61 protein-coding genes, 1 tRNA gene and 1 CRISPR repeat array (2 of these 63 only partly in view) are annotated in these 57,671 nt (G+C 45.5%); of the genes, 50 read left to right on the top strand and 12 right to left on the bottom strand.

Annotated elements, in window-relative coordinates; translation table 11 throughout:
- The 4 genes from DW033_RS07905 to DW033_RS24875 form a co-directional block, all read right to left on the bottom strand.
- A protein-coding gene (locus DW033_RS07905) for an efflux RND transporter periplasmic adaptor subunit (protein ID WP_005861993.1) crosses the window boundary here: on the bottom strand, positions 1-875 show its 5' portion. It extends 376 nt beyond the left edge of the window; 875 of the gene's 1,251 nt are visible here — the first part of the coding sequence; its start codon is at positions 873-875; its stop codon lies beyond the left edge, outside the window.
- Positions 876-922: 47 nt separating this feature from the next.
- A complete protein-coding gene (locus DW033_RS07900) occupies positions 923-2,257 on the bottom strand; it encodes a TolC family protein (protein WP_122382625.1) in 1,335 nt (444 codons plus the stop codon).
- A gap of 618 nt (positions 2,258-2,875) precedes the next feature.
- Positions 2,876-3,106 (bottom strand): hypothetical protein, encoded by a 231-nt coding sequence (locus tag DW033_RS07890; RefSeq protein ID WP_048928104.1) that lies wholly within the window; start codon positions 3,104-3,106, stop codon positions 2,876-2,878.
- Between the two features lie 4 nt (positions 3,107-3,110).
- Positions 3,111-3,488, bottom strand: coding sequence for a helix-turn-helix transcriptional regulator (locus DW033_RS24875; protein WP_009018448.1), 378 nt, complete (start codon positions 3,486-3,488; stop codon positions 3,111-3,113).
- Between the two features lie 128 nt (positions 3,489-3,616).
- Between DW033_RS24875 and DW033_RS07880 the strand changes: the two genes are divergently transcribed.
- The 20 genes from DW033_RS07880 (at position 3,617) to DW033_RS07785 (ending at position 19,189) form a co-directional block, all read left to right on the top strand.
- Complete coding sequence (locus tag DW033_RS07880; RefSeq protein WP_048928103.1) at positions 3,617-3,826, top strand: hypothetical protein; 210 nt, start codon at positions 3,617-3,619, stop codon at positions 3,824-3,826.
- Between the two features lie 150 nt (positions 3,827-3,976).
- Positions 3,977-4,324 (top strand): hypothetical protein, encoded by a 348-nt coding sequence (locus tag DW033_RS07875; RefSeq protein ID WP_048928102.1) that lies wholly within the window; start codon positions 3,977-3,979, stop codon positions 4,322-4,324.
- Between the two features lie 19 nt (positions 4,325-4,343).
- A complete protein-coding gene (locus tag DW033_RS07870) occupies positions 4,344-4,745 on the top strand; it encodes a hypothetical protein (RefSeq protein WP_048928101.1) in 402 nt (133 codons plus the stop codon).
- Between the two features lie 17 nt (positions 4,746-4,762).
- Positions 4,763-5,044, top strand: coding sequence for a hypothetical protein (locus DW033_RS07865; RefSeq protein ID WP_122145325.1), 282 nt, complete (start codon positions 4,763-4,765; stop codon positions 5,042-5,044).
- Positions 5,045-5,091: 47 nt separating this feature from the next.
- Positions 5,092-5,376, top strand: coding sequence for a DNA translocase FtsK (locus DW033_RS07860; RefSeq protein WP_048928099.1), 285 nt, complete (start codon positions 5,092-5,094; stop codon positions 5,374-5,376).
- 11 nt (positions 5,377-5,387) lie between these two features.
- Complete coding sequence (locus DW033_RS07855; protein ID WP_022192468.1) at positions 5,388-5,594, top strand: hypothetical protein; 207 nt, start codon at positions 5,388-5,390, stop codon at positions 5,592-5,594.
- Positions 5,587-5,961: a hypothetical protein gene (locus DW033_RS07850; protein WP_048928097.1), complete on the top strand. Its 375-nt coding sequence runs from the start codon at positions 5,587-5,589 to the stop codon at positions 5,959-5,961. The genes DW033_RS07855 and DW033_RS07850 overlap by 8 nt, the downstream gene beginning before the upstream one ends.
- On the top strand, positions 5,937-6,143 hold the full coding sequence (locus DW033_RS07845; protein ID WP_227713731.1) for a hypothetical protein: 207 nt from the start codon (positions 5,937-5,939) through the stop codon (positions 6,141-6,143). The genes DW033_RS07850 and DW033_RS07845 overlap by 25 nt, the downstream gene beginning before the upstream one ends.
- Complete coding sequence (locus tag DW033_RS07840) at positions 6,140-6,328, top strand: hypothetical protein (RefSeq protein ID WP_009018458.1); 189 nt, start codon at positions 6,140-6,142, stop codon at positions 6,326-6,328. Before DW033_RS07845 ends, DW033_RS07840 begins: the two co-directional genes overlap by 4 nt.
- Positions 6,329-6,582: 254 nt before the next feature.
- On the top strand, positions 6,583-6,987 hold the full coding sequence (locus DW033_RS07835) for a hypothetical protein (protein ID WP_122382624.1): 405 nt from the start codon (positions 6,583-6,585) through the stop codon (positions 6,985-6,987).
- Entirely contained in the window at positions 6,984-10,952 is a 3,969-nt protein-coding gene (gene dnaG / locus DW033_RS07830) for a DNA primase (protein WP_122382623.1), read from the top strand. The genes DW033_RS07835 and dnaG overlap by 4 nt, the downstream gene beginning before the upstream one ends.
- Positions 10,953-11,540: 588 nt before the next feature.
- Complete coding sequence (locus tag DW033_RS07825) at positions 11,541-12,011, top strand: hypothetical protein (protein WP_009018461.1); 471 nt, start codon at positions 11,541-11,543, stop codon at positions 12,009-12,011.
- A 117-nt stretch (positions 12,012-12,128) separates the two neighbouring features.
- Entirely contained in the window at positions 12,129-12,575 is a 447-nt protein-coding gene (locus DW033_RS07820) for a hypothetical protein (protein WP_122382622.1), read from the top strand.
- Between the two features lie 57 nt (positions 12,576-12,632).
- On the top strand, positions 12,633-13,517 hold the full coding sequence (locus DW033_RS07815) for a S49 family peptidase (protein WP_122103728.1): 885 nt from the start codon (positions 12,633-12,635) through the stop codon (positions 13,515-13,517).
- Positions 13,518-13,523: 6 nt separating this feature from the next.
- The gene (locus tag DW033_RS07810; RefSeq protein WP_122145328.1) at positions 13,524-13,928 is read left to right on the top strand and encodes a peptidase S49; all 405 of its coding nucleotides are present in this window, start codon (positions 13,524-13,526) and stop codon (positions 13,926-13,928) included.
- 5 nt (positions 13,929-13,933) lie between these two features.
- Positions 13,934-15,199, top strand: a complete 1,266-nt coding sequence (locus DW033_RS07805; protein ID WP_121961696.1) for a hypothetical protein — start codon at positions 13,934-13,936, stop codon at positions 15,197-15,199.
- 21 nt (positions 15,200-15,220) lie between these two features.
- The gene (locus DW033_RS07800) at positions 15,221-15,889 is read left to right on the top strand and encodes a hypothetical protein (protein WP_009018466.1); all 669 of its coding nucleotides are present in this window, start codon (positions 15,221-15,223) and stop codon (positions 15,887-15,889) included.
- On the top strand, positions 15,890-16,822 hold the full coding sequence (locus tag DW033_RS07795) for a hypothetical protein (protein ID WP_087345567.1): 933 nt from the start codon (positions 15,890-15,892) through the stop codon (positions 16,820-16,822). It abuts the gene before it with no gap.
- A gap of 80 nt (positions 16,823-16,902) precedes the next feature.
- Positions 16,903-17,508 (top strand): hypothetical protein, encoded by a 606-nt coding sequence (locus tag DW033_RS07790; protein WP_048928121.1) that lies wholly within the window; start codon positions 16,903-16,905, stop codon positions 17,506-17,508.
- The gene (locus DW033_RS07785) at positions 17,492-19,189 is read left to right on the top strand and encodes a hypothetical protein (RefSeq protein ID WP_229103434.1); all 1,698 of its coding nucleotides are present in this window, start codon (positions 17,492-17,494) and stop codon (positions 19,187-19,189) included. Before DW033_RS07790 ends, DW033_RS07785 begins: the two co-directional genes overlap by 17 nt.
- 227 nt (positions 19,190-19,416) lie before the next feature.
- Here the strand turns inward: DW033_RS07785 and DW033_RS07780 are convergent, their stop codons facing one another.
- Positions 19,417-19,641, bottom strand: a complete 225-nt coding sequence (locus tag DW033_RS07780) for a DUF4248 domain-containing protein (RefSeq protein WP_009018470.1) — start codon at positions 19,639-19,641, stop codon at positions 19,417-19,419.
- A gap of 114 nt (positions 19,642-19,755) precedes the next feature.
- A complete protein-coding gene (locus tag DW033_RS07775; protein WP_022192455.1) occupies positions 19,756-20,193 on the bottom strand; it encodes an HU family DNA-binding protein in 438 nt (145 codons plus the stop codon).
- 239 nt (positions 20,194-20,432) lie between these two features.
- Between DW033_RS07775 and DW033_RS07770 the strand changes: the two genes are divergently transcribed.
- From DW033_RS07770 to DW033_RS07650, 29 genes are all read left to right on the top strand, one after another.
- Entirely contained in the window at positions 20,433-20,594 is a 162-nt protein-coding gene (locus DW033_RS07770; protein WP_227713729.1) for a hypothetical protein, read from the top strand.
- Between the two features lie 401 nt (positions 20,595-20,995).
- A complete protein-coding gene (locus tag DW033_RS07765; RefSeq protein ID WP_233554152.1) occupies positions 20,996-21,259 on the top strand; it encodes a hypothetical protein in 264 nt (87 codons plus the stop codon).
- A complete protein-coding gene (locus DW033_RS24490; RefSeq protein WP_154396219.1) occupies positions 21,256-21,429 on the top strand; it encodes a hypothetical protein in 174 nt (57 codons plus the stop codon). Before DW033_RS07765 ends, DW033_RS24490 begins: the two co-directional genes overlap by 4 nt.
- Complete coding sequence (locus DW033_RS07760; protein ID WP_048928091.1) at positions 21,426-21,626, top strand: hypothetical protein; 201 nt, start codon at positions 21,426-21,428, stop codon at positions 21,624-21,626. The genes DW033_RS24490 and DW033_RS07760 overlap by 4 nt, the downstream gene beginning before the upstream one ends.
- The gene (locus DW033_RS25210) at positions 21,623-21,754 is read left to right on the top strand and encodes a hypothetical protein (RefSeq protein ID WP_255352140.1); all 132 of its coding nucleotides are present in this window, start codon (positions 21,623-21,625) and stop codon (positions 21,752-21,754) included. Before DW033_RS07760 ends, DW033_RS25210 begins: the two co-directional genes overlap by 4 nt.
- A gap of 98 nt (positions 21,755-21,852) precedes the next feature.
- Positions 21,853-22,395: a phage holin family protein gene (locus DW033_RS07755; RefSeq protein WP_122145331.1), complete on the top strand. Its 543-nt coding sequence runs from the start codon at positions 21,853-21,855 to the stop codon at positions 22,393-22,395.
- Positions 22,352-22,765 (top strand): hypothetical protein, encoded by a 414-nt coding sequence (locus DW033_RS07750; protein WP_122103717.1) that lies wholly within the window; start codon positions 22,352-22,354, stop codon positions 22,763-22,765. Before DW033_RS07755 ends, DW033_RS07750 begins: the two co-directional genes overlap by 44 nt.
- 42 nt (positions 22,766-22,807) lie before the next feature.
- On the top strand, positions 22,808-23,326 hold the full coding sequence (locus DW033_RS07745; protein ID WP_122145332.1) for a hypothetical protein: 519 nt from the start codon (positions 22,808-22,810) through the stop codon (positions 23,324-23,326).
- Positions 23,301-23,579, top strand: a complete 279-nt coding sequence (locus tag DW033_RS07740) for a hypothetical protein (RefSeq protein ID WP_048928087.1) — start codon at positions 23,301-23,303, stop codon at positions 23,577-23,579. Before DW033_RS07745 ends, DW033_RS07740 begins: the two co-directional genes overlap by 26 nt.
- Entirely contained in the window at positions 23,579-25,000 is a 1,422-nt protein-coding gene (locus DW033_RS07735) for a hypothetical protein (protein ID WP_048928086.1), read from the top strand. The genes DW033_RS07740 and DW033_RS07735 overlap by 1 nt, the downstream gene beginning before the upstream one ends.
- Before the next feature lie 2 nt (positions 25,001-25,002).
- The gene (locus DW033_RS07730) at positions 25,003-25,938 is read left to right on the top strand and encodes a DUF6712 family protein (protein WP_009018483.1); all 936 of its coding nucleotides are present in this window, start codon (positions 25,003-25,005) and stop codon (positions 25,936-25,938) included.
- Entirely contained in the window at positions 25,935-26,735 is an 801-nt protein-coding gene (locus tag DW033_RS07725; RefSeq protein WP_048928085.1) for a hypothetical protein, read from the top strand. The genes DW033_RS07730 and DW033_RS07725 overlap by 4 nt, the downstream gene beginning before the upstream one ends.
- Positions 26,736-26,917: 182 nt before the next feature.
- A complete protein-coding gene (locus DW033_RS24635; RefSeq protein WP_009018485.1) occupies positions 26,918-27,091 on the top strand; it encodes a hypothetical protein in 174 nt (57 codons plus the stop codon).
- Positions 27,092-27,163: 72 nt separating this feature from the next.
- Positions 27,164-27,577, top strand: a complete 414-nt coding sequence (locus DW033_RS07720; RefSeq protein WP_009018486.1) for a DUF5053 domain-containing protein — start codon at positions 27,164-27,166, stop codon at positions 27,575-27,577.
- 11 nt (positions 27,578-27,588) lie between these two features.
- A complete protein-coding gene (gene cas13b, locus DW033_RS07715) occupies positions 27,589-30,600 on the top strand; it encodes a type VI-B CRISPR-associated RNA-guided ribonuclease Cas13b (RefSeq protein WP_122145333.1) in 3,012 nt (1,003 codons plus the stop codon).
- A gap of 1 nt (position 30,601) precedes the next feature.
- Positions 30,602-30,832: a CRISPR direct-repeat array (repeat unit 36 nt; unit sequence GTTGTATTAACCTTTAGTTTGAAAGGTAGAAACAAC).
- Between the two features lie 106 nt (positions 30,833-30,938).
- The gene (locus tag DW033_RS07710) at positions 30,939-31,409 is read left to right on the top strand and encodes a hypothetical protein (protein ID WP_147423670.1); all 471 of its coding nucleotides are present in this window, start codon (positions 30,939-30,941) and stop codon (positions 31,407-31,409) included.
- A gap of 63 nt (positions 31,410-31,472) precedes the next feature.
- The gene (locus DW033_RS07705; RefSeq protein WP_122368660.1) at positions 31,473-31,871 is read left to right on the top strand and encodes a hypothetical protein; all 399 of its coding nucleotides are present in this window, start codon (positions 31,473-31,475) and stop codon (positions 31,869-31,871) included.
- A 241-nt stretch (positions 31,872-32,112) separates the two neighbouring features.
- A complete protein-coding gene (locus DW033_RS07700) occupies positions 32,113-32,367 on the top strand; it encodes a hypothetical protein (RefSeq protein WP_122368661.1) in 255 nt (84 codons plus the stop codon).
- Entirely contained in the window at positions 32,360-32,605 is a 246-nt protein-coding gene (locus DW033_RS07695; RefSeq protein WP_009018495.1) for a hypothetical protein, read from the top strand. The genes DW033_RS07700 and DW033_RS07695 overlap by 8 nt, the downstream gene beginning before the upstream one ends.
- Positions 32,602-32,733, top strand: a complete 132-nt coding sequence (locus DW033_RS25205) for a hypothetical protein (RefSeq protein WP_255419875.1) — start codon at positions 32,602-32,604, stop codon at positions 32,731-32,733. The genes DW033_RS07695 and DW033_RS25205 overlap by 4 nt, the downstream gene beginning before the upstream one ends.
- 220 nt (positions 32,734-32,953) lie before the next feature.
- Positions 32,954-33,451, top strand: a complete 498-nt coding sequence (locus DW033_RS07690; protein WP_199705174.1) for a hypothetical protein — start codon at positions 32,954-32,956, stop codon at positions 33,449-33,451.
- 10 nt (positions 33,452-33,461) lie between these two features.
- Positions 33,462-34,031 carry a hypothetical protein gene (locus DW033_RS07685; RefSeq protein ID WP_229055233.1) on the top strand — a complete coding sequence of 190 codons (570 nt, stop codon included), beginning with the start codon at positions 33,462-33,464 and terminating at the stop codon, positions 34,029-34,031.
- A 3-nt stretch (positions 34,032-34,034) separates the two neighbouring features.
- Positions 34,035-37,631, top strand: coding sequence for a phage tail tape measure protein (locus DW033_RS07680; protein ID WP_122382620.1), 3,597 nt, complete (start codon positions 34,035-34,037; stop codon positions 37,629-37,631).
- Position 37,632: 1 nt separating this feature from the next.
- On the top strand, positions 37,633-39,660 hold the full coding sequence (locus DW033_RS07675; RefSeq protein ID WP_122368663.1) for a hypothetical protein: 2,028 nt from the start codon (positions 37,633-37,635) through the stop codon (positions 39,658-39,660).
- Between the two features lie 55 nt (positions 39,661-39,715).
- Positions 39,716-43,882 (top strand): hypothetical protein, encoded by a 4,167-nt coding sequence (locus DW033_RS07670; RefSeq protein WP_233554150.1) that lies wholly within the window; start codon positions 39,716-39,718, stop codon positions 43,880-43,882.
- Between the two features lie 17 nt (positions 43,883-43,899).
- Complete coding sequence (locus tag DW033_RS07665) at positions 43,900-44,196, top strand: hypothetical protein (RefSeq protein WP_122368664.1); 297 nt, start codon at positions 43,900-43,902, stop codon at positions 44,194-44,196.
- Positions 44,174-44,455, top strand: a complete 282-nt coding sequence (locus tag DW033_RS07660) for a hypothetical protein (RefSeq protein ID WP_048928078.1) — start codon at positions 44,174-44,176, stop codon at positions 44,453-44,455. The genes DW033_RS07665 and DW033_RS07660 overlap by 23 nt, the downstream gene beginning before the upstream one ends.
- A gap of 14 nt (positions 44,456-44,469) precedes the next feature.
- Positions 44,470-51,873, top strand: a complete 7,404-nt coding sequence (locus tag DW033_RS07655; RefSeq protein WP_122382619.1) for a CotH kinase family protein — start codon at positions 44,470-44,472, stop codon at positions 51,871-51,873.
- Positions 51,870-52,244, top strand: coding sequence for a hypothetical protein (locus tag DW033_RS07650; protein ID WP_048928075.1), 375 nt, complete (start codon positions 51,870-51,872; stop codon positions 52,242-52,244). The genes DW033_RS07655 and DW033_RS07650 overlap by 4 nt, the downstream gene beginning before the upstream one ends.
- A gap of 30 nt (positions 52,245-52,274) precedes the next feature.
- On the opposite strand, the gene DW033_RS07645 is transcribed toward DW033_RS07650, so the two are convergent.
- The 5 genes from DW033_RS07645 to DW033_RS07625 all read right to left on the bottom strand — a co-directional run bounded on the left by DW033_RS07645 (position 52,275) and on the right by DW033_RS07625 (position 56,779).
- Positions 52,275-53,420: a site-specific integrase gene (locus DW033_RS07645; protein WP_229103437.1), complete on the bottom strand. Its 1,146-nt coding sequence runs from the start codon at positions 53,418-53,420 to the stop codon at positions 52,275-52,277.
- A 228-nt stretch (positions 53,421-53,648) separates the two neighbouring features.
- Positions 53,649-53,723 (bottom strand) — tRNA-Pro (locus DW033_RS07640).
- 59 nt (positions 53,724-53,782) lie between these two features.
- Entirely contained in the window at positions 53,783-54,523 is a 741-nt protein-coding gene (locus tag DW033_RS07635; RefSeq protein WP_005866080.1) for a murein L,D-transpeptidase catalytic domain family protein, read from the bottom strand.
- Positions 54,524-54,557: 34 nt separating this feature from the next.
- Complete coding sequence (locus DW033_RS07630) at positions 54,558-55,577, bottom strand: L,D-transpeptidase (RefSeq protein ID WP_036612293.1); 1,020 nt, start codon at positions 55,575-55,577, stop codon at positions 54,558-54,560.
- Positions 55,578-55,690: 113 nt separating this feature from the next.
- Positions 55,691-56,779, bottom strand: a complete 1,089-nt coding sequence (locus DW033_RS07625) for an acyltransferase (protein WP_036651401.1) — start codon at positions 56,777-56,779, stop codon at positions 55,691-55,693.
- A gap of 184 nt (positions 56,780-56,963) precedes the next feature.
- Here DW033_RS07625 and DW033_RS07620 point away from each other — a divergent pair, with 184 nt between their 5' ends.
- The gene (locus tag DW033_RS07620; protein WP_005866076.1) at positions 56,964-57,500 is read left to right on the top strand and encodes an HdeD family acid-resistance protein; all 537 of its coding nucleotides are present in this window, start codon (positions 56,964-56,966) and stop codon (positions 57,498-57,500) included.
- Here DW033_RS07620 and DW033_RS07615 read toward each other — a convergent pair.
- Positions 57,495-57,671 carry the 3' end of an AraC family transcriptional regulator gene (locus DW033_RS07615; protein ID WP_048928073.1) on the bottom strand. Its footprint extends 729 nt past the window's final position, so only the last 177 of its 906 coding nucleotides appear in the window; its start codon lies off the right edge, out of view; its stop codon occupies positions 57,495-57,497. The two genes, DW033_RS07620 and DW033_RS07615, sit on opposite strands and share 6 nt — an antisense overlap.

Below are 57,671 nucleotides of genomic sequence, written 5' to 3'. Positions count from 1 at the left end.
CGCTCGAAAGCGGCGCTTAAGCCCGGTTTCACACGGTCTATGTAATGCTCGTCGATCATGGCCTCGATCTTATAATCGGAAAGGTCGTTAATCTGGCCGATCTTTTGTCCCGGATTGATACTTTGCCCCAATACGACATCCAACAGTCCCAACTCACCGTCGATCTGGGAACGGACATTCAAGTTTTCCTTACGCTCACGGATCAACAGGATATTCTTCCGCATGTTCGCCAAGCTGGCCTCCATCTCATCCATCTGGATCGTGCGGGAGATAGAGTCTTGGCGCAAGCGCTCGGTAATCAAGGCGTGCTTTTGAGAGGCCAACTCGAAGTCCTCCTTCGCTTTCAGATAATCCTCCTTGGCGATCAAGTTCTCTTTATACAACTGTTCTTGTTGGTTGAACGAGCGGCGGGCCCGGTTCATGTCCATATCGTATTGAAGTTTCTCCATCTGATTGGTCAGCTTATCCTGCTCCATGGTAACCTGCGTATTACGAAGGAAGTTCTGCTTCTCCGCCAACTCGGCCTCAGCGTTCAATATCTGCAAATCCAAATTTGAGTTACTCAGACGAACAATGATATCGCCTTTCTTCACTTGGGCGCCCTCTTCCACGACTTTCTCCTGTACGATACCGCCCTCCTCGGGGCTAAGCTGCACGACCGTGATAGGTTGCACCTGACCATCCATACGAAAGAAGTCATTGAATTGCTCACGGGTCACATTACCGATGCTAATCCCTCTCGCGTCCACTTTCAACGTAGAAGCATGATCACCAAAGATAATCCATCCCAACAAGATAACGAACAACACGCCACCCGCTACATAAGGAATATGCTTCTTCTGAAGACCTTTCTTTTTCTCTAATTGTATATCCATCGTATTCTATATTTTTTATTATCATCTAAATTCTATGTTCTCAATTCTTATTCATTGATAAGAGGCTTGCCCTTATAATAATCTACCAACTTGCTTTTCAATAAGTACATCAATCGCTTTTGAAGCAGATTGGCCTTGGACTCCAACAGCGTATTCGCACTTGTCTGTACATCCAGCGTGCTCATCAGGCCTTCCTCGTACTTCCGTAGGGTAACACGATAAGCCAACTCATCCGATCTCACCTTCTTATCCATCTGTATGGCCTCTTTAGCGTATCCCTCACGATCCAAGACGGATTGCTCTACCGCTGTCTGCAACTGGCGAAAGACCTCTGTTCTTGTCTCCCGTGCGATCCGCATATTGTTACGGTAACGACGAGCGTTCGTTAATCTGCTCAAACCATCGAATAAGGGGAAGCTAAGGCTAAAAGAGACATATTCACCACGGTTATTTTTAAACTGATCCTTGAAAACTTCCGGGGCCTTATCAGATTTCAAGTTCTCGAAATAACTCGTAGAGATTCCGGCATTCAAATAAATACTCGGCAACAACTTTCCTTTATAAATACGATATTGGTATTTACTTTGCGTTAATTGATACTCGGCTTGCAAGGCGGTAGGGTTATTCCCGGACGCATAAGCGAAAATCTCCGCCACGTTCTCTACTTCCGGGACATAATTGATATCAGGTAATAAAGTATCCACCTCCAGTTCTAAATCAGATGGATAATTCATACATTCCCTCAAGGTAAGCAAGGCCGTATTGAAAAGATTCTGCTGGTGGGTCAATGTATAATCATCGGCCGCTACTTGAGCCTCGAATTGAGCTACATCCGCTTTCCCTTTCAAACCCAACTCTTCTTGCCGGCGAGTCTTATATAAGGTACGGTTACTCTCCTCCAATTTCTCGGCCGCCATACGAATCGTCCCTTTATAATATACCACATCCATATAAGCCTGCATAGCTTTCATCGCTAAATCATCTTTCGCTTTCTGGATGTCATTAACTCCCATACGGCGATTGGATTTTGCCATCAACCATTGATTGATCAGCTGTCCGCCCGTAAAAATAGGAATAGAAGCGTCGAGGCCATAGTTATTATTAAACGTAGAAGTATTCTCATAGGTATTGGTCGCAGGGTCAATCGAACGGCCAAAACTATATTGCGCTCCGACCTTAGCCGATGCCGCCGGGAAAAAAGAAGCTACAGCGGCATTCCGTTCCGCCTTATACGTATCTGATGTATAAACTTGCTTTTTAACCGATGGGCTGTTTTCCACGGCATAGCGCATACATTCATCCAAAGTCCAAAGTTTCTCTTGGGCCACCGTCGCGGTAGCGAAACTGAGAGAAAGAACTGTTGTAAGTAATATTTGTTTCATTGCTCTATTATTTTCTACTTAAAATAATAGCAAAGAACGTGCCAAAACACATAAACAACTAAACAACAACCAGATAACAAAAAGCTATTCTTTTAGAACTGTCCAATATTTTGACAACGCTGTCTAATTGTTTGACACTATTCCCACTTTGACACGTAAGAGCGTCTCCTCTTCTCCATAAGCAAAAAACGCTCCGCTCCTATATGAATTCTTGCTCGATAGCCTATGAATTCTTATGCGCATACTGTATAATTCTACAAACCACGACGTGGTCTGTACAGATCAAGACGTGGAATATACAAATCACGACGTGGTCTATATATTCCACGGCGATAATCTGGAAATAGATGAGATAGTAATTATATTTGTATATAGTAAGAAGAATGTTTTTTACTTGAAGATACGAACAATTGTTTTGATTACAATCGTTGACTATCCTTTAGATTTAAGGGCAGGACACAAAAAAAGGGAAACAGTTGAATACCAACCATTTCCCCTTTTCTAAGTCGGGGTACCAAGACCCTTTTGTGTAAACGCTTAGCATCTATTTATCTGTTTATCAAAATATCACAAATATCACTATAATACTATTTTGTCCTAAAACAGTCCCGGTACAAATTACTTCTCATAATAAAAAGAAGCATCTTCCGGAATATGAAGAAGCTCATTAATTGCATGCCGTTTTTCTAGATCAAGCATGTAAGTCTGTACGACTTTATAGAGATCAAATCCCCCTACAGATCCAGCAGCCATGTGCAAGTTTTCCACGACCTGTTTCATTTCTTTTTGGATATCTGATTGCCTTAGCAAGTGATACTCATTACTGTGAATAAGCTTTTTGTTTTCCATAATACTATTTATTTAGTTGTTGTTTTAAAAGTGCAATCATTTCATCTTTATCTTTTATACGCTCTTCCTTCTCCTTAATGAGTAATCTGAGCTTCTCAAGTTCATTTTTACATTCACTTAGAGTAATATCTCCAGAAACCTTATTCCCATTTCCATTTACATGATGACCGATTGAGTTATCTACATTTATGTCTCTATCGAAAAAGTAATCAATGGGTAGTTTGAAAAAATCTGCTATTCGTTCAAGTTTACTTGAACCAAGATCTGCTCCTTTCAAAATATTGTCCAATCCTTGTACAGATATGGATACTTTTTCACAAAAAGACTTCTTTGTCAATTTGTTATCAATAATAAGCTGTTCTATTTTACTTGGTATAAACATTCAAGTATTATTTGTAAACATTGTTAAACATATATAATCATGTGACAAATATCACACAAAACTTTGTGCAATATCAAAGTTTAGTTTACGTTTGCATTATAAATATAACACTAAAATATGTTTTACGTATGGAAAATGCAGAAAAGATTGAAAAAATGACATTTAAAGACTATTACCAGTCTTTGGATGAAGAAATGAAAAAAGAGGTTAGAAACAATTTTTTGGAAGGAAGCGGTATTTCATACCCTACATTCTACTCAAAGTTGACTAGAGAAAACTACTCTCTTCTGGAAAGAAAACTTTTAGAAACGATATGTCAAACAACATTTATCTGGTAAAATCATGAACACAAAAGAAATTTCAAAAGTATCTGTGGAGAAAGCCTTGGCTTTCATTGAATCCGGAATATACACGAAAAAAACTCTACACGGACAATCGCTGATCTGGTAGACTACTGGCATACACATAACTTAAAATAAATCAATACTATGGCAACATTAGAAGAACAAAAGGAGTACATTCGTACCAATTACAAAAAACTGACCGGCCAATTTATGGCCAAGATGTTGGGCATACGCCCGGAAAAGGTGTATGCGCTAGTAAAGGAACTTGGATTGAAAAAACAACTTCCTCCTCCCGTGATTAAACCGAAGGCTGATATGGGAAAGAATCCAACCCCTATCGTACCAAACGGTAACGATGAAGGAAAGATTCCTCTTCGGATAGATTGTCGAACGGTTATTCTCATTCCCAGCACCGCTGATCCTGAGGAGTACAGGAAGTCCTTCCTCCGGAAGACCAATAGCAAACATTCAAGTCTAATAAACTCTCTATAATAATCTAAAATAAAAGTGCATGAAAATACATTATTTCTACAAAAGAGAATACTCCCAAGGTTTCTACGACCTTGTAATTGAAGCTTGGCTGGAAGAAAAAGAGACATCCATGCAAGGTGTGGAGAGATTAAGTTTTACCAGATTGGAAAAACTAAGAATCTTTCTGTCAAAGGATGATCATTTCCATTGCTATGATTTTAAGCATGAATTTGGGAAAAATAGCTGTATAGGCCATTTTGCCCATACTCGCAAAAAACTAAAGGAAGATATGAATAAATGGAAGCTTAAACCTATTGACCGGCGTAATTATGAAAGATTCCGGAAAGTAGCCCTTACCCTTTATCGTAAACAATCCTTGATTGATTTCTCTGATTTCAAAGGAAGGCAAACATATGCGATTAGACAGATCATAGGAGATTAACGTAAAACTAACAAGATATGAACATGAAAAAGAAAAAAGTTACAGTGCTGGCGATTGAACATTCAAAAAGGGTGTGTGATCCGCAACCTGAATCAATAGACCGGATGGATGTCAGAAGGTTGGTTATGGATGCTTATAGGAGCGGTTATAATAAGGCTCATTCCGAGCATGTAAAGTGTATGAGCGATATTGTAAATATGAATTTGTCTGATATAGATTCTCCTGTGTTTACTCATACCAAAGAATTTAGAGAGCACTTCGACTACATAATGTCGGAAGTCAAGAAACTAACTACTTAAATAAGAATAATTGAATCTTATGGTGTATAGGTCAACCGTATAAAGAAATGACTGAATATGATAACTATTTCCAAGCTGCTGCAATTTTAGTAGTTCAAAGACAAATGTCTAACACGTCATTAATACAGCGCAAGTTCAGAATCGGGTATAATCGTGCAGGAAGGATAGTAAACCAATTGGAAGAAGCTGGTATCGTAGGTAAGTTTAAAGGTGCAGCTCCACGTGATGTACTGATTAAGGACATTGTCTCCCTAGAGGAACGCTTATCCGATATGGAGTTAGGCGAACAAAGATTATCTGATCCCTGCTGGGATAATAGAGAATGGATCTAATATAATAAAATATGAAACGACTGAATAAAAAGACCTACAAGGCAATCAAGCAAGCAAAGGCAGTGATTACCATCACGCAACATGGGGATGTGGTTAAATTGAATGTGGATTTTTTACCTCCCGCAAAAAACAAATCTCCCAAGCTATTCCAATATCTGGCCATCAAGATGTGTAATCATGCCATGGAAATTTTAGGAGGAAAGAAAAAAGATGAATGACAAGAATTATTTAGCGATGGCTGTAGCCACCGCCAAAAGAAAAAAGTTGGCGCATACTACTCCGCAGGAGTACGCTTTACCGATTTGGATGATGTTCATAGCGGCAGATATCCTAGAGAACTCCGCTATGGAAATCCAAGAGCTATTAATGCAGGACGAGCAATTTATCCAGTCCGATAAGATGCACATAAAAGCCATAATCAATCATGCCGGCAAATTCGTTCGTGATGTTGATCGGACATGTGAATACCAGTTCGCTTGCAAATTTGCGGACTATACAGAAGAATGTTCCACTTTACTTCGCAGCTACATGCAAAATAAGTTAGCCAAGATGGACAACATATGGGCACAGAGGAAGGAGGAATGATCATGTATATCGAAACGGATTCAAACGGCAAGATCATCATTCAGGATATCTCACAGGAAGAAGCTGTCATCCTAGATGATTGCTTATGTACTTACTTGGCGACGAAGCCTATCGATCAAAGATCAAGTGTCGATAGGATCGTAATGGACATGAAAAGACAATTAGAAAAGAATATACAATGAAAGCTAGAATCATATACGAAGTAGAATGCCCTCCCGTTAATTGCGACCGGGAGGATTTTTTGAAATGGCTGGAACTAAACCTATATGTTCCGGGAGCGTGCGTCACCTCCGATAATCCTCTTTTTGGAGAACCATTGGATTTTGACACCGCAGATTTTGACAATATTGAGGTAATCGATGGATAGTTACGCCCGGTATCGAATGACAGATTGGAACTGGATCGCCATCTATAAAGAGAAAATGGGAGTAGATCAATTCCGGGAGTATGTGAACGGCGTATATAATGAACTTCTAAATATGAAAGTAGATTGTTCATTCTCTCTCGAGGCTACGGTTAAAGAGGAAAACAGAGAACTCTTTATAAAAATAGTCTGTATGTTCATTCAAGAAGGAAACTATGACTATGATTTTAGTCAAGATTATAAATTCATAAGACGACATGAAAAAACAACGCTGGTCAGAAAGCCAAGAAAAAATATTGAAGGAGAATCTGGGGAAGATAACTCTCAAAGAAATAGGGAAGATTCTAGGAAAGACCGAGTTAGCCGTTAAACTATATATCCATAGGAACCATATCGTTTACCGTCCTTCCGTAAAACGGAACCTTGTGCTAGAATTGTTCCGGATTAAATTAATCAATCCGGAATATTTCAATGTAACAACAGCTTTCCTGCATGCGGTAAATATCAACCAAGTACGGTTTTGGAAATTATACCGGGGGGAGGAAAGCCCCACAGATCAAGAGTATTTACGTCTAGCCACAACTCTAGGCGTATCCTTACAAGAGGCCTTCGAAGCCCGACAACTATATTTATTTAACGACAATAAAGAAGATGAAATATGATACCTCAAGACGTGATCGATAATATCATCAACACGGCCAATATAGTAGACGTGATAGGTGATTATGTTAAGCTAAAAAAAGCTGGAGTAAATTACAAGGGAGTTTGCCCATTCCATGGGGACAAGGACGCAAGCCTAGTCGTATCCCCCGCTAAGAATATCTGGAAATGTTTTGGATGTGGTAAAGGCGGGAACGTGATAACCTTCGTAAAAGAGCACGAAGGGATATCTTTCTTCGAGGCGGTAAAGCTAGTCGCCTCGAAATACAACATAACAGTACCCGAACGGGAACTAACCGACGATGAACGGAAGAAAGCGAAAGAGCGGGAGGCCCTACAAATCTGCCTCACATTCGCCCAAGAAACGTTTACGGCTTTCCTCAAGAAGAAAGAGGCCGCTGAATATCTGGAAACACGAGGAATCACCCCGAATATCCTGTCTAAATATGGAGCGGGGTACTCTTCATCCATGTTTACCGCATTAACCGAGTTAGGCTCTCAAAAAGGTTATGACATGGCGACTATGGAGAAGACCGGTTTGATTATCAGAAAAGAGAACGGAAAGATCTTCGATCGATTTGTAAATAGGATCACATTCCCGTTTTATTCCTTATCAGGACTAGTGATCGGTTTCACGGGCCGTTCCTTGGAAAAGGATACCCAATGTAAATATCTAAACTCTCCGGAGACTCCCCTTTTTCATAAGGGAAAGACGTTATTCGGTATATACCAAGCTCGTCAAGAGATATCGAAATCCGATAAATGCTATTTGGTGGAAGGTCAATTTGATGTACTCTCTTTCGTTCAATCCGGTTATCCCAATACGGTCTGCGGTAGCGGTACCGCCCTTACACTAGATCAAGTCCGGATCATCAAGAAATTTACCCGAAACGTCACCGCTGTTTATGATGGAGACGCAGCCGGCATGAAAGCCTCCGTCCGGAACATGGATATCATGCTGGCCGAGGGCATGAACGTCCGTGCCGTTTTTCTTCCGGAAGGAGAAGATCCGGACAGTTTCGCCCGCAAGATGGGGACTGAGAAACTAGCCAAATTCTTGAAAAAGCAGGAGACCGACTTCATCTCCTTTATTTATAAAGCATTCGAAAGCGAGATGGATGATCCGATCCGGAAAACAGAGGTTCTCCGGATTATCGCCCAAAGTATCTCCGTCGTACCGGATAAATTACAAAGGCAAGCGTATATCGTATCCCTCGCCGAACGATTTAACGCAGATGGGGAATTGATAACAAATCTAGTTGCCGAGCTACAAGCCGTAGGTAAGAAAAGCGTGCCAGCCCAACCTACCCAACCGGGATTAACCGGCGTGGAAGAAGCGGAGGAACTTGTAAAAACCGGGAACAAACAAGTCACCCTTACTTGGTCTGTCAATCGTTTCTCCGAGGGATGGGGAGTTTGTCCGGTCATCCTTATAACAGGCATCCCGGGTGTGTCCGAGATCCAAGAGCTTCGCCGGCTATCTCCCATCATCCGTTGCAGGGATAAATTCGAGGTAAAAGAAAACATGATCGAACCGGAAGAGCTCTCATTTCTACGTTCCTTGACAAGAACCGGCTTCACGGTCTCCATGAGCAAATATAAAAGAGAGCGGGAAAGTTATGTAGACGAGAAAGGTGAAGAACGTTATAAACTCGTAGACACAGAGAAAGAGATTGGATTCAATGAATACTATATCGGATTATACAGTACATTCCGGGAATCTCCCGAGAATATAAAGAAAATAGCCTTAGAAAGATGCTCTGAAGTGATATCCTACGCGGATGCTACCACCCGAGCTTTCCAAACTACAGATTATGCCCGGATGTTAGGGGTCACCAAAACAGCTCTGGAACATGTCTTGAAACCATATCTCGATATCCGTAAATCAGAGGCCCGGTTTAATTCAGACGCACTCCAAGTAGATGGAGCCTCACTCATGTTCGATCCTAGCCGACTCCCGGATTATGTAGACTCTGATCCAGCGATTAACCGGTTATGGCGTGCCTATCAGTTTTTCCCATATCTCGATAAGAATGGAAGAAAATTAGCATATATATTCGCTAATGGTAAAAAATCGTTTATGAGAGTAGGAAACTTCTATATTGAGCCACTATTACATGTTTACGATAAAGAAAGCCAAGCCAACAAACGTATCGTAGAACTCACTCAAGCAAACTATCCCTATCCGATTTATATGGAGTGGATCAGCGCAGAGATGCTCACACTCCCATCCTTTAAAAAACGCTTATGGGAAGAAGGTGATATCAATTTCTCCAATGGGACACAAAACCATCTCGATTTGATCATGGATAGTTGGGCGGGCAAGTTCAAGAAGTGTTTTGAGCTTCGTATGTTTGGCTGGTATGATGAAGGATTCTTCGCTTTCAGTAACGCTATAGTCCATGATATCGATGGAAAACAACAACTCCAATACGTATCAGATTTGGGATTAGTGGAACACAATAAACAATACTATTATATCCCGGCTTTCTCTAAAATTTACGCATCTGAGCGCCGGGATAGCGATCGCTACTATCTGGATCGCTTTATCAAGTACCGGGAACCCAAAGCGGGATGTTCTATCAATTTCCAAAAGTGGGCCTCACTGATGAACGAGGTATACAAGCTAAACAATAACGGTATGTGGGCGATCATATATTCGATCATGAGTGCCTTCCGTAGCGATATATACAATGTCAGGAGAACCTTTACGGCTTTATTCTTTATCGGTCCGACGGGTTCCGGAAAATCACAAATTGGTTATTCCATCCGCTCTCTATCGATGTCTCCGGACGCACCAGCATTCAACCTAAACTCCGGAACCCCCGCCGCTTTGTTCTCTTGGCTGGAGAGATACCGGAATATCCCGATCATGCTCGAAGAGTATAACGACACGCAAATAAACCCTGTGATTTTCCAAGCCTTGAAATCCGCTGTATATGATGGAGAAGGCAAGCAGAAACGTAAGGATGCGGTAAGTAAGGAGATCGATAGTAGCCAAGTGAACGCAGCTCTTGTTATCATGGGCCAAGAAAGCCCCCAACAGGATGACAACTCTCTCGCAAATCGATGTATCATTTGCGAGGTACCGAAACGTGACGATCGGTCTGAATTGGAAGAAGAAATCTTCAATGAGTTGAAAGGATACGAGGAATCCGGACTACATAGCGTCCTCCTTGAGATATTGGCGTGCAGAAATAGCATCTTGCAACATTATAAGAAAGTATACGACGAGGTCTTTAAATCCTTGAAAGACGAGGTACGGGTATCCGTTAAAAACACGGATGGCCTCTCTCGTATACTCGAGACGGTATCAATGTTCGTTTCCGTTTGTCGTATAGTGGAAGAACATACCTCATTGCAACTACCTTTTACCGCAGAACAGTTCTTCGAAATCGCAATAGCGAAAGTGATCAAACAAGTAGAATCGATTAGTTCCTCAAATAAGATGTTCAACTTCTTCAGTATACTCAACTTCTTGATCGATACAGGAAGTCTAGTTCAAGGTAGAGACTATAAGATCGAAGTACCGGGAAAGGTTACAATTAAGAAACAAGGCCGGGATACGGAAATAAAAACCCTAGAACCCATAGATACCCGTGTTTTATATCTAAACATGACAAATATCTATCCTATGTATACCCAGCAGCTAAAAGGTGAGGCGTTCTCTCTTCAATCCTTAAATACCTATTTCGAAAGTAACGAGGCCTATATTGGCAAAGTACGTTCCACTCGTTATCGATGGCAAGAGGTGAAAGAAGTCCCAAAAGGAGACATTCTAGCAAACCCGGCGGGAGAACCCACCATAGATAACAGCATGAAACGTATTATGGTGAACAAAGAGAGTAATACCTCGGCAGTTTGTTTCAATTACGATATTCTCAGAGACTTGCTCGATGTCGATTTCGAAAGAGACGTACAAAACTACGATCAGACTCCGGAGACTGAGCCGGGATTCCGCTTTTAACGACTGATAGTATTTTAAAATCGCATAGAACCGACTTTCTAGGATATAGCTTGGCTATTGGAGGCCATGGACAACAAGCACATCCGGGAAGCCGGTTCTATCTTTATTCATCTATTTCCCCCGGACCCCCTGAAATTAAAAAAAGAAATAAGCAAGTTTTGCGTGTTTTGAAACCCTATAAAGGATAGAAAAAGTGGTCAACAGACCAACAGACCAACAAAAGATGAAACATTTCAAAACAGATATAAGATAAATATATAATAATCAATAATATATATATTAATTAAATAGAAGTAGGCTGTTGTTTCCTGTTGGTCATCGTTTTCTTTTTGTTGGTCACTGTTGGCAATAATTCTAAATTCGGGGAAAAATGAAGCACTGTTGACGGTTGGTAGGGGTGACCAACAACCACTATTTTTTGTTGGTCGCATGTTTCTTAGTATTTTACCGATTATATCATTGAAATATAGTAAATTAGCATCATATTTTATATTTCCTGTTGGTCTGTTGACGTGTTGGTCGCAAAATATAACACATACACATAGGGAAAATAGAGTAAAAAAGCCTATAAGAAGAGAGAAAATCGATATGGTGACAGTAAAGATAAGCATAAAAAAGCATTTGGAGGAGTACATGCGTGGAAAATTCAATGATTGCCGGGAAGGAGTGATAACCCTTCCGGACAAGACAGATTTGTATCATACCCTATTTGATCTGACATCCAAGCGCCCGGCCTCCTGCCCTTTGGAGCAAGGAACGCTGGAAATAGCTTTGCCGGACAGACGATGTGGAAAAGATCCGGCTTACTACAACTATCTTAGCGAACGCTCGCAGCGAATCCTTGAGCGACGGATAGAGTTGATGTTCTGGGCCGAGCTGCACGAATGGATAGATTATAACAAGCATATGTATGGGATACAGTATATCGAAAGTATTTTTTCCTTTATGCGCAAATTCGATATCAACGGGATCAGCGAGGACGCTCTAAAAAAGAACTACTATCGCTGGAGGGACCGAACTAGGAAGCAAAAAGAGAAACGTTCGTACAATAAAAGTTAAATACGAGTGTTTTTCACTCCGACCAAGCGTATCGATTTGTCCCTTTTGGGAGGAATAAAATTCCAAGTGTATCCATTACGATCAGATATTATTGATAAACAAATAAAAACTAAGGTTATGGCAGACAATATGGGAGGCATCTCCGATGCGTGGTTCGCTTTCTCGAGGCAAATAGCGAGCGTGTCTCAAGAGGCAGACAAAGTAAAAGTTGGACTCAAGTCCGGAGACTGGATCAACCTTCACCCGGGAAGATATGGAACCTCTATCAAGGTTGAGCCACAAGAAAGTGAATCAGGTACTCTATATAATGTATCTGGTTCCTTGCAAATACCCCGTCAATATATGACCAACGATCTATGGCAAAAATGCGAACGATTGAACCACCTCACGGCGATCTTTAAGTACAAACACTTTAGCGGGGATACATTCGTGGTCGGATCGGATCGTTTTCCCCTAAAATGCAAATTCGAGGTGTTGCACCCCAGCGATCCTAGCGGTTTCTCGGGATACAAAATCTCGTTATCCGGAAAGCAATTGGTTCCGCAACTTCAACTGATCGATTGACCGAAGTCCTTTACCATACATATATATAAGTATATCCTTGCCATCAAAAAGGAAGATATGCTTTATCTACACAACATTCTGGGGGGAGTATGGTTCGTCGAGGAAAACTTCGCGGCGAATTATTTCCCCCTTATCGCATCTTTTCTTACCAAGCCGGAAGCGATGTTCGGGAAACCCCGGAACGCTTCTTCCGAACAAGAGCCGACCGAGGATAACGCCTTGCTTTTCGCCTCCCTAAAAAATGGCGCATACCAGATCAGCGAGTATGGAGGATGGTCTCCACCCGAGGACGCACCCAAAAACTCCGTAGCCATAATGAACATCAACGGGGCGATCACGAAATACGACCAAGAATGCGGTCCATCCGGAATGCTTACCAAGGCGAATCTCCTAAACCGATGCTACAACGAGAATAATATCAAGGCGATCGTCTTGAATATCGATTCCGGCGGAGGCGAGGGAATGGGATGCCGGATCATGCAGGAAGCGATTAACAGCCGAAACAAACCTGTCGTAGCTTTCTGCAATGATTTCGTAGCGTCCGCCGCCTATGGCATCGCCTCCTGTTGCGACAAGATCGTAGCGAACTCCAACGTCTGCCGGATCGGAAGCGTGGGTACCTATATGACGATCGTTGATACCAGCGAGTATTATGCCAAGATGGGAATCAAGTTGATCGATATCTATGCCTCCAAATCCACGGACAAGAACCAAGAATTTCACAAGGCTCTGCAGGGAGATACGGAACCGCTAAAAAAAGTATGCGATACGTATAACGAGAATTTCATCTCCAGTATCGCTAACGCCCGGGTAGGCGTGATCAATGAGGATCAAGGTAAATGGGCCACCGGTAAGATGTTTTTCGCGCCGGAGGCCATGGACATCGGTATGATCGATGAGATAGATACTTTCGAGAATGTTCTTAATTATTTTAATACATAGTGATTTATGAAGTGGTTGAAAGATGATTCGTACAATGCGATGAAACAAGCGGCCGACAACTGGGACAAGCTTCTGAATAAGGTACTGGGTGATAACCCGGACATGAAAGCGGAAGACGTAACAGTGGATCAGCTGCTCGATTCGATCGAGAGCACCGGTAATACCTCCGACTTACAGGAGCAATTATCGACCGCCCAAGAAAAGTTGAAAGAGAAAGACACACAGATTGAGCAACTTCAATCAGACGTGGCAGAGCTAAAGGGAACACCGGCAGGCAAAAAGCCGGAAGCAAAAGTAAAGCAAGAGCCGACCGCGGAGACCGGAGATATCAAGGATTTCGCCGATAAGCATGAGGATGATACCCTCGCTATCATGGCCGAGGCAGAGAAAACAGGATTTTTTAAACACTAAGAACGATGGCAAAACAAGGAATTTTAGATATTGAGAAACTGAATCGTTATGCGAAGGATTACGATAACGTGTTGCGTACCCTTCCCTATTTCACGTTTCAGGAGTTCGCCGCGGCCATGAAGCTCAACGTGATCGAGATCGAGAATGAGGACGTGATCGTGAACGCTCGCCGCAAAGCCGGACACACCGGCCCATATAAAGCCGGGGCCGAGATTAAGTATCCCGATGAAATCGGTAAATTGGTAGAGATGTCCATCAAACCGGAACTTACCGTTTCTCGTTTGAAGGATAACATCTTAAATTATACGGAGAAACGTATTCTCTCCAACGCCGGGGAGAAGGTGGACCATACGGTAAAGAAACACCCCATGGAGAAATTCGTGGTGGATAATCACATCATCAGCCATTCGGAGGATATCACTTTCTCCGCTTTCTTCGCCGAAAGAAACGACAATGTGTATAGCCCGATGAGTTCTTTCACCGGATTTTTCCCTTGGATCGATCATTTCAAGACAACGAAGGATATCACCATGGCGAATCGTAACCTAGTACGTACCGGTACGTTTGGCAGTGGTGACGGTGTAGATGATTACGATCGTCTGGTCAACTTCTTACGTGCGGCACATCCTTTCTTACGCCGTAAAGCGATCCTGTATTATGCCAACGAGATCGAGTTGATCTGTAAGGAGGCTTACCGGCAAAAGACAAAAGCGTTCGCCCGCCCATCCACCGAGGAGTTTTGGAAGGCGGTCAAGGACGACGCCAAGTTCCCGGGACTGGAACCTGTCACCCATGAGGCATATGGAACAGGGCAGGCCTTGATCTTAATCCGTCCCGGAATGCTGGATTTTGGCGTGAATACGAAGAAGGCGACCCGGTTCGTCCAGATCCGCGATATCTTCGAGGACCCGAACGAGGTTCAGTTCTGGCTACAAGCCGGGTACGGTACCCGCTTTCAGGATATCCATCCGAAGGTATTCCAGATTAACGAGTTCACCAATGAGGGCGTTGATTTAGCGGGCGACTACGTAACCGGTGCCGCCCTGACCGTCACGATCGAGAGCGACGAGGCCATAGAAGCCGGTGCCGCTTGGAAGGTGGGCGAGAACGGCGAGTGGATGAGAAGCGGAGCTACCCTTTTAGGCATACCCAAAGGTGAGCAAACCGTATCCTTCAAGGATATCGCCGGTTATACCAAGCCGGCAGACGTGAAAGTCACGGTAGCCGATGGAGAGGACTTCACCGCTTCCGGTACTTATACCAAATCGTAAAACCAGTAAATAAATAAAACGATGAAAGATTTCAGAAAAGTTTTGTCCGTATTGTTTCTGCTAGCGGTGCTATCCGTCCTCTTCATGGGGGCGGACGTTCCGGCGGATTATGTGATGTGCGCCTCGTTTGGCCCTGTTTTATGGCCAGCCGGAGCGGACAATATGGGGGGTTATAAAGGTCGTATCGCCTTTATTCCGGAAACCTCAGTCTCTGTCGTCCCCACGCTCCCCAAAGAGGCCAAGGCCACAGCCGATTTCGTGACGGCGACAGGAGCTTTTACCTTTTTAGAGTCGGGAGGTAAACCGACACCTATTTACGCGACACGGGCAACCGTAGGATACAAAGCGGAGTCTCAAGGCGAGACAGATTGTAAAAGTTACAAGATCAGCGGCGAGTTCTTCCACCCCGGCAAGAAAGTGGAAGCCGCCGCTTTCGCCCGGCAGATCTGCAATACGCCCGGCTATTTGATCATCGAGGACAACGAGAGCCAGCAGCTTATCGGACAGCCCGGCTATCCTTGTACGGTTACCGCCTCTTTCGACGGCGGCAAGGCGGCGGCCGACAAAAGAGGTTGGTCCTTCACTTTCGAGGCCGATAGCCCCGCCCCTATGATTATCATGGGAACGCCTATCGATATAGACGCATTATTCACCGGGGTAGCTCCTACTCCACCGGAAGGAGGTTCTTAAATGATAACATTACAAAACTGGTTAGCGGACCGTAAGCGTAAATACGCGGACGGTCTAGCGCTTTTTCAAGCTCTAGCTCCGGAGGAGATGAGAAAGAAGTATATCGCTTTCTTTAGCGAGGTAAAGGAGGTTCCGCAGTTCGATTCCCATTTCACCGTATTGGTGAATAAGTTGACAACCGTAGCGCGCCTATCGTCGGCCCAACCCCAGATAACAATCTCCGAACGGGGTTCGATACTCTTGAAAACAGCGGTCGCGGCAACAAAGGCGATCGAGAAAACAGCGGATCAGCTAAAAGGCGATAAAGTCTTAAAAGAAATCCTCGTGAAAGAATCCGAGCTATTCAAGCTACAAGACAAGATCACCGAGCTGGAGGAAGACAATGACGATAAATCCGGAGAGATCGATCAATTGCAAGCCGAGCTGGAGGAAGCGCAGGAAGAGTTGCAAGAACTGCAAGATCAATTCGCCCTGTTACGGCCCGGAGCGAAGATCGCCACGTACTCCTCCCTTCCGGATAACATCCGTACGATCTTCGACGAGGTCCGCCAGATCACCCCCTTGTACGCCGCCTTATTCACGGAGATGCAGAACGAGGCCCTTACTCCGGAGCAACGCAAGCCGATCGCCGATCAGGTGCATGAGCTTTGGACCCGCCGTGCCAAGCTATGGGACCAGATCGACGCTTGGGCCGAGGGTAAGCAGATCCAGTTAAAAACCGAGGTTCAAAAAACCGAGGAACTCCCGGCCGATCAATTGTTGAAAGGTATGCAGATCGCCAACCGGATCGAACGACTGAGGGAGAATATCCGGCGCACGGAAACCTCTATCGCCCAACATGAGAAAAACGGGAAGCTTAACCTCCGGCAAAAAGCAGAGCAACGCTTGGCTTATTACAAACGTGAGCTGGCGGAACTGGATAACTTGAAATAAATCTTGCTTCCATAATGAAGGGGAATAGACAATCCATAAGGTATTGGCTGTTCCCCTTTATCATAACCTATTTAGAAAGAATGAACAAGGAACTAACATCATACGACAAGATAGCCACGGTACTTTTCAAAGGGCATGAAGAAGCGGCAAGCCTTCTCTCCTGCCGGGAGCTTATGCAAAAAGATCGCTGGATGTTATGTGTTTCCAAGTTATTGGAAGACCCCATGACAGCCGACAAAGACCTGATCGCTTTCCTGATGGCCGGTTGCGACGGTAGTTGTGAGCCCGTATCACAAGCCACCGCTTACCGTGATTTGGCCGCTATCCGGAGACTCGTAGGAAATGTACAGTTAGCCGGCAAGAACTGGTATCGTTACATGGTGATCGAGGCCGCCAAGGAAGGTATCCGCATCGCCCGGGAAGCCAAAGACCCCAAAGGTATCGCCGCCAACGCGGACAAGATCGGTAAATACACCCGCTCCGATAAAGAAGACGATGACATTGATCGAAGCGCTTGGGAACCACCCTGCTTTGAGCCATCCGATGATGTCACGTTAATGGGAGATGATTTCAAGCCTATCCCTAATCTTGAAGAAGAAAGGAAATCATTCCGGGCATTGTTCAAGCAAGATCATGATATCGTAGATATTGAACCCATTACAGACGACTATGGCACTGATGACTGAACCTTTCACCCGTAAAGCGAAAGAGGCGCAACGCAAGTTTTTCAATAAGATGCAACGCATGGGAATGGCGATCGCCGCCCACGACGAGTATTGGGTGTGTAGCCGTGGTACCGGTAAATCCGAGGGTTTGGACGCACGCTTCATCATCCGGAATGTTTGGTCCATGCCGGGTTCTACCGGGGCTTTAATCTCTCCATCCTATGCCAAGGCTTGGGGTAATACGCTACCGGCGATTATTCACGCTCTCGCCGAATGGGGCTATATCGAGGGCATTCATTTCTTTGTTGGCCGCAAGGCACCCCTGTCCGCCAACTTCGGAAAGCCCAAGCGCCCGCCGCTTCAGACCGCATGGGGCAATTGCATTCATTTCTGGAATGGCACCGTATTGGTCGTACTCTCCTTCAGTCAAGGGATGTCAGCGAACTCCATGTCCTTAGATTGGGTAATCGGTCCGGAGGCGAAATTCCTAGACTACGATAAGATAAAATCCGAGGTTGATCCCGCCAATCGGGGAAATTTGCAAGATTTCAACCAATGCCCTTGGCATCATTCCGTTCTCTATTCCACGGATATGCCAACCTTAAAAGCCGGACGTTGGATATTGGATAAGATCAACGACATGAATCCGGTTCATATCAACTTGATCCGGAACCTATACCGGGAAATGAAATTAACCGAGCGCCTTCCGGAACAAACATCATACACCCAACGCAAATACAAAGAATTACGCCATGACTTAATGTTGGCCCGTAAGTATCAAGCACCTGTCAAACCTATGCGTGGCAAGACCCGGGAGTACACGGTATATTACGGAGAGTATGATATTTTCGATAACATGGAAGTCGTAGGCAAGGATTACATTTGGCAAATGTACCGCAACGTCCCTTCCCTTATATGGCGTACCGCGTTCATGAACGAACGCCTGTTCCGTGTCGCTAATGGCTTCTATTCGGCCTTGAACGATTACCATTTCTATACCCCCGGCGATACTCGCTACATGGGTAGCATGGGAGCGGACTGGAACCGGCTGCGACTGGCCGGATGCCTAGCCGATGGGGATCTGGATATGGACGCTCCCTTGCTAATCGGTTTCGATAGTAACTCCGCAATCAATACCGCATGTATCGGACAGGTACAAGGCCATCAATTACGTACCCTAAAGAGCTTCTTTGTCAAGACCCCCGATAAGCTGGATGAATTGGCTCGTCAGGTTTGCGAATACTACAAATACAAGCTCAAACGTGATATCATCTTCTTTTATGACCAGACCTTCACGTGGACTACCGGCAATAACTCCGAGTCCTATCAAGATACCATCATCCGGATCTTCAAGGAATATGGTTGGGATATCACCGATATCTATATCGGACAGGTAAGCCGCCACGACTGGAGGCACGAGCAAATAGACCGGGCCTTAAAGCATGATCCGACGCTCCTTTATCCTGTTTTCAATAAATACAACAACGAGTTCCTCAAACTCGCCATGGAGCAAACAGCGGTGAAAGTAGGCAAGAACGGATTCGAGAAAGACAAATCGCCGGAAGCTACAGAAGACAGCCCCGATAACCCGGATGAGTACAAGACACACATTACCGACGCATGGGACACATTGTTTGTCGGCGCGAATTTCTTTATGCCTGAACTCGCGTACGCGGAATCCGGAATCATCTTCCTTCATTAAAAATCGGTAGACGCATTTCATGCGTGATCTGTCTGAGGGAGGCAGCAGATAAGGTGAAAAATTGAACTTGCGCCCGCATTTTTTTTGTAGGGCGCTGCGGGGCGCTTTCGCACGCTTTGAGAAAAAAACGCTACTTGAGAGGTGCGCAACTATTAAGTATCAACAAATTAACATTTCAACAATGAGAAACCGTTGCGAAATATGCGGGGACAAAAAAAGAGCCTCTGTTATGGAGGCCCTAAATGCGCTGTTATGATTTGTACTTGCCGTGGCGTGAGTAAGCGTTGCCCGGAATGATACCCGGCTTCGGTAATCTCATAAAGTAACGCCTTGTTTAGATTAATCCATCTCTTTAGCTGGATCGAGGCCGAAGCGGGTGCGCTATTCGGGAAATATTGAATGCCTAGCTCCTGCAACCCGTAAGCCCTTATCTTAAAATTCTCATTGTCCATCCTTCTCTATTTATAAATTATCAAATATACTGAATACTAACCTCATAAAAAAAGGACGCACCCTCTTTTCCAAAACGATGCGCCCTTCTCCCTCAAACGATGCGTGCTTTTAGCCTAGATCTCGTCCGGACTCTCGGAGTCGTTTCCTCCCTCGCCTTTTTCCACGCTTACCTTCTCGAATCGCAATACCTTCGCTTGCGAGCGAAGCGCCTTACCCGGAGAGAAGGTGTACTTAGGACGACGAATCTTAGTGGCGTTGAAATCCTTCTCCACCTTCGTCCCCTCACTACCGAACGTGATACGGAAATTACCGAACTCACCCAACTGTACGATCTTGCCGTCCGACATCTCCAGCTTCATCACGTAGATAAGCGAATCCAGCACCGCTTTCACGTCTGCGCTGGATACGCAAGAACGCTCGCCAATCATGGAGCAAAGACGCTCCATATCACTAGTACCCGTAGATTTCGCTTGTGCGTAATAAAGCTTATCGCCTTCAGTCGCTCCCTTGTGCATGTCCCGTCGCTGCACTAATTTGTAAGTTGTAGCCATTGTTTGTTGATTGTTTTGAAGTGAATAATAGATAGTTGTGTCGTGATCACGGGGGCAAAGGTGGGATATGGTGATTATAGGATGTTAGGGATTACCTAGCAGTGTAAAGTTATATAAGGATATTACGATTTTTTCTTTGCCATCCCAAAAACTTTCACCATATTTGCGACATGGCAACCAAGAATGAATTAGAAAAAAGTAAAGTAAGAAAGGAAACTACCGCTAAGTTCTTTTTTGATATGGCAAAGTTGACATTTGCGGCTTTGGTGCTAGGGGTAGCGGCCTCTTTACTAAACCGGGAGATAGAGGATGAGATACCAAGTATGGCTAATTATCTTTTTGCGATGGGATTCATCGGTACGGTTGCCTTTGCGATGATTGGATATAGAATCTTAAAATAATAATAATATGCAGATAGCAGTTGTTTTTTTCACCGTTGTAGCTATTGTTGCCGTAGGCATATTAGCGTATACTTATACACCATCCGGAAAACGATGGATAGAGAACATGTGATAAATCCTTTTTGGAATATTCCCCAGCCGGCCCAATAAAAGCCGGCTTTTTCTTTGCCATCCCAAAAACTTTCACCATATTTGCAATGTCCTATTTCACGAAAGGCGGGTGACCGCCGAACATATTTGTATCGGCATTTTTTGTGTCCATACTAGTACGTATATATAATACAACGGTTTCGTACCCCCTTGATATGGCTTAATGGCCATAACTGCCTTTCGTGGTGTAGGACAAAGGGACAGGCGAGACCGTTTTTTGTTTTTCCTGCCCCAAACAAACAATGTTAGTTATGTCCAAACACGAAAACATTTGTTTGCCGGGGAATAATAGTACCCTACAATCAACGTCCACTCACGAAACGAGTTTCTTTTCTTGGATCACCGTCCAGAAGTTCTACAACTTGTTACCTCTTGGTATCACGCCCTGTAAATCCATTCACGAGGCAAAGATGTACACGGTAGCTTTATTAACAATGCTGTCTCCGGCGTTCTTACCGCTGATTGGAGTGGCTTGGTTCGTGTTCTGCTCAGCGAAGAAAGGAGGCCGGTCATGAAAGCAAGCCCTTACATAGAACAAATACGGGTGAAATCCCCCGGCAAGAAAGAAGAAGTTCTTTATTGCATTGACTGTAATGAGTACCGCATGAGCGATATAACAGAAGAGCAACTTACGGATATATATAACTTGATCGGGGAGTTCCTCGGGAAAGGAGGTGAGCAATGAGAACTATTAAAACATTAGAGGAAGCCCACCGGATAATCGCTGAATTGGAAATGGAAATCAAAGAAACAAAAAGAAAACATGATGCCGCCTGTGAAAAAATAGGTTGGTTAAAAGGTAAGCTATCTGAGTGCGGAATACCTATTCGCATAGGAGATATGACCATTTTCACTATTATAAAAGGGGGTAAAGCCATATGACACTCCAAGAAGCCCTTCGCCTACTCGACATCGTGACCGATGTAAACGAGCAATACAGCAAACAAGAACGAATACGTGCCGCCATGCGGCTAGAAGAACTACTCCGGCTACTATTGCCGGAAGAATAATATCAATCAAGCCCCGCCCGGAGAAATCCCCGGCGGGGCTTTTTCATGTCCTTTTCCGAAGGTATGATTACGAGCATCTTTGTGAAAAATGTTTGGAGATGATATCACAGGTATTTAGCCCGATCGTAGAGAGGATCTTGATTAAGCTCCAGATGGTATTGAACCATTCTTGGGGCTGGATGATAAGCGGGATGATATTCTTATTGAATTTTATCTCGCCCGTGAAATACGCTTTCGCCGCTATGGGCGTGGCTATTACGGCCGACTTGCTATTCGGGATGTTCTCGGCAAAGAAGCAAGGTAAATTCTTCCTATCACAAAGCGGAAGAGATACCCCCGCCAAGGTGATCGTCTATTTCGGTTTCATGCTCGTGGTATTCGTTACGGAACGGATATTCACTCAAGATAACGCCATAATCACCAAGGCCGGATGTACCCTAGCCTGTGTGTGCGAGCTGTGGAGCATGCTGGGTAGCGTATTGATTATCTGGCCGAACATGATGTTTCCAAAGCTGCTTAAACTACAGCTCAAAGGAGAGATCGAGTCTAAGCTAGGAAAGAATATTAGTAACCAATTAGATAAGGAGGATTGTAAAAATGACAACGACACCAAGGGGAATCCGAAACAACAACCCCGGTAATATCCGGAACTCGGAGCGGAACGACTGGGCCGGAGAAGTATCGAAAGCCGATAAAAAGGACAACGCTTTCGAGGAATTCGAGGATATACCGCATGGGGTACGGGCCATGATGAAGCTCTTGCTAAAATACCAGCGATCGTATAACCTACGCTCCATAAAGGAACTGATAGAACGATGGGCACCCCGCGATGAGAATGACACGGCGGCTTACGTACGATGGGTATGCCGGGAGATGCAAATGCCGGACTGTTGCCGGCTAGACCTGTCGGACAAGGGAACGATGTGCGCCCTAGTGGATGCCATGTGCTACATGGAGAACGGTGAGCGTATCCCTATGGAAGACATCGAGGCCGGCTGGGAACTGATGTGAGAGTGGTATTGTTTATGCGAGCTCCCTTTTGGATAGCGAATCATGGAATATGGACTTTATAAGAGATTGTGTGTCTTGGCCGGAATGGTGGCTCTTTGCGCTAGCTGCTCCGTGCGTCGTAGCGCTTCTGATCATAGCCATTACAGAGATCAAGAGCGACAGGTATTGGAGAGCTTGGATACCTCTATGGATGTACGGCTTGCCAGTTCCAACACCGTGCGAGATCGGTGGAGAAACATCCGGATCATACGAAGGGAATTCGACCTTGAGCGGCAGCCGGACGAAAACGGCCGATACCCGGTCAAGGCGGAAACGACACTCGAAGGCGAGGAACATGAGAACGAGCGAAAAGAAGAAGCGGAAAGCCAAAAGAAAGAGGAGAACGAGAACGTTTTCGCCCGGTCGGAAGCCAGCCATGAGGAAGAGCGATCCGGAGATACCGAACTCAACTCCGATATCGGCAAGAACGCCCTCGGGTGGTGGGCGCTCGGCGTAACGATGGTTCTGGCCTTGGTAATCTTTTTAAGATGGAGATATGGAAAAAAGGATAAAACAAAGTGATGTCTGGGCTGTCATGCAGCAAAAGGATGACCGGGGACGATACAAGATGTTCTCGTTCTCGTACGTGCGGTTGAATGAAAGCCGGGAGGGAAATGGCTCTCCCGGCTCGATCGAGAATTATGAGGTAGCCTACTTCAGCTCGATCCACGCCAAGGGAAGCACGGTAAACATCCGGATTCGGGGCGAACGGTTCCCACGGAAGTTCATCCGTTGCATGATCATCCGGATTAACGGTAAAAAAATATACGCATAATGGGACGCAAGAACGTATTTCTAATGGGTGACACCGCTTTCCTCCCCGGAGCGAAAGCGGCGGTGGTCATGACCGAGGACGTAGGTTTTCTGGAGGATAAAAAATTCACGGCCACGGTCATTACCCCGGCCAAAGGATCTTCCGTCAAGAAAGAGGTCAGGTTTGTCCCGTTCGGTCACCAAGACAAGTTGCCCGTAAGGATCATGAAAAAGATCGCCGACAACACCATCGTAGGCAGCAATATCGAGTTCAAGGCGAACATGGCCTACGGCGATGGGTTGATGGTCTGCCGGAGGGTGAAGAATCCGGAGACCCAAAAGATCGAGCTGGAGGAACTTACCCCGGAAGAGGCTCCGGAGATATTCCAGTTCATATCGGACAGCAACTACTTACGGGTAATGTCCGAGCTGGCCAACGATCTGGTCGTATTCTCCGACTCTTTCGTCTATCTGGCTTTTGGCAAACGGAAGGCCGGAGAGAAACCGAAGGTAGTCCAGATCTGGCACCGGGAGATGTGCTTTTCCCGGATCAGCGAGCAAGACGAGAAGACGAAACGCATCGAGTATCATGGTTATTCCTCGCAATGGGGAGAGGAGTCATTTCCGGACGACGTGATCGTAACGAGATTGCTAGACCGCCGAAGCCCGCTTTACGATCTCAAGGTTCGTACCGGGCTCGTACCCGATCCGGAGACCGGAGAGAAAAAGGACGAGGAAGAGAATGGCTATACGTTAAGCCTCAATATGCCGGTACCGGGGCGTTTTTATTACAACCGCCCTTATTGGTGGTCCATCTTCCTCGATTGGTACGAGTTCAGTTGCGCCATCCCGAAATTCAAGAAGGCGTTGCTGAAAAACCAGATGGTCTTGAAATATCACGTCTCCATCAACATGAAATTTTGGGACAAGCTTTACGACTCGGAAGGTATCCCCAAGGATGACAAGAAGAAACGGAACGAGCGCAAGAACGCTTTCCTACAACAACTGAACGACTTCCTTTCCGGAGAGGAGAACGCCGGCAAGAGCTTCGTATCCCATTTCCGGTATGATCAGATCAATAAATACGAGGAGAGCGATATCATCATCAAGCCCTTGGAATCATTTATCAAGGGCGGTGAGTATATCGAGGACTCGGAGGAAGCGACAAACGTGATCTGTAACACGATGGGCGTACATCCGTCCTTGAAAGGAGCGTCGCCCGGGAAATCGAAGAACATCAACGGTACCGAGGCCCGGGAGTTATTCATTATCGCCCAAGTACTGTTCAAGCCGCTCCGGGACATGATGGTTCTCCCGCTATACCTAGCCCGGGAGATCAACGGATGGGGAAAAGACATCGAGTTCGTGATACCCAATATCATGCTAACGACACTCGATAAGAACACGGGATCGGAAAAGAGTATCGGTAACGAAAAAGTATAATCATGACACAGCCATTCCTACAAACGATAGATGATTTGAGGCATACCGTCAAGGTAAACGCCTCATTTAAGTTCGAGATATTGGAGCCTTATCTTCAAGACGCTTTCGATCGATATATCGTCCCCTACCTCGGGGAAGCCTTGGTCGATCGGCTGTATCGAGAGCCGTTAACGGAAGATATCCTTACGATCAAGACGCTCGCCAGCCGGACACTGGGACCATTGGCCGTGGCGATAGCCAGTCCGGAGCTAGGGGTCTTGATCGGTGACAGCGGGCATACGGTAGGCCGGAACGATAAGTTCACCGTAGCCAGCGACCAAAAGATCGCCCGATCGGAAGAGAGCATGCAGGAACGGGGATGGAATAACTTGGATAAGCTACTGGAGCATCTCGGAAGCCACGAGAACGACTATCCGGAATGGAAAGAAAGCCGCTATTACAAGAACCAAGCCAACGACCACTACCTTAATTCCGCCCGGGAGTTTCAGGATTACGGTAAGGTGAATATCGATTATTCCCGGTTGACCTTCGAAAAGTTCCGTCCCCTACTCGATACACTGGAGATGAAGCTATGCCGCTGGATCGGGACCACTCTTGACAAGAGCTTAAAAGACACCTTAAGAACCGGCGTGGATGATCCGCTCCGGATCAAGCTGATTGATTATATCCGGGTATGGCTCGCCATGTACGTAGCCAAGCTCCATACCAGCCAAACCACCCGGGTACAACGTACGGCGGCCGGCCAGCTGGAGTTTAAACCCGTGATCTATCCGCTGTATTCCGATCCCACGGACAACGGTAATTTCTACGCCGAGCAGGTAACGTCGTTAGAAGCGGTAATCGAGGATTACATGAAAGTTTACGCCCCGGAACTAGGCCTCCCCGCTCCTATCAAGAACGACTTTAATTCCAAGGACAAACATATTTTCGTATTATGAGAAAAATAACGATCAAAGATATCGATTACCTCGTGCCCGGCACATGGGATGAGATGACAGCGGAACAGCTTTGCTTTCTCGCCAATATTTTGAACTCGAAAAGTACGGCCCAAGAAGCCAAGGTCAAGATGCTATTGTTTTGCCTGTCCGCGAGAATCCGGCGATACCAGAAAGCCAATGGAACCGGTTACGCCGTTTCCCTTCCCAAAGATCGTATATGGATCACGGCCGAGCAACTGGCGGCGTTGAGCACCATCTTTGATTTCTTATTCCAAGAGACAGAAAAAGGGATCGAGCTGGATATCCGCTTAACCCGTAACCCATTCCCCGTCTACAAAGACAAAGATATCGAGTTATACGGCCCGGAAGACGGCCTGACCAATATCAGCTACGGACAGTTCATCATGCTACAGACTTGGCAACAGCGGATGAGACAGGATTTATTCGAGGCATTGGATAACTTCCTATCCATAATCTGGAAAGACGGCTCATTCTCCATACGTGAGGACGGTGATCCGGCTTGGTTCCGGAATGTAGAGCCGATCGTAAAGACAGTCATGTTCTGGTACTACCTAGGTAGCATGAATTTCATACAAGCAAAGTTCTCCCGGGTATTCTCCTCCGGAGGGAATGAAGCCCCTTTGGATATATTCGACACGCAACAACGCATCGTGGATGAGATGGCCAGCGGAGACGTGACCAAGAAAGAACAGGTAAAACAATCCCTTTTATACGACGCTCTCTATACCCTAGAAGTAGCGATCGAAAAAGAGGAGAAAAAGAAACAAGATATGTAGTAATAGGTGTTTTTCATGGTATTAGATTTTTAGATTAGTAATGGACAGCCGCTTTGCCTGTGAAGGTGGAGCGGTTTTGTTATTATCTCCAATCCAGATACTATGATAATAAAAATATTACCAAACGTTTGCCATTGATAATATATTTATTATCTTTGTGATGTCATTAAGACAAGAGCTCTATGCATAGTGACGATGGGCTAAAAGCCCGGATAGAAGAGGCAGAAAAAGATCTCCTTTTTTATCTCCGCAAGTATCATGAACTGACTTCGAGAAGCAAATTCATGAAAGCGGTGGTTGATAAAGAGATCAAGAGACTTGAGAAAGAACTTAAGGAACTTGGAAAGTATTATTGACCAGAAAGGTTCTCCCCCTCCAGGCCAGAGGGGGAGTTTCCCTTTCATGTGTAACTCAAAAAACAGAATAAGATGGATAAAGTAAAGCGTTTTTTTGAACTAAAGGAACTTTGGAAAAAGTCCCCGGAGAATGACCGCCCTACCATAGACCGACAAATTACCGATCTGTTGGATAGCATGGATGAAAAGGAAACCGAACTGCTTACCGCAGGTGTGCAAAATGACTTTGAAAACATCCATAAAGAGATCACGGACATCAAGGAGCAGCTAACTATTCGTGAGCGACTGAGTCCCGTTTTACCATACCTGTCCGTCTCTAATCTAGCCAAAGATTATTTCGGGAAATCATCCTCTTGGTTCTACCAACGATTAAACGGGAATAGCGTACACGGTAAAATTTGCAAATTCACACAGGAGGAACTGGCTATTTTGGATATGGCGCTGAAAGACATCAGCCGCCGGATTACTAAATTGAACTTGGTATAGATCATTTTATTATGGGAGCCATAGAAAACAAACATATCTTTGCCGCATATGCAAACCTAGCGATAGATGGACTAATAAAAACACTTAATTTTATCGCTAAAAAGTTGGACACCCAAAAGCAATTAAGCAGTTGGGATATCAAGCATGTAATAACACTCATCGACTCAATCTTCGATCAAAATCCACAAAACAACCTAGAACAGATCGTTGAAGGATATCTACCATGGATAAAACCGATCATTGAAATGAAGACGCCTAAAAAAGGTGAAAGGCAATCGGATAAACTTTGTATAGAATATAAAACCATCATTACAGCTTTTGCCTCTTTGCTTAATGATGTCAGGAACTATTACACCCATTATTATCATGATCCCATCTGCATTTATCCCCGTGGGTATGATATCCCTTCATCACTGAACTGCATCTACGATAGTGCCATAAACATTATCAAGGAGCGTTTCCAAGCCGAGGAGAAAGAGATGGAGCATCTTCGTAGATACACTCGCAAAAAAGGGCGGGTTGTTCTAAAAACAGAAGATGATCATTTCTATTACACATTAGTAAACAATAACGGTCTGAGCGAAAAAGGGTATGCTTTCTTCATCTCGATGTTCCTTGAAAGGAAGTACAGTTATCTATTCTTGAAAAAGTTATCCGGATTCAAACGGGGAGACTCGTTACAATATAGGCTTACCCTTGAGGTTTTCACGGCTCTTTCCACCAAACCTCCTGTAGAACGTCTACGCACTACGAAAGACACGAAACAAGACCGGGCTTTAGATATACTGAATGAACTATCTAAGATACCAATAGAACTGTATCAAACCCTTGAACCTAAATACCGGGAAATGTATAACGAGACATTACAACCAACGGATGCCGAAGATCCTTACGGCCTTCCGGATAGATCCAGAATACGGTTCCGCAGTCGCTTTGAGACTTTTGCCCTGCACTTTTTAGACAAACAAGCTGATTTTAAAGAAATTGGCTTCTATACATATCTCGGAAATTACTTTCACAATGGATATCAAAAAACAAGAGTCGATAGAGAGACAAAGGATAGATACATTAATTTCCAACTCGCAGGCTTTTGTAAAAACATCCAAGATATCTCCGCAAAGAAACTATCGGAGGCATTAAACGTAAAATCCATAGATATAAGTACAGATAGTATACCGGATATCAATTCTTTTGAGCCTTATCTGGTTCAATCTACGCCCCACTATATCGTTAATGGTAATAATATCGGTATTAAGGTATTACCAGAAGGGAAAGATACCTACCCTACCATCGATGAGAAGGGTGCTAAAATGCCTATCGCCGATTTCTGGTTAAGTAAATACGAATTGCCGGCCATGTTATTCTATACTTATTTACGGAATAATAATATACATAAATCACACTGTCCCCTATCCGTAAAAGATATTATTGAACGATCTATCCATAAAAGTACCAAACAAAAGCATCCGGAAGAGAGATCCGAGTTAATGTTACGCCGGGTCATGAAAGCGATCTTTTGGACAGATAGTAAACTCAATGAGGTAGAACGTATCAAATCTCAGAAATCCGCTTTTGGTAAAAGGCAACATGAAATATTAAAAGCTGGCCGAATAGCGGAAACGTTGGTTAGAGACATGCTATGGCTACAGCCTTCAAAAAACAATGGAAGGGATAAAGTCACAGAGCCTAATTTCCAAGCCATACAAGTTTCTTTAGCATATTTCGGGATAAGAAGAAATGACTTAACGGAAATCTTCACACGAGCAGGATTGATCAATTCTTCAAATCCGCATCCTTTTTTAGCTCAAATAGGTACGAATTATACCTCTTTAATAGAGTTTTACATCGCTTACCTTAAGGAGCGGAAAGTATATTTTTCACGAATACAAAAGAAAATCCTCCAAGGGAAACTAAATATCCAGTGCCACCCTCTTCGGGACTTACAACGTGAGCCTAATAAGCCTCAAGATAAGGAAGAGGCCATATTCCTACCTCGTGGTCTATTTAATGAAGCGATCATTAATTGTTTGAAAAAATCCAAATTGAAGCAATTAATAGAATCTCCTACCCGAGAAAAAAGTCCGGCATTGAATGTCTCATACTTGATCCAGAACTATTTTAGAACTTATTTCGAAGATCAATCTCAAGAATTCTATGCACAACCCCGTAATTATCGTTTATTCGATAAGTTATCACCGAATAAGGGTAAATCCAAAAGCTATTTATCCTTAGAGCAAAGGATCAAGAAAATGGAAGAACTAAGGCCATCCAAGATTCCTGTTGCAGAAGCTAATAAGCTATTAGAGAAAGAAGATAGACTTTATCGTAAGAATTATAACGAAATATGCGATAACGAGTCTATAATCAGACTCTACCAAATACAAGATATTCTTTTATTTATGATGACCAAGGAATATCTTCCTTCTGATTTATACAACAGAATTAACAAATACAAACTAGAAAACGTCAAAGGTATTTTAAATGAGAGAGTTTCTTACTTGATCGATCTCAACCTTTTAAAAATACAAGGAGAAGATATCAAGATAAAAGACTACGGAAAGTTATTTTATATACATCATGATACAAGAATCAGCTCTTTGAATAAAGTATTAAGTAAAGTCAAAAGAAACAATAGTATATCTTCTAGCGTAAAGATTCAACCTTATGAAAATTATAAAAGAGAATGCCTAGATTTCGAAGAAGCCCAGATACAAATCATACCTATCATTCATTCTTTCGAAATCGCTATGGTATCGATGTTCCCAGATTTAAAGAAGGCTACTCCCGGAAATTATTATGATTTTAATGAGCTAATTACAGAATATGAGAAACGAACTAAACAAAAGATAGATAGTTCTTTTCTCATTAAAACTCGGAATATGTTCTTACATGATAAATACGAAGCTGAATGTATCAAAGAGATTTCTGACGATTTCGTCTATGCAAAAAAGATTATAGCAGAATTTAAAATGAAGATAGAAAATATAAAATTAGAAGACCTTTCGAATGACTCATCAGCATAAAAACATTTTATGCTCTTTGGTTGAAAGGTAGAAACAACAATCTTTTAACCTGAATTTCGCAATCAGTTGTATTAACCTTTAGTTTGAAAGGTAGAAACAACCCCGTTTTAGTCGTTACCTTGACCTCGGAAGTTGTATTAACCTTTAGTTTGAAAGGTAGAAACAACTCATATTTACCCCTCCTGAATAATTACGCGTTGTATTAACCTTTAGTTTGAAAGGCAAAAACAACATTTTAAGATATATACTCTTATCAACTTAAATAATCAAGAAAAACCTTTGTATTTCAAATAAACTTTACTTACTTGCAGCATTGTTAACATTTAAATTCACACGATATGAAGAAAACATTATTATCTCTCATTTTCGTCGCAGCCATAACAGGCTGTAGTATTATTCCTAAATCTCCATACCAACAAAGCGCAGTGGTATTAGATTATTCAGAATATACAAACAAAGGATTTTTTATGACAGAAGCCAATTCTGTCAATTTTGAATATAAAGCTATTGGTAGTGTATCCGCAAAAGTTCAAAGTGGTTATGAGATTATAGGAGAGAGCGTTCGCAAAGGAATGAAAGATGATATTTATGGGGAGACCTATGATAAGCATAAAGTCAAATACGGAAAATACAAACAAGCTTTTTCTGATGATGCTATTAATGTCTTATGTAATAAAGCAATGGAAATAGGAGCAAATGGTATCATTAATATCAAGGTCACTTATCTGCCCGCAATAAGAGATTTAAAAACAGGAATTGTTATTGAACCAGATGCTATCATTGTCACTGGCATGGCTATCCGGAAATAATTTGGATTCATCAAAAACTTTTCCTTAATTGCAGTAATGTTAACGTAAAAACTAGTCAAACTTATGATTGTAAATAAGGTTTTAAATATAACCTCAGATGATGTGGAAAATCAAAAGGATTTGCAAATTCTTTTAGATTGGAAACGCACGCTTCAAAATAAAATCAATGAACTGAAAGTTCGTTTGGAGGTTGCAAGAAAAGAATATCAAACTCTTAATTCGGAAGAAAACAAATCAATTCTTATTAGGACATCTGACGCAAGAAACTATAATATAGCCTTTCTTGAATTGTTAAATGCTCGCATTAAGAAATTAAGGAATAAGAATGGTTTAGGAGATCATATTCAAAATCTGCGTAATTTCAAAGCAGTTGCAAAGGAAAAGCTTTCAGAGGAGTTATATGAAGAAATAAAAAGGCTAGCAATAGAAAGAACCGAAAAAACAAGCGAATCGAAGTTTTGAAGCAAAAGCTATTGCCATCTCAAAAACTTTCACCATATTTGCAATGCGTTACATTTTGACAAGGCGACAAAGCCTCGCCATTTATTGCTGCGGGCATTTTTTATGCCTACGGTTAAAAATATAGTTCCGACCCCCGTGTGGAGCGTTAATGCGCCCACTGCCTTGTCAAGGTGTAACGCAACGGGAAAGCGGAACTTTTTTGTTCCCTTCTCGTATATTAATTTATTAAATGCGTTACATTATGACAAAGAAAAATTCAATTACCTTGCAGCCCGAGGTGGCTACAAGCGTAAAGGTATCCAATCCTTTCACATGGACAACCGTCCAAAAGTTCTACAACCTCTTACCTCTTGGTATCGCCTCTTGCAAATCCATTTACGAGGCTAAAATGTACACGGTAGCTTTATTGGTTATGCTGTCTCCAGTGTTCTTTCCACTGGTCATCGTAGCTTGGTTCGTTTATAACTCAGCGAAGAAAGGAGGCCAAAATGATTAGACTGGAAGATATATGTATATCAAACCTGATGCTGGATGCGATCAGATATTGGCAGGAAAATGATAAAGGTGGGTTAGAAGAAGATGTTAAGGCCATTGACAGCGCTATCACTTTCATTGCATGCGAGCATGATGCCCCGGGTGTACTTTCTGAAAAAGAATCATTGTCGCTTATCGCGGCTCTAAGCTTTCTGAAAAAAAGATTATGTTTGTTTGAAGGAAAGGAGGAACCGAAATGAAACTCCAAGAAGCCCTGCGCCTACTCGACATCGTAACCGATGTAAACGGACAATATAGTAAAGAAGAACGAATGCGTGCCGCCATGAGATTGGAAGAGCTGTTACGTTTGTTACTCCCAGAGGAATGATTATATTTGCGATATGTTGACGTTCGTTATCATATTAGGTTTTGTCATGCTGATCGGGGCCTCGATTAATGAGGCTAAACGCAGTGGAAATACAACGGCAAAGGTTATAGCTACTGTACTGATCTTCTTTTTCCTTTTCTTTTTACTATCCTTAGTTTAAAGATATGTCCTTTAAAAGCTCCCTTCGGGGGGCTTTTTTTGTGTCTATAAATTGGATGTTATGGACATATACAATCACTTTGAGTATTCGGAATGGATCGCTAGGCATCTAGCCGCTATCGGTCATACGGACGGGGAATGTCATTTCCTCCGTAGTGACGAGGTAGAGGAAATCTCCGATCTGGAAGAACGTATCTCCTCTATCCGGGATCATGTATTAGTCGCCATCGATGGGCTTAACTCGGATTTTTCTTGGCTTAACAATGATAACCTCGTAAATGTCCCACAATATTTTATCGCCCTATTAAAGCAATGCGAGGCCGGGGATATCGACGGGATTCACTTTGCGAAAGCGGAATGCAAGGATCTTCTCATGCAGATCGTCTGCCGGATGATGCTCGACTGGAACGAGGAACGTAACGGGCTTCAGTTCCTAGAGCTAAACAGCATGACCTTTCGGGGCATTGGTCCCATGGGAGATAATTTCTATGGGGTGATGTTAGGCTTCAATCTAAGAAAGCCTATCCCCTTCTCTATCGACAAATCAATGTGGGTATGATATGGGAGTCATGAAAAGATTGAGCGAGCAGATGCGCACACCTAAACGCAGGAACTCCCTAATCGGAGCGAGGGAAGGATTACCCTTCGAGATCTCGCTAGAGTCAACCAGCCGGATCGCCCGGTATGAACGTAGGCAGGATAAGGAGAAATTGAGACAATTCAATTCTGAGGTAAAGGAATGGATGGGTTACGTGATCCAAGACTTAAAAGGGAATATCGCCTTGCTTGTCCAGAAAGATGAGTTCCTATCGGACTCCCTAGAACCCAGAATTTACAAAAGTAAAGGAGAGACCGAACGAGTGGGATTCAGTTTCGCCCGTGAAGGTATCTATATCCATAAGGGAGCCGGACGGGGCCAAGGTGGTTTCCGGGGCGGCTCTAAATGGACGGACAAATACGGGAAGCTGAAAAAGACCAACCCGGATTCTTTCTACCTGATGGGAACCGGCAACCGCCACCCGATCCGTTGGTTCGATCCCATCATCGAAAAGAATCTTCCCAAACTGGCAGACATCGTAGCGGACTACGCCGCCGATATGCAAATCGACGCATCACGAATTTTCATAGATAAAGATTAGGATATGGCAGGAGATTTAAACAGGAGCATCAAGATATACTTGGATAACTCCGACGCAATGACTAGCGCATCGGAGTTAGAGACGAAAATCGGGGAACTGGAGAAAAAGCTACTTGATCTCCGGACGGCCGGAGAAGGCAATAGTAAGGCGGCAAAGAAAATAGAACGTGAGTTGACTGCCCAAACCCAGAAGATGCAAAAGTATAAGCAAGAGGTCGCTGATACGGAAAGAGTATTGAAGAACCTAAGTGGAGCTACTTATAATGACTTAATAAAGACAAAGAATAAAATTTCAACGGAGCTGAAAAAAGTAACTCGTGGTACCGCTGAATATAACACTAAGTTAGAAATGCTGAAACGCATCTCCAAAGAAACCGCACTAGCCCAACAAGAGATGCGTGTAGAGATCGGTTGCCAAGCCTCGGTCTGGGGACGTGCCACAGATTTCGTAAATAAATATATGGGAATCATTGGTACCGCAGTGGCAGCCATTACGGGTATTACTCTTACTTTCAACAAATTCCGTGAAGCCCGCAATAAACTGGAAGAAAGCAAGGCCGATGTAAAAGCTCTTACAGGCCTAGATGATGAAAGTATAGAGTGGCTTACAGATCAAGCAAAACGTCTTTCCACTACAGTTACCGAAGAAGGTATCCGCATACGCCAATCCGCTGATGAGATACTGGAAGCTTATAAATTAGTAGGTTCCGCTAAACCCGAATTGCTAGCAAATAAAGAGGCTTTAGCAGAAGTGACGGAGCAAACGCTCATCCTCGCCTCTGCCAGTGGCATGAAACTTACAGATGCGGTAGATGCCGTCACCTTGGCATTAAACCAATATGGGGATGGAGCTGATCAAGCCGCTCGATATGTAAATGTACTTGCCGCCGGAAGTAAATTCGGTGCGGCAGCCGTAGAGAGCCAAACCAAGGCTATAAAGACAAGTGGTGTCGCAGCCGCTTCCGCAAAGATCCCGATCGAACAACTGGTTGGAACCATAGAGACTCTGGGAGAGAAAGGTATCAAGGACGAGATCGCCGGTACCGGACTCAAAAAGTTTTTCCTTACCCTGCAAACAGGAGCTGACGAGACTAACCCCAAAATAGTCGGGCTAAGTACGGCTCTGGAAAATCTCCGCAAAAAACAAATGGACGCTACCGCTATCAAAAAAATGTTCGGGGAAGAAGGTTACAATGTTGCCTCTGTCCTTATCAATGAAGCGGATAAGGTAGAATATTATACGAAAGCCATAACCGGCACATCCGTCGCTTTAGAGCAGGCCACGATAAAAAGCCAATCCGCCACGGCTAAAATGCAACAAGCAAAAAACAAACTTAACGATCTTGGCATTGAGTTAATGGAGAAGATCAATCCATCCATTATCAGCGTAATGAATCAAACCGTGAACTGGACTAAAAAACTAGTTCTGATGGCTGATTGGATCAGTAAAAATACAGGGCTGGTTATTACCTTAATATCGACATTAACTTTGTATACAGCCGCTATCAAGCTAAACACTTACTGGAAGATTGCGTCAAATGGAGCTACTCTAAAAGCTACAATTATAGAAAAAGCTCATTTAGTTGCGACCCGTTCTTCCATAGCCGCAGAATATGCATTAGCGGCAGCATCAGCTCTCAAGGCTAGAAATATCAAAGCTGCGACTATGGCTATGCGCAGTTTCTTAGTGACTCTGGGTCTCAATCCCATTATTGCGGCAGGTGTGGCAATTACGGCTTTAGCTGTAGGCATTTACAAAATATGGGATAATTCAACAAAAAGTGCCCGGGCTTTAAAAGAGATGAACAAGGAAATCTCCACAGAACGGGCAGAAGCTTATACCCTATTTGACGCTCTCCAACGAAGCAACGCCGGAACAAAGCAACGAAAAGAATTAATCGATGAGATCAATTCTCGATATGGAAAATATCTTGAAAACCAACTAACAGAACAAAGTACAACCGAGGATATCGCAAAAGCTTTAGAAATAGTTAATGAAAAGTTGCATGAAAACATAGTTTTAAAAACCATGCAGAAAGAGAAGGAGGATGTAACGACCACCGCCTTAAATAAACAAATCGATTTGATGGATCAAATGAGGGAAAAATCAAATCTGGGGCAATTCGTTACCGACGCTATGCTTCGAGACGTAAAACGTATAACAGATGAAGGGATAAAGAACGGACGCTCATGGACAAAAACGTATGATGATGTCATCTCTTACATTGACTACTACTATGGTGCCAGAGATAAGGTCGATAAGGATTTCTGGGGAAGTTTACAGAGCTATATGACACAAACTTACCAATTAGCATCCAACCTCGATAAGATATCTCAGAAATACTCTCCTCTTCTGCCTAAAAAACCTGCAAACGAGTTGCCAGAAGTAGAAGTTATTGCCCCTAAAATAAAAAAAACGGATATAACCCCGGGACTGTCAGTGGAGCAAGAGAAAAAAATCACAGACGCAAAGCTGAAAGAGGTTGATCGTTATATCGCAACCAAGAAACTAAAATTGACACAAGATTATACCGAGGGCCTAAGATTATATGATGATTATCAAACAAAACTTCAAGCTTTAGAACTCGAAAAATTAAATAAACAATTAGCTATCTATAAAATAGGCAGTGACGAAAGAAAGAAAATAGAGCAATTAATACTAGATTATAAGATCAAATTATTAGACAAAGGGTATCAAGCCTATCTGGAAAATCTCCAAAAAGAAAAAGACATCAACAAAAAGAAGGAAAAACAGACAAAAGAACACTATGACAAATTGAATGAGTTGTTACAAGGATTCGTTAAAAAGGAAATGGACGAAAAAGAGAAGGCTAGAGAAGAAGAGGAAGAAAAGAAAAAAAAGCAATTCAACATAATGAAAGATTTTGGTAGTGAAGCAGGAATGATATTAGGTCAAGCTTTAACAGATACCGAAACGACATTTGCTGATGCTATGCATAATATTCTTCTTCTTACCTTAGATACATTAAGACAGATTGCAGTAATGGCTATCGCTGAAAGAACCATTAAAGATATAGGTAGCTTAGGTTTTCTAGGATTGGCAAAAGCAGCAGGTGAAATCGCACTTATTAACGTCGCTTTCGGTGCCTTGAAAGGTCTTATCAAGAAACCTAGTACATCTACCGCAAATGCAGGTCTTAATGACAGCACTACGCCGCAAACCGGACAACGGGTTGTATCAGACTCCACCGGTTGGTACAACGGAGGATTCACCGGCAACGGTGGTATACTTGAAGTGGCTGGTCCCGTACATCGAGAAGAATACGTTACACCGGCATGGCAATTACAAGATCCGGTTTCCATGAACCATATCCTAGCCTTGGATGCCATCCGAAGACAAAGAACAAGCACAAATCCTCTTCCCGTCAACGGATTCGCCAACGGTGGATACAATGGACGCTCGGATGAAGAAAATGTAATGGTTTCAAGTAATAATCCGGAATTACTCAAAGTACTCACACAGCTACTTATGCTATTTTCCGAACTAAGAGCAAAAGGCATGAGGGCCTATATCGTTTATAGCGATATCGAGGCCGCCCAGAAGACATTGGACAAATCCAAAAAGATAGGAGGCAAATAAGATGGACATCATTCACGAATCCGGCAAGGCTTACGACCTAGGAGACATCCAATTGACCTTATCCCGGATGAACCCGTTCTTTAACGATTACGGAGAGCAGAGCTTACCGGTAACACTCCCTCCCACGGACAGGAATAGGGAACTACTCATCTATCCGGATAACATGGCCGGGATCAGCAAGGCCTCGCAGCGGATCAACGCCATGATCCAACACGGGGTATTCTCCATTCCCTGCCGTCAAGCCATCCTGTCGGCGAACCGGAAGAGCGGGATCGAGACCAGTTTTTACTTGAATACCGGAGCGTTCTACGAGAAGATCAAGGATGTACCGTTATCCACGGTCTTTGAGGACAAGGTTCTCAAGTTCGCGTCTGTCAGCGAGGCGATATCCTTCTGCCGGAACCTGTTCATTACACATGACGACCGATTCGCCTTGTTCCCGGCCATCCTAGAGTCCGGTTCTTTAAACGCCACCGGTGATCCGGGACCGGACGGATATCCCCGTCTTTACAACGACGTGGAGCGGACGGAGGTAGTCGATGAGAAAACGATCCGGTTGGCTCCGGGATTCTACATATCCCCCTTCATCCGTGGATTGCATCTATTGGAGGAGATATTCGCCTATCTTGGCTACACCTTGGAGGACTCCTTCTTTTCCCGCACCACCCCATTCAAGGACATGGTTTTTTTGAACAACACGATCGATACGATCGTAAGGGGTGAGATCCGATACTCCCAGATCGTCCCGGACTGCATGATCAAGACGATACTGGACGTATACCGATATAAATTCTGCTGCGAGTTCATCCCGGACGAGACCCGCAAGACCATCCGTATCGTGCTATTCGATGAGAACCTGAACGAGACACCCTCCTGCGACCTCACGGATTGCGTAGCTGGTAAATACACAGTCAACCATCCCTCGAGCTTCAAGCAGTTAAAGCTTACCTGTGACCGGCTCACGCCGCCGGAAGAGAAACAGGAGAGCGAGCGCCCGATGCCAACGACGGGAAGAGCCACGGGGAACGAGAACGAGGAGTTCAGTACCTTGGTAGACCTATTAAAGAAATACCCGGACGTGGAGTATAACCAGATATCGGGTGAGTTTGTCCGGAGAGGTTACAAGGGGATCACGCCGGTCACGCAACGGATCGGTCTGGTCACGATGGATTATTACGCCGGCGGGACACTGGAGACGGAGAGCAAGGAATCCCCGGACGTGCTACCGGCGATGGTCCATACACCTGCTTTTGGCAGCGGAGGAGCCGGGGCCATCCCGCATCTCGGGATTTATATAGGGACCGGAAGATCGTTGAACTCCTCCATCATCATGGATTCCGTGAATGACTCCACGTCTGAGGTGGTAGGCGAGGCGGAAGATAACGAGGAGTTGAAACCCATGCCGGCGTTCGTATTCCATGCCGGGAAACTGGACTACGGGACGATCCTCAATCATGATGCGGATGGAAACAAGCTCTGGAACTATACGCTCGCCTACCACGGCCCGGACGGGCTTTTCGAACGGTTCTGGAGGAATTACGATTCCCTGCTCCGGAACTCTCTGCTCGAGATAAAAGCGAGCATGCTTCTCAGTGACATCCAAAAGGTATCGCTCTCCGAGTACAGGAAGGTGACGATCGAGGGACAGGAGTTGCTTCCCTCCGCCATACAATATAGCCCGGGTTCCCGGGAACCCTTGGAATCCACGTTCCTTACCACGAGGCTTTACGAGCCGGTATCCACGGCCATGGCCGAGGCAGAGCGGTTCGCCTCCCATGTATCCAAATATAAATGGAAGGTCAACTACTCCCGGTCCAACGCCAGTGACAGCGTGAAAAGGAGATGGGTGTTCAAGGAGGAGCCCGTGACCATATACTACGCCCCGCCCAGCGCATACCAATACGTGCAGGGCGGGAAATACCATCAAGCCACTTATCCCGTGCAATTCTATAGCCGTGGCTCCGCATCCGGGCCGACCGATCCGGAGGACGGTACCCTGACCGTGTGGCTCGAGCCCGTGACCCGGTAACTGTCCTTTATCGGACCATCCGACAGCCATACTTTTGGGGGTAAAATAATCGCAAATGGCAACGATCATAGATAAACCAGACGCTCTGAGCCTGTCCGGGAACATGAGGAAATTTGTATTGGGGGCACAAGAGGCCGTCTCTTTCATCTTGAAGAAAGGAACGGCCACCTTGCTCGAGCAAAGCTACGAGCCCGGGCCGGACAAGATGGTCACGATCGACGTGAGAGAGGTGGTGGAAAGCCAATTGAGCTATACTTTGGACACGGCCCAAGAGATCTATTCCCAAAATACCATATTCGCAGATTTCACGGCCACGATAGACGGGACCTCCCACTCGTTCCGGGCGATCCGGTGCGGGATAGCGGATCTGGCGGACACGCCGGGAAACTGGTTGAAGTCCCACTTCCTCACGTGGCAGCCAAAGGTCAAGGAGGTGACCTATTACTCACCGGAGTGGTTGACCTACTACGCCATATCGGACTGCACGGTGAAGGCCAAGGCCACGTTCCCGGACAAATCTTCGAGCATGACCTCCTTGAAGGGAATGACCGCCGGCGAGTGCGTGACACTCAATCTCCAATACGCAATCGTAGCCAAGCTATTCGGGAACAAGTACCCCAGCTATCTCGAGGTTTACGCCGAGGCCGGCGGAGCGAGACTGAGCGTATCGCAATTCTATAAATTCACGGATATCCATTCCGAGGACGAGCAATGGTTCCTTTTCGAGAACAGTCTGGGAGGTATGGACACCTTCCGTGCCCATGGGGTGAACCGTCTGCAGGCGGAGCATGGGCACCTGATAGCGGAACTGGGCGAGAACCTGTCCGAGTATGACGTGGAGACCGATCGTAAGTTCGTAAAGAACACGGGATTCCTCGATGATTACTCCCGCCGTTGGTTGCTGGATTTTTTTCCCAGCCGGGCCAAGTATATATACGAGGCGTCCATGATCCGGAGAATAATCGTCACCGAGAGCGACGCCACCTACACCTCCAACGATCTCCCGAGCTCCTATACGTTCACGTACCGACTCTCGGAGATCTCGAGGTACCTGAACCTTATCCGTAACGAGAAAGAGCTTCCGGATAATCTAACGGTTCCAAACCTCTCCTCGCCGGATTTTATTTTTCCCCCTCGCTTAGCTGAGCTCCCACGGCAAGAGCTTGGCGAGGGGGTATTATTCCCGGCCTTTGATCCGCATAACCCGAAAGCATCCGTTACGTCTTTTGGTGTAATACATGACACGATAAGGAACGGCATCATAAGTGAACTTGGAGAGACATGGAGGGCTATCGTCAACGGAGCAGGAGGATCGGGTGGACCGGGAGACGATTTCTATCATATAAAATTAGATGATCTGACAGAGCCGTCCGATGAGAACGCTTTCACGGCTCTTAGAGTCTTGAAGGAGATACTAAAGCCTATATCCGCACTTGATGATCGCTTTTTAAGAAAAGATATAGATGATACGGCGCATGGTAACATCACTTTCGAAAAAGACATAATCTTAAGCGGGCTGGAATCCTCCATCTACTCAGACCGTGACGCTGATAGTTTCAAGCACGAGAACGGTTTCCGTATCTTCGCCGACGGCACGGCATGGGTGAAGGACTTGAAGGTGAAGAATGACTCCATGTTCGCCGGTTCCCTTTCCTCTCCTACATTCGCCTCCGGTTTCCCGAACGGGACGGGATTCATGATAGCGCCTTACAAGGTGACGAACGCCGCCGGTGTGGAGGAGACTAAATACAAGCTGGAGATCGATTCGATCTCGGTACGCAACGAGCTTAAAGTATATACGTTCGTGGTCTCGCAACTGCTTGGCGAGAATGATAACCGCATCTTCGCCGGAATGATGGAGGTGGATCATTACGACCCGGAGACCGGCCGGATCTACTTGGATACCGACGGAGGCAGGTTGTACAACCCGTTCCGGGAAGGCGATATCCTCATGGTACAGCAGTTTCAAGGCGATCCTACCTTGCAGAACGACTACAAGATGACCAAGTCGTACGAGCTGAAGGTGGTGGAAGTGGCCGTAGGGGACCTCTCCGACGGCGAGAACCGTCTGGACTGGCTCCGTTTCACGAATTTCGTGGGAAATCTATCGGACATAGCCAAAAGGGATACCCTTTGTCGTGTGGACAATCCGGATAACTCCACCCGCAGCGGCATCATGAAGATCACCACGGTGGATGAGTTCGGCACGCCCTACATGGACGTGATCCGTGGGATGAAGACCGATCCGGAAAACTGCGTGAAGGTACGTATCGGGAACATGAACGGTCTGGTCACGCCCTATTTCGGAAGGTTGGACGGTGACGGGGCGTACGTGGAGAATCTTTACGCCCGTGGGCAGTTCATGCTCGATACGGGGGAGAACGTGAAGACCAAGTTCGAGATCGTGGAAGGCAGGCTTTCCAGCGAGATGTCTTCCGTGCGCTACGAGTTGTCGGAGAAGGATAATTGCCTCACGAACGCCTCTTTCTCCGCTGATACGGTAGGATGGGTACTCGGTAACGACGTGTCGCTATTCACGGTGAAGGAGCGTTTCATGGCCGTGAACGATTCCTTCTACGCTGAGAAGGATAAGGTTACAGGGATCGTAGAGGTATCTAGCCGCAAGGCCCTGTATATAAAGAATTCGGGAGTGAAGCAAGTAAACTCCTACTTGAGGAATAAGCCGTCCGGACAGCTTGAGCTTCCGGACGGGACGAAGGTCTGGCCTACCTACTACGTATCCTTCATGTACATGGTAAAGACCGCCGGTACGTTAACGTCCGGATTCTCCGGACAGGGCCTTTACGTAAGCAAACCGTTGGCGATTACGGATACCTTCGTTCAAGAGGAATTTTCCGGCAAATGGAACGGAACAGGTGATTTCATCTTGAATTATACGGGGGAAATATATATCTACAACGTCCAGATGTCCACGCATCCCGTGGAGGATCTACGGTTGGAGATGTCCACCCTTTTTCTGCAGACGGACGAGAAGATCGGCATGTACGCCCAAAAGATCGACACGTTGAACGGCACGGTGACGGACATGGGGGTAGAATTGGATAATACGACCAGCACGTTATCCTTGTATGTTGACAAGACTGACAGCATAAACCAGACAGTGACAAGCCTAGGCTTAAAGCTGGACGGTGTAGATGAGAGCTTGACGCTGTACGCCAAGAAGACCGACGTATCCGGGCTGAAAACCGAGATGGAGGCGGCTATCAAGGTGAACGCTGACAATATTAATCTGAAGGTATCTAAGGATAGTATCATATCGAGCATCAACCAGACGGCGGAGACGATCAAGATAAACGCTAGCCGACTCAATTTGAACGGTTTCGTGACATTTTCCATGTTTGACCTAAGCACCCAGAATACGATCAAGAACAAGGTTAGCTCAGGTGATCTAGGATCGATGGCGTGGAAAGATGGTGTCTCTTCCGATGATCTGTCTTGGGCATTAAGTCAAGAGATCGCTGGTAAGATAAATCTGGATACGTTAAACAATAGCCTTACGAATTATACCAAAAAAGGCGCTATCACAAAAGAAGATTTGGCTAAAGCCCTTCAGACGGAATTATCCGGGAAACTTACAGGTAGCGCCAGTGTGGGAGCGAACAAATTGGCGAGCGTGATAATAAACGGACAGACGCTTATAGCGGGAGGGTATATTCAAGCGGACTTGATAAACGTTAAAGACCTTGTCGTAGGCAGTACCTTGAGTATCGGTGCGTTCTCCTTGAATAGTTATAAAGGTCTTAACTGGACTGGCTCTGACTATTTCGGTAATACCTCCTTTAGGTTGACTGTAGGGGGAGGATATACATACAATACCGGAACAAGTTGTAAAACCATGGTAGGGGCTTGGAGCAATTCCGCTGATACCCATGCGTGTATATCTGGTATATGCAACACTTTTGGCGTAGCCATATATGGATCTGTAGATGGTTATGGATCGAATTTCCCTCCTACAGGATCTAAGTTTGCGGGCTACTTCTCGGGAAGCACTAAAACCACGGGTACTACCATTACCGGTACATTGGCGGCGGGGGCATTTCGTTTCGCTTATAACCTCGGCTTTGGTAATTCATATAATTATTATGAGGGCATAAGTTTCGATCCTGCTACTTATGATCTGGATAATGTCCGTATTCGTGTTAGAGGAGGAATAATCGTTGGAGTTACCGATGATAATGGTCATTTATTGCAAGGTGTTTAATTTTAATATATAAAAACATGAAAGTAGATTTCAGTAAAGTAAGTATTAACGCTACGGTAGAAGGCGATCCCGTAGTTATTGACTTGACAAAAGAGGTAGGAAACTTGGTCTATGGACGTACGGCGGATATCGCTGTCTCTGATTTCGGAAAGAAGATATACTACAGCAAGGAAGCTATCGATGTTCCGAGACCTATGGCTGAGTCCATCAAGGAGATTATCATGGGATCATCCTTTATCGCCCCCCTGAAAAATGCCATGAACGAGTTACTAACCCCTAAAACAAAGAAAAATGGAAACAACGACAATCAATAAGTCCTTGACGGAAGCCCTGTCTTCCACGGGCTTCGTGAAGATAGAGGCATCCCGTAAGGAAAGCGAGCCATTCCAGCATATAGATGCCTACATATACGATGCCGGTACCCGTATCGGCTATGCTTCCGTAGACCGGGGGAAAAGGCTCTCTTTCTTCCAAGAATCCCCGGACAGCCTTACCGGAGAGGAATGGATAAGCGCGTATACGAAGGTGCAAAACGCTTTCGACAGGATATTTAACGAGACGGTAACCCTATAAGCAATCTTGATCCCATGGCATATACTCTCGAAGAAATTAAAGAACTGGTCGAGACTTTAACCCCGATCGTAAAGAACGCTATAGAGGCGGGTTCCCTTAGCGTAGAGGATCTCCGTGTAGCGGAGAGCATGGATTTCGTAAACTCTTTGCCGGCCTTGGAGGAGAAAGGTCTTAACGTCTCTTACGTGAAGGTCCGGCTGAAAGACTTGCTCGGTAAATTGGACGGGGATTATGCCAAGGAGCTGGAGGCGATCAAGAAATTGCTGGAGAAGAAGGTGGATAACGGCTACTCGAAAGACGGTAATCTGTATCTTACCTCCGGGGGCATTGTCGTATCGGACGCTATCCCGGTAGGCTCCGGAAGCGGGGGCGGCGGCGGGGCTAGCTCGCTGGGCGAGCTTACCAACGTGGATGAGATCGTAGACCAAGATCCGGACGAGTCCCGTGTGCTGGTGCAAGAGGCCGGTAGCTCGCTCTGGACGGTGAAGAACCTCTCCGAGATCGGAGGAGGAAGTGGTGGTGGCGGCGTGACCATGAAACTCGTGAGTGTCACCGATACGCTCATCACCACGGTAGAGGGGGCCGCCGTCACCGTGGGATACAATTTCACGAGCGTCTATCAGGATGACGGTTCCGAGACCGGGCCGGGAACGGCCACTTACACCGTGAACAGCCAGAAGGTGGGCATGGTATCCATCTCGCAGGGCAATAATTATTTCGATCCGACGGAACACTTGATCACCGGCTCCAACACGGTAAGGGTAACCGTGAAGGATAGCACGGGATCGTCACGTTCCCTATCCTATACGATCGAGGTGATATCCATGTCCATATCCTCCTCCATAGACCCGGCGCTCGTCTATTCCGGGGAGATCGTGTATCGCTATACGCCCGTGGGGGCCATCAACAAGACGGTGCATTTTGTACTGGACGGGAAGGAGTTGGGAACGGTGGAGACCAGCGCCTCGAACCGGCAATTGACCTACGTGATCCCTAGGCAGGCGCATGGGGCGCACTCGCTCCAAGTCTACATGACGGCCCTTATCAACGAGGTGCTGATCCGGAGCAACACGCTTACCAACGACCTTATCTGTATCGTGGAGGGGGATAACACGCCTATCGTGGCCTCTTCTTTCGCCCAGACCGCCGCGCGGCAATACGACCGGCTCACGATCCCCTTCGTGGTCTATACGCCGGACTCCTCGCTATCGGAGGTTACGCTATCGGCGAACAACGCCACGGTATCCACGCAGAGCGTAGACCGCACCTTGCACGAGTGGAATTACCGTATTCCCCAGTCGGGAGATCTCTCCCTGAAGATATCCAGCGGGTCGGCCTCCCGGACCTTTACGCTCACCGTATCCCCCGCCGAGGTGATCGTGGAGCCGGAGAAGGCGAACCTGCAACTCTGGCTGACCTCGCAGAACCGGAGCAATAATGACAATAACCGTAACGAGTGGAAATACGGGGATATATCCGCGGATCTGACCGGCTTCAACTTCAAGACGAACGGCTGGATCTCGGAACGGGATAGCACCTCCCTCCGTGTGTCGGGTGACGCCCGTGTGCGTATCCCGCTGAAGATATTCAAGGATGATTTCCGGGCCACGGGTAAGACCATCGAGTTCGAGTTCTCCACCCGCGACGTGACCGATTACGAGGCTATCGCTATCGAGTGCGTGAACGGGGGGATCGGCCTTCAGATATCTTCCCAGAAAGCGGTGTTCTCGTCCGAGCAGACCACGATCGACACCCGGTTCAAGGAGGAGGAGAGGGTTCGCATCTCCTTCGTGGTTGAGAAACGCACGCTAAACCGTTTGATATACATCTATATCAACGGCATCATGTCCGGGGCGGCGCAATATCCGTCGGAGGATAATTTCCAGCAGAAGGTTCCGCAGGATATCGTGATCGGTAGCGAGGGCTGTACGATCGACCTGTATAACATCCGTGTCTACGATAACGACTTGAACCAATACCAGATGCTCGATAACTTCATAGGCGATCTGGACGATTACGACAAGGCGCTGGCTATCTACAACCGGAACCAAGTATATAATGATTATGGGGATATCACCTATCAAAAGGTGTTGGAGCGATTGCCTTGCTTGATCTTCGAGGGGCCGTTGCCTACTTATAAAGGCGATAAGAAAACGAACAAGGTCTATTTTACGGACTTGCAAGAACCCGGGCGATCTTTCTCTTGCGAGAACGTCCAGAATGACGTGCAAGGTACCTCCTCCCAATATTATCCGAGGAAGAACTGGAAGTTCAAGTTCAAGGCCGATATCACCTACACGGAGAGCGGAAGGACATCGCCCACATACGCATTACGGGCGGATAGTATCCCCGTGAACGCCTTTTGCGTGAAAGCGGATTTCGCCGAGTCTTCCGGTACGCACAACACGGGTATGGCCAAGGTCATCAATTCCCTATTGATAGAGATGGGGCTTACCACCCCGCCCCAAAAGACAGACAAGGAGGTCCGCACCACGGTAGACGGCTACCCGATAGCCATCTTCCACCGTGAGACGGCCAGTGATACGCTCGAGTTCGTGGGTAAGTATAATTTCAACAACGACAAGTCCACCGCCGAGACCTTTGGGTTTTCTGATGGTGATGAGAGCTGGGAATTCTCGAACAACACCTCCGATCGTTGCCTCTTCAAGTCCGCCGATTTCTCCGGGACGGACTGGATGAACGATTTCGAGTCCCGTTATCCGGACGATGACGCTATCAACGCCGAGTACGAGGCGGGCACCCGCAAGCCGGAGAAGCTCATGGCCGTTACCTCATGGGTCGTATCCACCAAGGATAACTTGGATAAATTCAAGAACGAGGTTCGGAATCATTTCAACCTTGATAACTTGATCGCCTACTACCTTATCACCGAGTTGTTCGGTATGGTGGACCAGCGGGCGAAGAACATGTTCCTTACCTATTTCCACGAGGAGGGGAAATGGATCTTTATCTTCTATGATAACGACACCTGTTTCGGCCTGAATAACGAGGGCTTGATCGCTTTCGGATACAATATAGAATATCACGACAAGATAGGTACGCTAAACGTCTGGAACGGTGAGAGTAGCGTGTTGTGGAACAACCTTGAGAAATGTTTCCCTTCCGAGATCGAGGCGATGTACAAGGATATCCGTACCCGTGGATTGCTCTCGTACGACTTGATCATGTCCGTGTTGAACGGCGAGCAATCGGACAAATGGTGCGAGGCGATCTACAACGCCGACGGCCGTTTCAAGTATATCGACCCGCTGATAGAGGAGGGCAACGGGTCTTACCTGTACGCCGCCCAAGGCTCCCGTATCGAGAACCGTAAGTGGTGGACGTATAACCGCTTCCTTTATATAGACAGTAAGTATACGGCGGGCAGTTTCCTCTCGGATTTCGCGACCTTGCGTCTCTATACGCCCCGGGAATGGACGGGCGTGTCCCCGTCGGCCAACATGACGATCATCCCGTACGCCGATCAGTATACCCGTGTAAAGTACGGTTCCTACATGGTGGGGCAACGTACCTACAAGGACGTGCCGGTATTGATCGAGGCCCCCGACATCGTGTTTAATGACACCGAGACGATCATCTATGGTGCGAGCCGGGTAAAGTCACTGGGGGATATGTCGGGGTTGTACGCCGGTACGATCGACGTATCCAAGGCTACCCGCCTCTCTGAGTTGTTGATCGGTAGCGGCGTGTCGGGCTATCAGAACACGAACCTTACCGTGCTCTCGATCGGAACGAACAACATGCTCCGCAAGCTGGACATCCGTAACTGCCCGAACTTGAGGCAGGCGGTGGATATCTCCGGATGCGAGAACATGGAGGAGGTCTACGCCCAAGGCACGTCCATCACCTCCGTGGTGTTGCCTGCCGCCGGTATCCTCTCCAAGCTGTATCTCCCGGCTACCCTCACGGGCTTAACCCTCCGTAATCAATCCAAGCTTACGGACGCTTATTTCGATATAGCCGGGGTTACGAAACTGACTACGATCGTTTGCGAGGATACGGGGATAAACGTTCTTTACCTTGTGGAGCGCTGCTTAGGTATGAAGAATCCCGTGCTGAACCGTGTGCGCCTAATCAACATCAATGCCAATGCGAACAACTTGAATGATGTGTATAAATTGATCAAGGTGGGTGGTATCGATGAGAACGGGAACAATCTGACTAAGGCCGTAGTTACCGGCAAACTGCATGTCATTACCGCAACGGAGGATAAGCTAGCGAAATGCCGGGATGCCTTCCCGGAGTTGGTTATCACTTACACTAATCTTTTACCTCCCACGATTACGACCTTCGTGTTCCGTTCCTCCCAAGCAAAATCGATCACTAATGCTACGTTTGAATGTGACTTTGACTTCGAGAAAGTAAATGAGTACACCTACAAGGTCACGGCGGACGATGATAACGTGATCGACTTCAACTTCAAATGTGATAACCACCAAGACCTGTCGGATTCCTATCTGGTTGCCGGTACCCGTACGCAAACCTATACCATTACCTATATCCCGCTGCGCACGATCCGGGTAAAGGTATACGGGCAAAGCGTCTATCCTTCCGGCGCTTCCGTCATCATCGGCGATAAGCGATATGTAACGGACACTAACGGATATGTCTACATCCGGGGTGGGGAGGCTGTTTCCGGGACTGTGGAAGCTACGGGATATTCTCCGAATACATTCTCTTTTTCGGCGATAACCAATGATACCACCAATACGGTGGAGGTCTATGCGGCTGTTAGCGTAAAATTCGTAGTGGTGGATAAATTGGATACCTCTCTGTATATAGAGGGGGCTACGGTTGTTTGCGGAGGGAAGAGTGGCACCACGAACCGTTACGGAGAGTGTACGTTGCTTTTGTCCAAAGGTACCTTGGATTATTCGGTTACAGATCCAGATTATTACGAGTATAAAGGACAGGTGACAGTAGGCACATCCGCTATGACTGTCAATGTTCAAATGAACTTAAACCCTGAGAGAATAAAGCCGGAAGAGAATGGAAACATCCAGATGATGTTTACAGGAACGTCTTGCTCCATTAGTGTCTCTTCTCCTACCGCTAATTACGTTATTGATTGGGGTGACGATACGACAGAAAATGCTTCCGGTACGGGATACAAGTCCTATAGCCACACCTATGGGAATAGCGGGTTTCACCAGATGGAGGTAAGGGATTGCAGGGACATCACGTCTTGTAGGGGCTCTAGTTCTAACTTGATAGCCTATTGGAGCATTGGGGACAGTAAGATTTCTAATATTACTTTCAGTGGATGCTCTAAGTTAATTTACTTCGGAAAGGATGTGTTTAAGAATGATACGGATAGAACTGATGCTTCAAGCTTGCTGTATGGCTGCTCCAGCCTAACCTCCGTGGACTTGACCCCGCTGGCATCGTGGGTGAATGTTACGAGTTGCATCTCCTTGCTGTATAACTGCTCCAGCCTAACCTCCGTGGACTTGACCCCGCTGACATCGTGGGTGAATGTTAGGAGTTGCGACTACTTGCTGTCTGGCTGCACCAGCCTAACCTCCGTGGACTTGACTCCGCTGGCATCGTGGGTGAATGTTACGAATTGCGACTACTCGCTGTCTGTCTGCACCAAGCTAACCTCCGTGGACTTGACCCCGCTAGCATCGTGGGTGAATGTTACGAGTTGCAACTCCTTGCTGTATAACTGCACCAGCCTAACCTCCGTGGACTTGACTCCGCTGGCATCGTGGGTGAATGTTACGAGTTGCAACTACTTGCTGTCTAGCTGCACCAGGCTAACCTCCGTGGACTTGACCCCGCTGGCATCGTGGGTGAATTTTACGAATTGCAACTACTTGCTGTCTAGCTGCACCAGGCTAACCTCCGTGGACTTGACCCCGCTGGCATCGTGGGTGAATTTTACGAATTGCAACTACTTGCTGTCTAGCTGCACCAGGCTAACCTCCGTGGACTTGACCCCGCTGGCATCGTGGGGGAATGTTACGAGTTGCAACTCCTTGCTGTCTAACTGCACCAGCCTAACCTCCGTGGACTTGACTCCGCTGGCATCGTGGGTGAATGTTACGAGTTGCAACTCCTTGCTGTCTAACTGCACCAAGCTAACCTCCGTGGACTTGACCCCGCTGGCATCGTGGGTGAATGTTACGAGTTGCAACTACTTGCTGTATAACTGCACCAGTCTAACCTCCGTGGACTTGACCCCGCTGACATCGTGGGTGAATGTTAGGAGTTGCATCTACTTGCAGGCTAACTGCACCAAGCTAACCTCCGTGGACTTGACCCCGCTGGCATCGTGGGTGAATGTTACGAATTGCAACTACTTGCTGTCTAGCTGCACCAAGCTAACCTCCGTGGACTTGACCCCGCTGGCATCGTGGGTGAATGCTACGAATTGCAACTACTTGCTGTATAACTGCACCAGCCTAACCTCCGTGGACTTGACTCCATTGGCATCGTGGGTGAATGTTACGAATTGCAACTCCTTACTGTATAACTGCACCAGCCTAACCTCCGTGGACTTGACTCCATTGGCATCGTGGGTGAATGTTACGAATTGCAACTACTTGCTGTCTAGCTGCACCAAGCTAACCTCCGTGGACTTGACCCCGCTGGCATCGTGGGTGAATGCTACGAATTGCAACTACTTGCTGTATAACTGCACCAGCCTAACCTCCGTGGACTTGACTCCATTGGCATCGTGGGTGAATGTTACGAATTGCAACTCCTTACTGTATAACTGCACCAGCCTAACCTCCGTGGACTTGACTCCATTGGCATCGTGGGTGAATGTTACGAATTGCAACTACTTGCTGTCTAGCTGCACCAAGCTAACCTCCGTGGACTTGACCCCGCTGGCATCGTGGGTGAATGCTACGAATTGCAACTACTTGCTGTATAACTGCACCAGCCTAACCTCCGTGGACTTGACTCCATTGGCATCGTGGGTGAATGTTACGAATTGCAACTCCTTACTGTATAACTGCACCAGCCTAACCTCCGTGGACTTGACTCCATTGGCATCGTGGGTGAATGTTACGAATTGCAACTACTTGCTGTCTAGCTGCACCAAGCTAACCTCCGTGGACTTGACCCCGCTGGCATCGTGGGTGAATGCTACGAATTGCGACTACTTGCTGTATAACTGCACCAGCCTAACCTCCGTGGACTTGACTCCATTGGCATCGTGGGTGAAGCTTACCAGCAATTCATCCTTGCTGTCTGGCTGCTACAATCTAGCTTTCGTCAGCGTTTTATCCACTCCTCCTTTCACCCTCTCCAGCGGAGCCTTGACGAACGGCAACAACTGTCCGATCTACGTGCCGGACGATGCCGTGGATACCTATAAGACGGCCACGAACTGGTCCGCTTACGCAAGTCGTATCAAACCCATATCAGAAAAAACGGAGTCATGAGAACAGACGAATCGAGCAACAAGCATCTGATAGCGGAGGACGGCAAGGTCTTCCGCCGTATCAGTGACGGATGGATAGCCGGACCGGAAATCTATCTGGGCAAGACCTATCACCTAGGCGGCGAGAGGCTGGATACCCCCTTGGAAGAACTCCCCGGGCACTATGAGGAGATCGACGATCCGGTAGCCGCCGAGACCGTATTGCTTGACGAGGATACCGACATGGAGGAAGCGGTGAGGCCAATGATAGCCGCCGATGCCTCCCCCGAACCTCCCGACGATCTTCCCCCGGAACCCCCAAGGGTGACACTGGCCGATTATCGTGCCTTGGAGAGGAAAGTGGAGATGATGATGAGATTATTAGGAATGTAATCTATTAACAACGACCAGATCATATTTTCATTAAAATCCCGTATCAAAATCCGTCAACAAAGGATTCGCCTCCTTCAAATCATGTGGCGTATATATATCCGTTATTGATATTGAGGAATGCCTAGCTTGATCACGTACAGACAGAGCATCCACATTTTGGCGAAGCATCATTGTAACTCCAGAATCTTTTAGGGAATAGAACTTATAATCCTTCGGGAACTTTAAATCTCTCATAACATGAGATAACCAATAATCCCTAAACTGTTTCTCGGTTCTTCCACTCTCTCCTGGTTTGAAAGAATCTGAGAAAAGATAATAATTCATCGGATATTGGTAGATTTTCAAATCTATCATCAATTGAATAACCTTTTTATTCAATGTAACCACCGCATCTTTTCGGTTCTTCGATATATCACCACTAACTAAAATCGTTTGATTCTTAAACGATATATCCCTTATTTTCAGCATTGACATCTCTTTAGGGCGAATAAGGCAATAATATTCAATGTAACAGGCTAGCAAGAAATGTTTATTATTCCCCATCAAGTAGTTCCGTAAGCGCTCAAGATCTTTTATAGACAAGACTGTCCTGTTTTTTTGATAATGCCGCTTTCCTAAAACTTGCAAACCCTCGGCCATATTCGTTTTGTGATATCCAGAGCGTACTAGGAATTTACAAAATACACTCAAAACCCTTATGTAGTTATCATGAGTTTTGGCCGTATTGCCGCGATCAATGTATATATGATCCAAAAACTCTTGCAAAAAGCGCTGATCAATCTGGTAAATATACGTAGCCGACTGTTTCAACGACTCATTGTATTTCTTTAGATTCCTGATCTTTGATTGATATTCCACATAAGTAGCTTCTCGGATAATGTCATCATCCAAATATTTTTTCTGTATCCGAAAGAAATGTTCTATGGCATCATCAATAAATACATAAGATAATGCTGATTCCCGCTCAATCCATGGGTTCCAACCTCTTCGAAGTTGTTCCGAAAGACGATTGATCAAATCTTTTGCATAGATCCTCCTCTCTCCTATTTTCGAAATATGATTAAGCTTGATTTTTTTTCGGCGCATCTTTCCCTTTGCTGGATCGAAGGCCATAAATCCGATATACCATTCCACACCGACATATAATTGAGGCGGAGTATAAGCTACGATGCTCAAAACACTCGAACTTTGTTTCCTTTTAGGCATTTTTTTTTAACGTCAATTTTAAATTAAAATCAACGCTAAGACATTTACACTAAAAATCTTACAGACATTTCCTGTCTCAAAATTGTCCCGTTATGTTAAAACGAGGCACTTTGATAACTTATGTCCCATTCCTGTCCCGGGGGTATTAAAACAGTTAAAGGGAAACAGTTGAACATCAACCATTTCCCTTTTTCTAAGTCGGGGTACCAAGATTCGAACTTGGGACCCCCTGCTCCCAAAGCAGGTGCGCTAACCGGACTGCGCTACACCCCGTTTTGCAATTCATAGTGTTTATCTCTGATTGCGGTGCAAAGGTACGCCTTTATTTTAAACTACAAAACTTTTTGGTAACTTTTTTCATGAAAAATATCATTTTCTTGTTGAGTGGATAGAATGGAACTTTGCGTCAGATAGTTCTTATCGTTGGCGTAAATAAATAAAAGGGTTCCATTCTTTATCGTATTAATAATTGGCTTACTGACAGATACAGGCAACGCAGGGCAACCAAAGCTACGTCCTAACCGACCCGAGGAAGCTGCCACAGAAGGATCGGAATAAGAGGCGCCATGAATTACAATCGCCCTTTGCTTAGCCAAATCATTTATTCCTTTTTCCAATCCATTTAGGATAAGCGAATAGCCATTCCGGCCTTGGTACGTATTTTCCGTCAGATAAAATCCTAAAGAGCTTTTGTGGGAACCGTTCTCGTTCGAGAAAGAGGTCGCATAATTCCCTCCGCTATTCTTACCGTGAGAAACCAAAGAGGTGTAAAGTATTCTCTTTTGCCGTATATCCAATACAACCATACGCTCCGCCGTAGAAGGTTTAGAGAAATCGATCAATGTAAGGATATCCTTATTTTTCCGATCAATCTTCTCGGAACCTCTAAGCCCCTGCATAAACGCATCGAAACAAACCCATTGATCCAATCGCATCTCCTCATATAATTGGCGCCCCATAACCGCCACAGACGTTGATCCCGTTTCCGGAGATAGGGCACGCAAAACGCCACCGGTTGAAATTGAACCTACAGACAAGACAATAAAAAACAAATACAAGAAAATCCTTCGCATACTAAAAAACAATAACGCCGCAAAGTTATGATTTTTATTCTAATACAAAAACAATCGTCTCATTAACAGGCGCCCAATCGTAAACAAATTGCGCATGCGAAGTCGCGTTTCTCACACACATATGAGACCGGGGTGTCGTTCCCAACGAAGGACTATACTCGATCAACGATTTACGAGGAGCGTTGACCGGTACGCCATGGATATACGCCCCATTCGTAAAACGGTTGGCATAAGGAGCGAATCCACCTGTCTCCTTGGAACCGTCTACCAAATAGATCATGCGAGACTTTTTTTCTTGGAGAACATACATTCCCAACGGGGTTTCCTGCGCATAAGGAGGACGATGCTGTCCGGTAGTCGCAGGGTTCATGCTACGAACCAACCATTTCGAGCCGACGTGCTCCAAGGTCGCGATATTCTGGTTATGACGATCCACGAAGATCGCCTTATCGAAGACTACCGTATCCCCTATTTGCTTGATATATTTCTTCGGAGCATACCACTCCTCCTCCCCATCATACACGGTTTGTATACGAGCGAATTTAGAATCCTCATCCATCGCCTTGATACGAACCAAGCTACCGTCACGTCCATAGATCTCGGGAATCACGGTATCAGTCAGCAAATAAAGCGGGACGGATTGATAGCGTTCTACACCAAGCGTATCGGAAACCCTCTTATAGGCATCTCTCTTGAAGACTTTTACAAGAGGAGCCTCTCCATTCCTGTTTTTATAGTTCTGCAAGATCGCCCATTGAGACGGCTCCCTTTGGATCGACTCCAATAAGGATAATCTTTCTTTCATTTTCTCCCACTGGAACTCCCGTGTCGTATCTTTATAGGGGTAAGTATCTTCTAAAGTATGCTTATCGTAAAGCAGCTCTTTCTCTATTTCGATATGGGGAGGCAAAGTCTCCATGATCACAGCGGAATCCTTCGATATAGAATCCACAGGAGTTAAGACCTCGGTTTGAGCAGGCTCGGTCCTCGGCGTACAATAACTTAGCGTACAAAGGCTCGATATCAAAAGTATAAAAACTGTTCTCGTCATCATTATTACCCGGGATTTATTTGAATATCGTAAATATACGATTTTTTCCAAATAACAGGTAATCTTATCATCTTGTTTACAAAGTAACCGCGCCAAATGACAGAGCTATCCTATATTCATCCTATAATCCATTTACTGCCCGGTATTAATGAGATAATCTTTGTCGTCACATAACAGCAGATAAATGTACTTACCGCAATACATGGTATGGCGGCGACAGTAGGCAAGGCTAAGTCGTGCTTAAACACCGTTACCCACAATCCGAGCCAAAATATATGCATAAGGTACATACCGTAGCTGAGTTTAGACATCTCTGTTATGAGTCGTGGAGATTTCGAATTGCCTATGCAAGTAAAAGCGAGGAACGTACCCGCCGTAAGAAGCACACAGTTAATCGTACAGAAAGCCCATCCGATCTCTATCTCAGGTGTGACAAGAGTTACTCCGGGTATCGCTTGGACATAGAAGGAATAAATCGTCAGCAAGGCACCGACGAGCATCGAGGCGATTCCGATAACCAGACGTTTAGAACGGTTCCATGTAAGATGGACATGTATATAATGTGCCAGTACGAGGTATCCTAAATAACCGGAGAAGTACCACAGTATATGGTATTCGTTCCAAAAACATTGTCCCCACACCTCGCCGAAGCAACGATTGAGATAGGGCATACAGGTCGACAACAGAAACAAGCCGATGAAAAAACGCTCTTCTTTCGCCGTGGCTTTATTCAACCATGGCGATATTACGGGTATAAATAAATAGAGGCTGATCAAAGGGTACATGAACCACAAATGTCCGGCCTGTGAAGGAAAGTTCAAGAATATTCTCGATATATCTTTCAATGATGTCTCGGCATCTATCTGCCCCCAAAGCAAGGGTAAAGTGCTGTATAGTATCATAAATATGAAAAACGGCGGTAAGATGCGGATACAACGCTGACGGTAGAATTGCCAAGAGGTCAGCCCTGCCTTCATCGGCGCAAGAAGAAAGGCGGAGACAATTATAAACAATGGCACCGCCATGCGTGAGAAACCATCGTATACGGCTACCCACAACCGATCGGCCTCATTGGCCAGATAAGATTGCGGTCCCACCATATCCGTGGAGCCCTCAGCTCCATAAAAGTTTTCACTGGCGTGGACAACCATGACAAGGAAGCACGCGAACACACGCACGTAATCCAAAAAAACTATACGCTTCATTTTTTGTTTTAGTATTATTATTCGTTAGATGATTTCAAGTTTGTCTTTTTACGCGAAGCATGCATTCAAGAGGGATATATTTCGATGTTTTTCCTGATACTGCTTTATGGCGCACAAAGGTAAAAAAAGTCGGAAAGAATATATACCTTTGTCATATTATAAATGAAATCTAAAATAAAAACATATGAGATCTATTAATGGCGCGGTTTTACGTAGCGCATTTGCGATGGTATTAGGGTTTGTTTTGGTATTATGGCCGGAAGCAGCCATAACCTATCTGGTTATCACGATCGGTATACTATTCATTTTACCGGGATTATTCGCTATCCTCAGCTATTTCACCCGACCGAAAAACGAGAACGGGGAAAAACCGATGTTTCCTATCGAGGCAGCGGGAAGCGTACTGTTCGGAGCGTGGTTGGTAATCATGCCCGAGTTCTTCGTGAATATATTAATGTACGTACTCGGAGCCTTATTGGTAATTGCCGGTGTACAGCAATTGGTTTCATTGATATCCGCAAGGAAATGGAGCAATGTACCGTTGGGCTTCTACCTGATGCCGGCTTTGATCTTGATAACCGGAGTAATGATTCTTGCCTACCCGTTCGGGGCGGCGGCAAATACATTCGTAATCTTCGGTGTAGCCAGCATTTTCTACGGGGCTTGTGAGTTGATCAACTGGTATAAGTTCCGCAAGCGTATAGAAAATACCGGATTATGATTTCCGGTATTCCATGGGTGATATACCCATATGCTTCTTGAAAAACTTACCGAAAGTGGATTGATCGGAGAAGTGGAGTATATCCGCTACTTGCTGAACCGTGGCTTGCGGGGCCTTCAACAGCATCTTGGCCTCGACGATCAAGGCGTCGTCAATCCATTTATTCGCTGA

This window comes from Parabacteroides sp. AF39-10AC (assembly GCF_003635405.1).
Taxonomy (GTDB): Bacteria; Bacteroidota; Bacteroidia; order Bacteroidales; family Tannerellaceae; genus Parabacteroides; species Parabacteroides distasonis.
Note: the sequence above shows the minus strand (reverse complement) of the source record. Positions and strands in the feature narration are given on the sequence as shown.

Excerpts from the sequence above, each read along its gene's own strand:
- DW033_RS07700 (WP_122368661.1), top strand. The coding sequence starts at position 32,113 with ATGACAAAGAAAAATTCAATTACCTTGCAGCCCGAGGTGGCTACAAGC.
- dnaG (WP_122382623.1), top strand. The coding sequence starts at position 6,984 with ATGATACCTCAAGACGTGATCGATAATATCATCAACACGGCCAATATA.
- DW033_RS07785 (WP_229103434.1), top strand. The coding sequence starts at position 17,492 with ATGGCACTGATGACTGAACCTTTCACCCGTAAAGCGAAAGAGGCGCAA.
- DW033_RS07630 (WP_036612293.1), bottom strand. The coding sequence starts at position 55,577 with ATGATGACGAGAACAGTTTTTATACTTTTGATATCGAGCCTTTGTACG.
- DW033_RS07635 (WP_005866080.1), bottom strand. The coding sequence starts at position 54,523 with ATGCGAAGGATTTTCTTGTATTTGTTTTTTATTGTCTTGTCTGTAGGT.
- DW033_RS07745 (WP_122145332.1), top strand. The coding sequence starts at position 22,808 with ATGGAATATGGACTTTATAAGAGATTGTGTGTCTTGGCCGGAATGGTG.
- DW033_RS07760 (WP_048928091.1), top strand. The coding sequence starts at position 21,426 with ATGAGAACTATTAAAACATTAGAGGAAGCCCACCGGATAATCGCTGAA.
- DW033_RS07810 (WP_122145328.1), top strand. The coding sequence starts at position 13,524 with ATGAAGTGGTTGAAAGATGATTCGTACAATGCGATGAAACAAGCGGCC.
- DW033_RS07840 (WP_009018458.1), top strand. The coding sequence starts at position 6,140 with ATGAAAGCTAGAATCATATACGAAGTAGAATGCCCTCCCGTTAATTGC.
- DW033_RS07685 (WP_229055233.1), top strand. The coding sequence starts at position 33,462 with ATGAAAAGATTGAGCGAGCAGATGCGCACACCTAAACGCAGGAACTCC.
- DW033_RS07660 (WP_048928078.1), top strand. The coding sequence starts at position 44,174 with ATGGAAACAACGACAATCAATAAGTCCTTGACGGAAGCCCTGTCTTCC.
- DW033_RS07620 (WP_005866076.1), top strand. The coding sequence starts at position 56,964 with ATGAGATCTATTAATGGCGCGGTTTTACGTAGCGCATTTGCGATGGTA.
- DW033_RS07865 (WP_122145325.1), top strand. The coding sequence starts at position 4,763 with ATGAACATGAAAAAGAAAAAAGTTACAGTGCTGGCGATTGAACATTCA.
- DW033_RS07690 (WP_199705174.1), top strand. The coding sequence starts at position 32,954 with ATGGACATATACAATCACTTTGAGTATTCGGAATGGATCGCTAGGCAT.
- DW033_RS25210 (WP_255352140.1), top strand. The coding sequence starts at position 21,623 with ATGACACTCCAAGAAGCCCTTCGCCTACTCGACATCGTGACCGATGTA.
- DW033_RS07800 (WP_009018466.1), top strand. The coding sequence starts at position 15,221 with ATGAAAGATTTCAGAAAAGTTTTGTCCGTATTGTTTCTGCTAGCGGTG.
- DW033_RS07860 (WP_048928099.1), top strand. The coding sequence starts at position 5,092 with ATGACTGAATATGATAACTATTTCCAAGCTGCTGCAATTTTAGTAGTT.
- DW033_RS07805 (WP_121961696.1), top strand. The coding sequence starts at position 13,934 with ATGGCAAAACAAGGAATTTTAGATATTGAGAAACTGAATCGTTATGCG.
- DW033_RS07725 (WP_048928085.1), top strand. The coding sequence starts at position 25,935 with ATGAGAAAAATAACGATCAAAGATATCGATTACCTCGTGCCCGGCACA.
- DW033_RS07835 (WP_122382624.1), top strand. The coding sequence starts at position 6,583 with ATGAAAAAACAACGCTGGTCAGAAAGCCAAGAAAAAATATTGAAGGAG.
- DW033_RS25205 (WP_255419875.1), top strand. The coding sequence starts at position 32,602 with ATGAAACTCCAAGAAGCCCTGCGCCTACTCGACATCGTAACCGATGTA.
- DW033_RS07770 (WP_227713729.1), top strand. The coding sequence starts at position 20,433 with ATGGCAAAGTTGACATTTGCGGCTTTGGTGCTAGGGGTAGCGGCCTCT.
- DW033_RS07820 (WP_122382622.1), top strand. The coding sequence starts at position 12,129 with ATGGCAGACAATATGGGAGGCATCTCCGATGCGTGGTTCGCTTTCTCG.
- DW033_RS07825 (WP_009018461.1), top strand. The coding sequence starts at position 11,541 with ATGGTGACAGTAAAGATAAGCATAAAAAAGCATTTGGAGGAGTACATG.
- DW033_RS24875 (WP_009018448.1), bottom strand. The coding sequence starts at position 3,488 with ATGTTTATACCAAGTAAAATAGAACAGCTTATTATTGATAACAAATTG.
- DW033_RS07795 (WP_087345567.1), top strand. The coding sequence starts at position 15,890 with ATGATAACATTACAAAACTGGTTAGCGGACCGTAAGCGTAAATACGCG.
- cas13b (WP_122145333.1), top strand. The coding sequence starts at position 27,589 with ATGGGAGCCATAGAAAACAAACATATCTTTGCCGCATATGCAAACCTA.
- DW033_RS07875 (WP_048928102.1), top strand. The coding sequence starts at position 3,977 with ATGGCAACATTAGAAGAACAAAAGGAGTACATTCGTACCAATTACAAA.
- DW033_RS07890 (WP_048928104.1), bottom strand. The coding sequence starts at position 3,106 with ATGGAAAACAAAAAGCTTATTCACAGTAATGAGTATCACTTGCTAAGG.
- DW033_RS07735 (WP_048928086.1), top strand. The coding sequence starts at position 23,579 with ATGGGACGCAAGAACGTATTTCTAATGGGTGACACCGCTTTCCTCCCC.
- DW033_RS07775 (WP_022192455.1), bottom strand. The coding sequence starts at position 20,193 with ATGGCTACAACTTACAAATTAGTGCAGCGACGGGACATGCACAAGGGA.
- DW033_RS07650 (WP_048928075.1), top strand. The coding sequence starts at position 51,870 with ATGAGAACAGACGAATCGAGCAACAAGCATCTGATAGCGGAGGACGGC.
- DW033_RS07755 (WP_122145331.1), top strand. The coding sequence starts at position 21,853 with ATGATATCACAGGTATTTAGCCCGATCGTAGAGAGGATCTTGATTAAG.
- DW033_RS07655 (WP_122382619.1), top strand. The coding sequence starts at position 44,470 with ATGGCATATACTCTCGAAGAAATTAAAGAACTGGTCGAGACTTTAACC.
- DW033_RS07880 (WP_048928103.1), top strand. The coding sequence starts at position 3,617 with ATGGAAAATGCAGAAAAGATTGAAAAAATGACATTTAAAGACTATTAC.
- DW033_RS07695 (WP_009018495.1), top strand. The coding sequence starts at position 32,360 with ATGATTAGACTGGAAGATATATGTATATCAAACCTGATGCTGGATGCG.
- DW033_RS07665 (WP_122368664.1), top strand. The coding sequence starts at position 43,900 with ATGAAAGTAGATTTCAGTAAAGTAAGTATTAACGCTACGGTAGAAGGC.
- DW033_RS07780 (WP_009018470.1), bottom strand. The coding sequence starts at position 19,641 with ATGGACAATGAGAATTTTAAGATAAGGGCTTACGGGTTGCAGGAGCTA.
- DW033_RS07750 (WP_122103717.1), top strand. The coding sequence starts at position 22,352 with ATGACAACGACACCAAGGGGAATCCGAAACAACAACCCCGGTAATATC.
- DW033_RS07675 (WP_122368663.1), top strand. The coding sequence starts at position 37,633 with ATGGACATCATTCACGAATCCGGCAAGGCTTACGACCTAGGAGACATC.
- DW033_RS07670 (WP_233554150.1), top strand. The coding sequence starts at position 39,716 with ATGGCAACGATCATAGATAAACCAGACGCTCTGAGCCTGTCCGGGAAC.
- DW033_RS24490 (WP_154396219.1), top strand. The coding sequence starts at position 21,256 with ATGAAAGCAAGCCCTTACATAGAACAAATACGGGTGAAATCCCCCGGC.
- DW033_RS07900 (WP_122382625.1), bottom strand. The coding sequence starts at position 2,257 with ATGAAACAAATATTACTTACAACAGTTCTTTCTCTCAGTTTCGCTACC.
- DW033_RS07855 (WP_022192468.1), top strand. The coding sequence starts at position 5,388 with ATGAAACGACTGAATAAAAAGACCTACAAGGCAATCAAGCAAGCAAAG.
- DW033_RS07870 (WP_048928101.1), top strand. The coding sequence starts at position 4,344 with ATGAAAATACATTATTTCTACAAAAGAGAATACTCCCAAGGTTTCTAC.
- DW033_RS07845 (WP_227713731.1), top strand. The coding sequence starts at position 5,937 with ATGGGCACAGAGGAAGGAGGAATGATCATGTATATCGAAACGGATTCA.
- DW033_RS07730 (WP_009018483.1), top strand. The coding sequence starts at position 25,003 with ATGACACAGCCATTCCTACAAACGATAGATGATTTGAGGCATACCGTC.
- DW033_RS07815 (WP_122103728.1), top strand. The coding sequence starts at position 12,633 with ATGCTTTATCTACACAACATTCTGGGGGGAGTATGGTTCGTCGAGGAA.
- DW033_RS07740 (WP_048928087.1), top strand. The coding sequence starts at position 23,301 with ATGGAAAAAAGGATAAAACAAAGTGATGTCTGGGCTGTCATGCAGCAA.
- DW033_RS07625 (WP_036651401.1), bottom strand. The coding sequence starts at position 56,779 with ATGAAGCGTATAGTTTTTTTGGATTACGTGCGTGTGTTCGCGTGCTTC.
- DW033_RS07710 (WP_147423670.1), top strand. The coding sequence starts at position 30,939 with ATGAAGAAAACATTATTATCTCTCATTTTCGTCGCAGCCATAACAGGC.
- DW033_RS07720 (WP_009018486.1), top strand. The coding sequence starts at position 27,164 with ATGGATAAAGTAAAGCGTTTTTTTGAACTAAAGGAACTTTGGAAAAAG.
- DW033_RS24635 (WP_009018485.1), top strand. The coding sequence starts at position 26,918 with ATGCATAGTGACGATGGGCTAAAAGCCCGGATAGAAGAGGCAGAAAAA.
- DW033_RS07705 (WP_122368660.1), top strand. The coding sequence starts at position 31,473 with ATGATTGTAAATAAGGTTTTAAATATAACCTCAGATGATGTGGAAAAT.
- DW033_RS07680 (WP_122382620.1), top strand. The coding sequence starts at position 34,035 with ATGGCAGGAGATTTAAACAGGAGCATCAAGATATACTTGGATAACTCC.
- DW033_RS07850 (WP_048928097.1), top strand. The coding sequence starts at position 5,587 with ATGAATGACAAGAATTATTTAGCGATGGCTGTAGCCACCGCCAAAAGA.
- DW033_RS07790 (WP_048928121.1), top strand. The coding sequence starts at position 16,903 with ATGAACAAGGAACTAACATCATACGACAAGATAGCCACGGTACTTTTC.
- DW033_RS07765 (WP_233554152.1), top strand. The coding sequence starts at position 20,996 with ATGTCCAAACACGAAAACATTTGTTTGCCGGGGAATAATAGTACCCTA.